Origin of the sequence: Streptomyces sp. NPDC026673 (assembly GCF_040638135.1) — a bacterium.
GTDB lineage: Bacteria > Actinomycetota > Actinomycetes > Streptomycetales > Streptomycetaceae > Actinacidiphila.
This window is the reverse complement of the sequence record NZ_JBEZXR010000010.1, coordinates 1-55,801: the sequence shown is the minus strand read 5'-3', so window position 1 is coordinate 55,801 and position 55,801 is coordinate 1. Positions and strand designations below refer to the sequence as shown.

Here is a 55,801-nt window from a genome sequence, read left to right as displayed (position 1 = left end):
TCGCCATCTGCTGACGCGGGGAGGAGGGACGGTCGACGACGTCGTGAACGCGGTCGGAGTGGAGGGCGGGCGGGCCTTGACACTGCTGGAACGCCTGCACCACAACGGCCTGGTGAGCCGGCGTTCCTCCGGCGAGTTCCTCACGGTGGATCCCCGTCACGCCCTGCGGGCGCTGGTGGATTCACGCGAGCGCCAGCTGGCCGCGGTGCGCGAGGCGGCGGGGCCGCTGGGCGCGATCTTCGACGATGCCAGGCGATCCAGCATGACCGAGCCCGCCACCAGGACGATCAGCGGTCCGGAGGCGGTCGGCGACTGCTACTACCGTCTGAAGCAGGTGGCCCGGTACGAGATCTGCGCCCTCGCCCGCCCGCCGTTCCTGCTGGCGCCGAACGAACCGCTCGACGAGGCGGCGGTCCGGCGCGGGGTGCGGGTGCGCGCCGTGTACGCGGCCGCCAGCTTCGACGCCGAGAGCGGCTGGCAGGAGTTGGGCAGCCTGGTGTCGCGCGGCGAGGAGGCCAGGGTGGTGGCCGCGCTGCCGGTCAAACTCGCCATGGCGGACCGGTCGGCGGCGATGGTGTCGCTGAGCCTGGGCGACGCGGAGGACGAGTGCCTGTACACCGAGGCCCCTCCGCTGCTGGAGGCCTTCAGCGAGCTGTTCGAGCGCTACTGGGCCGCCGCGGCCTCCCTGAGCGGTCCCGGCCTCGAAACGCCGCCGCCGGCGGCACCGGACGTCCTGGGCGACCACGGCGACCAGGCACGCAATCCCACGGACGAGGAGCGGAACCTGCTCGCGCTCTTCGCCGCCGGGGTCAAGGACGACGCCATCGCGCGCCAGTTCGGGATGTCGACGCGGACGCTGCGGCGACGGATCCAGGACCTCTACGCGGAGCTGGGGACGACCAACCGCTTCGGCGCGGGAGTGGCGGCGGCCCGGCGCAACTGGGTGTGAGGGGTTCCGGCGGCGGCCCTTCTCCCATCGTCCCGCGAAGTTGCGCCGCCGGGCCGCCGCGGGACGATGGGAGAAGGGCCGGCGCGGATCGTCGTGGCCGGATCCGTTGCGTGGCGAAGGGATCGGCGGTGATCCGAGGTGGTCCATGTGTCCGAGGCGCGATCGGTCCGGTACGAGGTCACCCGGCTTGACGTCCCCCTGCCCGGCTCGTTCGACGAGGCGGTGCGCCGTTACGAGACCCTGGTGCCTCCGTACCGGGAGGCAAAGACCCTGCGGATCGTCGAGTCGGGAGGGTCCTGGGAGAGCGCCCTCGCCCAGGCGGAGAGGAACGCGCCGCACGGATTCATGATCTTCTGGAGGAACGCGGGCACGGCGCTCATGAGTCTCGCCGGTGACAGGACGCCCTTCATCATGTACCTGATGGGCAACTACGCGATCGCGGAACGCATGTTCCGCCACGATCCGTCCGCCATGATGCACGCGCCGCTGCGCACCGAGATCTACCAGGGGCCGGACGGGCCGAGATTCGTGATCGACAAGCCGAGTTCGCACTTCGACAGCTTCGGCAGTGCGGAGATCGCCCAGGTGGGTCTCGAACTCGACCGCAAGGTCGCCGACCTGTTCGCACTGATGGAGGCGCCGGTGCCCGCCGGGCTCGGCTGACGGAGCGTCCCGCGGCGCCGGGGTCCCAGGGCCGGACGGCGCCCGGCGCCCGGGGCGCGGCCAGGGGTGTGGCATGACAGAGCTCCGCTACGACACGTTCGTCTGCGACGGCACGCGCCGCAGGCAGGGTCCCCGGCTGCCCGACGGAAGCCCGATCTTCTCCTCGCCCCTGACGTCCACGTTGATCCTCGGAGACGCGGAGGCGGTCCTCGTCGACCCGCCGTTCACCCGCGAGCAGGTGCACCGGATCGGCGACTGGATCGAGGCCGGACTGGACGGCCGGCGACTGGCCTTTGTGTACGCCACGCACGGTCACGGCGATCACTGGTTCGGCACCGATCTGCTGCTCCGGCGGTTCCCCGGCGCGGTTCCCTACGCCACCGAGGGGACGATCCGCCTGATGCGCAGGCAGGCCTCCGAAGGCCGGCAGAGCAGATGGGACGTGGACTTCCCCGGGCTCATTCCCGACAGCCCCGTGGTCTTCCGGGTGATTCCGGCAGAGGGGCTCGAACTGGAGGGGAACCCGCTGCGCGCGGTGGACACCGGCCACACCGACACCGACGACACGACGGTTCTGCACGTGCCGTCGATCGGCCTCGTGGTGGCCGGCGACGTCGCGTACAACGGAGTCCACCAGTATCTGCTGGAAAGCGCCGGCGGCGGAATCGACGAGTGGCTCGCCGCACTCGGCACCGTCACGGCGCTGAATCCGCGCACGGTCGTCGCGGGGCACAAGAACAAGGACCTGCCGGACGACCCCGTGATCCTGGAACAGACCCGCGACTATCTGCTCGACGCGCAGCGCCTGCTGGCCGAACGGCCGCGCCCGCGTGCGTTCTTCGACCGGATGCTGGAGCTCCATCCGGATCGCCTGAACCCGGGCCCGGTCTGGTACAGCGCGCTCGCACTGCTGGAGTGACGGGCCGTCCGCGCGGGGCGTGGCGACGCGGCCCGCCTCTCCGCGCGGCCTCTTACAGCGAGGCCATCACCCGGGCCGCCGCGGGGTCGCTGGCATGTCCCTCCAGCGCCGCCCACTCGGCCACGTCGAGCGGCCACAGCTTGTCCTGGTACCGGATGACCACCACCGGGCCCTCCTGCTGGACGGTGTGCCCGGGGTCACCGGGCCGGCTGCCGACGGCGACGACCGCCGCGGCCGACTCCTCGCTGCGACAGACAAGGCGAGCTTCAGACATACTCCGCGCTCCCGAGAACGAAGGACATCGCTACGCATCACTCATTGCCCAGGAGCCTAGGCGCGGACACCTCCCTTGCGCTCTCCGGCAGGACCAATCGTGCCGAACTCGCCTTTTTTGGCCGCATCTGACGTCCCACCGGCACCGGTCACGGCGCGGCGCTGCGGAACCGGGAGGGCGGGGACGGCGTCGAGTCCAGGGACGACGTACAAGATCGTGACGCATCACGAAGGAGTCCCGGGCATGGCGGCCACGGCAACGCGCTACCTGTATCTGGTTCGGCACGGCGAGGCTCTGCCGGACGAGAGCGGGCTGTCGGAGAACGGACGACGGCAGGCCGACCTGCTCGGCCGCCGGCTGGCCGAGTACCCGATCTCGGTGGTCCACCACGGCCCGTTGCCGCGAGCCGCCCAGACGGCCGGCCTGATCGGCGAACACCTGAAGGGCGCGGCGGTGCGCGTCTCGGAGACCGCCGGGGACTACGTCCCGTACTTTCCGCGGCGTGAGGAACTGCCCGCCGACTGCGCCGACTTCCTCCTGCGCTTTCTCGACGGGTGGACGGAGGAGGACCGCGAGCAGGGTCCGGTGCTGGCCCGCCGCGCCCTGGAGCGGTACACCGGTCCGGTGGAGGGTGAGGAGGAGCGCCATGAGCTGGTCGTCACGCACAACTTCCTGGTCGCCTGGCTGGTGCGGCACACCACGGACGCCCCCGCGTGGCGATGGCTCGGCATCAACCACGCCAACGCGGCCCTGACCGTGATCCGCTACGCGCCGGGCCGGCCCTCCTCGGTCCTCGTCCAGAACGACATGCGCCACCTGCCCGCCGAACTGCGGTGGACCGGATTCCCGCCCGAGTCGAGGGTCTGAGAGGGTCCACCGGCCGGCGGCGCGGCTCCCCGCCGGTACCGGGCGGGGAAGCCGTCGTCGTCGCGTCCGCCCGGGCCGGTGCCGGGCCGGACGCCTCATGACGCCGGGGCGCCGCGCCGCACACGCCGGGGCGGGTGTCAGGTCGTGTCGCCGCTGACAGGGTCGACATGGACCTCGTGGGTGGTGCCCTTGCCGGACCGGACGTCGACTTCCCAGGTGCGCGAGTCGTCGTCGAGGGAGACGGAGGTGACGGTGCCGCCGGGCCGGGCGGAGGAGGCCGCCTCGGCCGCGTCCAGCAGGTCTGTCTTCGAGCCGCGCAGGGCGCCGCGCGCCTCGGCGGCGTCCTGCCGGTCCTGCTCCTGGTGGGTGGAGACGACCTTGCCGTCGGCGGCGTCGATCGTCACTTCGTGCCAGGTGCCGTCCTCGGCCAGGATCTCGACTTCCCAGTCCGTGCCTCCGCGGTCGTCGTCCAGTTCGGCCGACACGGCCGTGCCGGGGGCCTCGGCACGTGCCGAGGCGACCGCGTCGGCGAGGCTCACGGTGCGGGTGCCGGCCGCCCGGTCCGTGCCGCCGCTGACGCGGTCGTCGTCCCGGGTGTCGTCCCCGTCGGTCTCGGTGTCGGTGTCGGCGGTGTCGGTGTCGGGGGTGTCGTCGTCGCGGGTGTCCGCGGACACGGCGGCCGGTCGCTGCCGGTCGTCGTCGGCGAACGCCGCGGCGGCCACGCCACCGGTTCCGGCCAGGACGGCGACGGCGGCCGCGGCGGCGATCAGGGTCTTGCGCCTCATGACGGTGTGTCCTTCCGTGGGTGATCGGGTGACACCACCGTCGCGCGGGGTACCTGAAGCCACGCTGAAGGATCCTGAAGAAATCCTCAGGATCGTTTTGGCACGCTGTACGCATGCGCCTGCTGATCGTGGAGGACGAGCACCGACTCGCCGCGTCCCTGGCCAAGGGCCTGACCGCCGAGGGTTTCGCCGTCGACGTGGTCCACGACGGCGCCGAAGGGCTGCACCAGGCCACCCACCAGGCCTACGACCTGATCGTGCTGGACATCATGCTGCCCGGCATGAACGGCTACCGCGTCTGCGCCGCCCTGCGGGCCGCGGGCGACGACACCCCGATCCTGATGCTCACCGCCAAGGACGGCGTGTACGACGAGGCGGAGGGCCTGGACACCGGTGCCGACGACTACCTGACGAAGCCCTTCTCCTACGTCGTGCTCCTGGCCCGCGTCCGCGCGCTGCTGCGGCGCCGTTCGCACGGGGGATCACCGGTCGTCACCATCGGCGGCCTCACGGTCGAGCCCGGCCGCCGCAGGGTCACCCGCGACGGGGCCGAGATCCCGCTCACCGCCCGCGAGTTCGCGGTGCTGGAACATCTGGTGCTCAACGCGGGGGAAGTGGTCACCAAGGCCGACATCATCGAGCACGTGTGGGACTTCGCGTACAGCGGCGACCCGAACATCGTCGAGGTCTACGTCAGCGCGCTGCGCCGCAAGCTCGGAGCGGCCACGATCCGCACCGTCCGGGGCGCCGGATACGTGATGGAGAGCGGATGAGGTCCGTACGCGCCCGCACCGCCCTGTCCGCCACCGCGGTGGTGGGCGTCGCCCTGGTCCTGGCGGGCCTCGGTCTGGTCCTCGCGCTGCGGGCCAATCTCACCGGGCAGGCGGAGCTGCGGGCCGAGATCGCCGCGCGCGAGGTCACCGGCCAGATCGCCGCGGGCACCCCCTACGACCGGCTCGACCTGCCGGACGGCGACGAGTACCCGGTACAGGTCACCGACGCCCGCGGCGGCCGCCTCGCCGTCGGAGAGGACGTCCAGCGCATCACCGGGGCGCCCGTGCCGGACATCGACGACGACCGCGACGGCGACGGCGACGCCGAGACCGACACCGAGATCGAGGCCGCGTACGGATCCGGAACCGCGACCGTGGACGGCAAGCAGGCGCCGTACCGCTTCGCGGCCCTCTCGGGGGAACGCGGCGGCGAGCGCTACACCGTCACCGCGGGTGCCTCGCTCTCCGCCGAGCAGGACGCCGTCCGCACGGCGGTCGTCTTCCTGCTGTCCGGCCTGCCCGTCATGCTCGCCGTGGTCTGGACGGTGACCTGGTTCTCGGCGCGGAGCGCGCTGCGCCCGGTCGACGCCATCCGTGCCGAGATGGAGGCCATCACCTCCAGCACCGACCTGTCCCGCAGGGTGCCGGAGCCCCAGGCCCGTGACGAGGTCGCCCGGCTCGCCCGCGCGACCAACGAGACGCTCGCGGCGCTGGAGGCGTCCGTCGAACGCCAGCGCCGCTTCGTCGCCGACGCGTCGCACGAACTGCGCAGCCCGATCGCGGCCCTGCGCACGGAACTGGAGGTGGCGGCCGCCCACCCGGCCCTGCTCGACCTGGACGGCGCCGTGCACGACGTCGCCAGACTCCAGACGCTGGCCGCCGATCTCCTGCTGCTCGCCCGCTTCGACGCCGGGGAGGAGACGCCCGTGGAGCCGGTCGCGCTCGACGAACTGGCACGGGAGCAGACCGCCCTGCGCTCCGGCGGTGTGCCGGTGTCCGTCGAGACCGCCGACGCCGTGATGGTCGGCGGCGACCGGGGGCAGTTGTCGCGCGTGCTGGACAACCTCCTGGACAACGCCCAGCGCCACGCCGCCGGTTCGGTGGCGGTCCGCGTCGGCCGCGACGGCCGGTGGGCGGTGCTGGAGGTGGCCGACGACGGCCGGGGCATCCCGGCCGCGGACCGCGAACGGGTCTTCGACCGCTTCGTCCGGCTGGACGAGGCCCGGACCCGCGACTCCGGCGGTGCCGGACTCGGACTGGCCATCGTCCGCGACATCGTCCGCCGCCACGGCGGCGAGGCGGAGGCCGGCGAAGCCCGTGGGGGAGGAGCCCTGCTGCGCGTCAGACTTCCCCTGCGTCCGTGACCCGTGGGGGAGCGGGCGCCGGAGCACCTCGGGACACCGGCCCGGGGCACGGCCCCCACCGCCGTCGGGGGGTGAGACACCCCCGGCTAAAAAAATGGACATGCGTTCATTATTGTGGGGCGCATGCAGAACACACCCAGCCGCACCGCGCAGCACGTCGCGCTCTTCCGGGCACTGGAGTCGGTGCGCCGGGGGCCGCGCCTGTTCGTCGACCCCTATGCCGTCTCGTGCCTCGGTCCGGGATTCCGCCTGGGTGTCGCGATCGCCCGGTTCCCGGGCGCCGCGCGGTTCCTCGAACGGCGGATCGACCGGCACTGGCCCGCCGGCCCCCGCGCCTCGGCCGTGGTGCGCACCCGGCTGATCGACGACCTGGTCGAGGAGGCCCTCGCGCGGGGCGCCCGGCAACTGGTTCTCCTGGGCGCGGGCTACGACAGCCGGGCCTTCCGTCTCGACGGGGCCAGGACCGCCGTGGTCTTCGAGGTCGACCACCCGGCCACCCAGGCGGTCAAGCGCGAACTGGCCGGGGCCTGGGCCGCCCGGGCGGGCCGGGCGGACGACACCGTCCGGTTTGTTCCCGTGGACCTGATGCGTCAGGACCTCGGCGAAGTCCTGTGCGAGGCCGGCCTCGGCGGGGATCGCGCGGTGGTGGTCTGGGAGGGGGTGACGAACTACCTCGACGCCCCGTCGGTGCACACCACGCTCACGGCGCTCGCCGCCACGCTGGCGCCCGGCAGCCGGATCGTCTTCACGTACATGGACCGGCGGGCCCTCGACGGCAGCGGTGACTTCGACGGCGTCGCCGCCTGGGCGGACACGGTGCGCGCGGCCGGTGAGCCGTTCACCTTCGGATTCCTCCCCGACGAGCTCCCGGGCTACCTGGCCGAGCGCGGACTGACCCTCACCCTGGACCGGTCGGCCCGGGAGGCGGCGGCTCGCTACCTCGAGCCGCTGGGGCGGCACGAGCCCGCCGCGCCCTTCTACCGGATCGCCCAGGCGGAGGTGAAGTGATGCCCAAGGTCAGTGAGGAGCACCTGCGGGCACGCCGTGCGCAGATCCTCGACGCGGCCGCCCGCTGCTTCGCCCGGGCGGGCTTCCACCGCACCACCATCCAGGACATCGCCGCCGAATCCGGGTTCAGCGCCGGGCTGATCTACCGTTACTTCGCCGACAAGGACGACATGATCGTCGCCATCGCGGGCCGGTGGCACGAGAGCCAGGCCCGCCGGCTGCATCTGGACGGCCCCGGCGACCCCGGTGACCGCGGCGCGGACGCCTTCCGCCGCGTGGTGGCGGGATACCTGGACCTCCTGCGCTCGCTCGCCGCCCCCGACGAGGGCCGACGCGTCCAACTCGGCGTCCAGATCTGGGCCGAGGCCCTGCGGGCTCCCCAGGTGCACGAGGTGGCGCGTCAGGGCGTGGACCTTCCCCGCGGCGTCATCGCCGAGCTCGTCCGGGCGGCCCAGGAACGCGGCGAGCTCCCCGCCGGATGGCCCGCCGACGGCCTGGCCCGCGTGTTCATCGCGATCTACCAGGGGCTGGCGCTGCAGACCGCCTGGGAACCCGAACTCGACAACGCCGCCTTCGTTGAGACGGTCCAGGGCCTCCTGGACACGCTGAACTGAGAGGCCGCGCGGACAGGCGGGCCGGGCGGCACCGGGTGGGAGCGGTTCGTGCGCGGCCGCCGTCCGAACGGGGGCGGCCGCGGCGGCCTTCGGCGTCTCCGCCGTCGAGGTCAGTTCGACAGAAGCATCGCCGACAGCTGCGGTGAGTACGTCGAGTGCAGGACCAGCGCGGCACTGCCCACGACCGCGGCGTCCGTGCCGAGCGGGGAGGCGGCGACCTGCACGACGCGGATGGGGCGGGCCAACGGTCTGGCGGCCAGTGCGGAGGCGACGGCGTCGACGTACCGCGATTCCACGTGCTGGATGCCGTGACCCCCGAGAATGATGAGGTCCACGTCGATGAAGTTGGCGATGGTCACCGCGACCGTGGCGACGTGCTGCGCGGCCTGGTCGATCACCGCCGTCGCGACGGGGTCGCCCGCGCCCGCCGCGAGCTGGATGGCGGCGTGGTCGACGGCGGCGGGATCGCGGTCGAACGCTTCGGAGAGCACACTGCCGCCGGGCTTGTCGGTGAGCCTGCGGTGGGTCTCGGCGACGATCGCGGACGGGTTGACCAGCGTCTCCAGGCAGCCGCGGTTGCCGCAGTAGCATTCGGGCCCGTCGGACAGCACGGTGGAGTGGCCGAACTCTCCCGCGTTGAGCGAACCACCCCGGTAGACCTGGTGGTTGAGGACGAGTCCGCCGCCGATGCCGGTACCGAAGAACAGGTAGGCGAAGTTGGCGACGCCCCGGCCCGCGCCGGACCAGCGCTCGCCGACCGCGGCGGCCGTGGCGTCGTTGTCGAGCGTCACCGGCAGGCCGGTGACGTCACCGAGCATCTGCTGCAGGGGCACCCGCGTCCAGTGCGCGAGCTGCGGGGGCGCGACGATCATGCCGAGCTGCTGGTCGATCGGTCCGGGAGTGACCAGGCCCAGCCCCAGGACGTTGTCGGGCGGCACCTCCGCCTCGGCGAGTACTTCGGCGACCAGTTCGGCCATGGCCGCCACCACGTGCGTCGGATCGGTGCCGGCGGGAGTGGGGCGCCGCTTGACCACCAGCGGTCGCCCGAGCAGGTCGACGACGGAGCAGGTGAGTTCGACCGGGTCGAAGACGAGCCCGACCGCGCTGCCCGCGTCCGCGTTGACCCGCAGCGTGGTGCGCGGTTTGCCGCCGCCGGCGCCGCGGCTGGCACCGTCCTCCCGCACGATCCCCTCGTCCAGCAAACGGCGCACGATGCCCGAGACCGTCTGCGGGGTCAGCCCCGTCTTCTGGGCGATCTCAACCCGGCTGATCCCGTCCGCGAGTTGGATCTGGTCCAGGACCACCGCTCGGTTGTACCGCCCTACTTTGGGGAGGTTGGTTCCTGCTTGCCGCACATGAGTTCCTCTCTGCCTCAATGACGATACCGCCCAGGGGCGTTGACTTAGTAAAACAAATGGATTTAAAGTCCGGTGCCGCAGCCGTAACAGGCCGGACATGGAGGCACGGCGCAGTGTCATCGGAGGCAAGTTGATGTCCACGAAATGTCGCATCCCCGGAGAGGCGGACCCGCGTGATCGTCGCGGCGTCCGCAGCGTGGAGCTCCGCGCATGAGCCGCGTTGCGATGCTCCTGGAGATGCGGTCCATCACCAAGACGTTCCCGGGCGTGAAGGCGCTGGCCGACGTCAACCTGGTGGTGAGGGAGGGCGAGATCCACGCGATCTGCGGCGAGAACGGCGCAGGCAAGTCGACCCTCATGAAGGTGCTGAGCGGGGTGCACCCGCACGGGAGCTACACGGGCGAGATCGTCTACCGGGGCGAGGCCGTCCGGTTCCACGACATCCGGGCCAGTGAGGCGGCCGGTATCGTCATCATCCACCAGGAACTGGCGCTGGTCCCGGGGATGTCGATCACCGAGAACATCTTCCTCGGCAACGAGCCGCGCAAACGCGGCTCGATCGACTGGAAGGTCGCCCAGCACCGCGCACTGGAGCTGATGGAACAGGTCGGGCTCAAGGAGGACCCGGACACGCTGGTCAAGGACATCGGCGTCGGCAAGCAGCAACTCGTCGAGATCGCCAAGGCCTTCGCCAAGGACGTGAAGCTGCTCATCCTCGACGAGCCGACCGCGGCCCTGAACGAGACCGATTCCCAGCACCTGCTCGACCTGTTGCGCGGCTTCCGGGACCGCGGCATCACCTCGATCATGATCTCCCACAAGCTGAACGAGATCGAGGCGGTCGCCGACACCATCACCATCCTGCGCGACGGCCGGACGATCGAGAGCCTCGACGTCAGGGCCGACGGGGTGAACGAGGACCGCATCGTGCGCGGCATGGTCGGCCGCGAGCTCGACAGCCGGTTCCCCGACCACACGCCCGACATCGGCGAGGTGTTCTTCGAGGTCCGCGACTGGACCGTGCGGCACCCGGCCTCCGACGAACGCCTGGTGTGCAAGGGTTCCACCTTCACGGTCCGGCGCGGCGAGATCGTCGGCTTCGCCGGCCTCATGGGCGCCGGTCGCACCGAACTCGCGATGAGCCTGTTCGGCCGCTCCTACGGCACCTTCCTGTCCGGCCACGTCATCAAGGACGGCAAGGAGATCCAGCTGAAGTCGGTGGCGGACGCGATCGGCCACGGTCTCGCGTACGTCAGCGAGGACCGCAAGTCGATCGGGCTCAACCTGCTCGACGACATCAAGACCTCGATGGTGGCCGCCAAGCTCTCGAAGATCTCCCGCCGCCGGGTCGTCGACCCGGTGCGCGAGCACCGGATCGCCGAGGAGTACCGGCAGAGCCTCAGGATCAAGACTCCCAGCGTCGACGAAGGGGTGGTGAAGCTCTCCGGAGGCAACCAGCAGAAGGTGGTCCTGGCCAAGTGGATGTTCACCGATCCCGACCTGCTGATCCTCGACGAGCCCACGCGCGGCATCGACGTGGGCGCCAAGTACGAGATCTACGGGATCATCCAGCGGCTGGTCGACCAGGGCAAGGGCGTCATCGTCATCTCCTCGGAGCTGCCCGAGCTCATCGGACTGTGCGACCGCATCTACACGGTGTTCGAGGGCGCCATCACCGGTGAGGTGACGCGCCGCGACGCGAACCCGGAACTCCTCATGAAACAGATGACCTCTATGAAGAAGACACCGAGCCCATGAGCCGCATCACAGACCTGCAGAAGAACCTCTTCGGAGGCTCGACCTCCAACGCCCGCCAGTTCGGGATGATCGCCACGCTGGTCGCGATCGTCCTGCTGTTCCAGATCTGGACGGGAGGCCTGACGCTGACCTCCGGCAATCTGATCGCCGTGGTCAGCCAGTACTCCTACATCCTGATCCTGGCCATCGGCATGCTGATGGTGATCGTCGCCGGGCACATCGACCTCTCGGTCGGCTCGGTGGCGGCCTTCACCGGCATCGTGGTCGCCAAGGTGATGCAGGAGCACTCCCTCCCGTGGCCCCTGGGCATCCTCCTCGGCCTGCTCGTCGGCGCGGCCATCGGTGCGTGGCAGGGCTTCTGGGTCGCCTACGTGGGAGTGCCCGCCTTCATCGTCACCCTGGCCGGAATGCTCCTGTTCCGCGGCGGCAACCAGTACATCGGCAACGCCGACACCGTGCCGGTCCCCACCGGATTCCGCGACATCGGCGCCGGCTTCCTGCCCGAAGTGGGCCCGGACACCGGCTACAACAACCTGACGCTGCTGCTCGGCCTGGTCGCCTGCGCGGGTGTGGTGTGGCGGGAGTGGAGCGCACGGCAGACCCGGCGGGCCATGCACGCCGACGCCGCGCCGCTGTGGGTGACGGGGATACGCCTGGTCGTGATGGTCGGCATCATCGTCTTCGCGACGCTGCGCTTCGCCGGCGGCCGCGTGGGCACCAGCTTCCCCATCTCCGGCATCATCCTGATCGCCCTGGTGCTGGCGTACTCCTACTACACCCGCAACACCATCGGCGGCCGGCACATCTACGCCGTCGGAGGCAACTCGCGCGCGGCCGAACTGTCCGGCGTGAAGCTCCGGCGGGTCAACTTCCTGGTCATGATGAACATGTCCGTGCTGGCCGCCCTCGCCGGCATGATCTTCGTGGCGCGGTCCGCGGCATCCGGCCCGCAGGACGGTCTGAGCTGGGAACTGGACGCCATCGCGGCCGTGTTCATCGGCGGCGCGGCGGTCTCCGGCGGTCTCGGGACCATCAGCGGCTCCATCGTCGGCGGCCTCGTCATGGCGCTGCTCAACAACGGCCTCCAGCTGGAGGGCGTGGGCTCGGACATGGTCCAGATCATCAAGGGCCTGGTCCTCCTCCTCGCCGTCGCGTTCGACGTCTACAGCAAGAGCCAGGGGCGTTTCTCGATCATCGGCACCCTGATGCGCCCGTTCCGCCCCGACGAGCCGGCCGCACCGGTCGATCCGCCGAACCCCGCCACCGATTCCGACAAGGCTCCGGTCGCAGGCTGACCGACCGGCAGAAACCCAGGGTGCCGCATCCGCGCGGTGCTCAACTCACCCCGCAACACCAGGAAAGGGCTCATCCCACCATGCGCAGAACCATCACCAGAGGCATCGCCGTCGTCGGCGCCGCCGCACTGCTCGCCCTGGGCACCGCGTGCTCCAACGAACGCGAGGGCTCGACCGGCAAGGACACCGACGCGTCCGCCAAGGGCGGCTTCGCCCAGGACTCGCTCATCGGTGTCGCGCTGCCCGCGAAGACCTCGGAGAACTGGGTGCTCGCCGGCGACCTGTTCACCAACGGCCTGAAGGACGCCGGGTTCAAGGCCGACGTGCAGTACGCGGGCGCCTCGACCACCGTCGCGGACCAGCAGGCGCAGATCTCCTCCATGGTCACCAAGGGCGCGAAGGTCATCGTCATCGGCGCGACCGACGCCGCGCAGCTGTCCACCCAGGTCGCGCAGGCCAAGCAGGCCGGCGCCACGGTCATCGCCTACGACCGGCTCATCACCAACACGAAGGACGTCGACTACTACATCGCGTTCGACAACTTCAAGGTCGGCCAGCTGCAGGGCCAGGCGCTGCTGGACGGCATGAAGGCGAAGAAGGCCAAGGGTCCCTACACGATCGAGCTGTTCTCCGGTTCGCCGGACGACAACAACTCGAAGGTCTTCTTCGACGGAGCGATGGAGGTGCTGAAGCCCGCCATCGACAAGGGCGACATCGTTGTCGGCTCGGGTCAGACCGACATCAAGCAGACCGCGACCCAGGGCTGGAAGGCGGAGAACGCCCAGAGCCGCATGGACTCGCTGCTGAACTCCACCTACCACGGCAAGAAGACGCTGGACGGCGTGCTGTCCCCGAACGACACCCTCGCCCGGGCGATCATCACCTCGGTGAAGGGCGCCGGCAAGCCGGTCCCGGTCGTCACCGGTCAGGACTCCGAGGTCGAGTCGGTGAAGTCGATCATGGCGGGTGAGCAGTACTCCACCATCAACAAGGACACCCGCAAGCTCGTCGCCGAGACCATCACGATGGTCCAGTCCCTGCAGAAGGGCGGCAAGCCGACGATCAACGACACCAAGTCGTACAACAACGGCACCAAGGTCGTGCCCTCGTACCTCCTGCCGCCGGTCATCGTGACCAAGGAGAACGCGGCCGAGGCCTACGCCAACGACCCGAAGCTGTCGCCGCTCACGAAGTAGGGCCGCCTGCCCGCGCAGCGGACCGCGACCACTGCCGTCGGAAGCCCCGGACCCCGTCCGGTGCTCCGGCGGCAGCCGCGTATACGGCGACCGGGGCCGCCGGCCGGGGTGTGTCACTGCTCGCGGGTCCTGAGGGGGCTTCCCCGCTTCGGGCCTGGAATCAGGCCTCGACCTCGGTGACGTGGTCGCCCACGTCCTCGGTGTCGGCCGCCGACAGCAGGGCGCCGGTCAGCCCGGGAAAGCGGTCGTCCAGCGCCTCCCGCCGCAGCGTGACGTAGCAGCGCGTGCCCTCCTGGCGGGTGCGGGTGATACCGGCCTCGCGCAGGATCTTGAGGTGATGGCTGAGGGTGGACTTGGCCACGGGCGCTCGCAGTTGGCCCCAGCCGCGTTCCCTGCCGTCGGCCAGGACGCGCACGATCCCCATCCGTGTGGGGTCGCTCAACGCGGCGAGGACGCGGGGCAGGCTGATCTCCCCGGGGTCGGGAGAGTGCTGGTCGGCCATAGGGTCAGGGTATCCCATAGTTCGACCGGCGTCGAACCATCGATGGGGCCTGCGGCGGCCCGGCCGGCAGGCGCCCCGGGGCTCCCTGGGGCTCCCTGGGGCGGCCGTGTGTGATCGGACCGTGCCGGGGCTGTGGCCCTCCGCCGCGGCGACACGTTCGGCCGCCGGGCCGCGGGCGGGGTGACCAGGCCCGTGGCTCCGGGCTCAGATCAGCGCCGGCCGTCCGGCCAGTTGCGGATACAGCGCCTCCGGGCCCTCGGCCAGGGCTGCCTGGACCTGTTTGCTGAGGTCGTCGGCGAGTACCTCGTCCCGTCCGGCCTCGAGGCCTTCGAGGGTCGCCCGGGCCACCTCGGCGGGATCGGACTTCGGGCCGGCCACCTGCGCGGCCAGTTCCGTCGCGAGATAGCTGACGTGCAGAGCCATGACCTGTGTGTGCTGTTCCGCCAGCGCCACGCGCAGGGAGTTGGTCACCGACCACTCGGCGGCCTTGGCCGCGGCGTATCCGGCGCTGCGCGTGATCGAGATCCAGGACAGCACGGACAGGACGTTGACGATCGCGCCGCCGCCGTTGCGCCCCAGGACGGGAGCGAAGGCCCTGCTCATGGAGAGGGTGCCGAGTACATGCGTCTCGAACTCCAGCCGGAACGCGTCCAGGTCGGCGGTGAGCACGTCGGCCCGGGTCGTCAGCCCGGCGTTGTTGACGAGGAGCGTCACGTCCTGGGCCTGGTCGGCCGCCGCGCGTACCGATTCGGGGTCGGTGATGTCGACCGCGACCGGGATCGCCCCGGGCACGCCGACCTTGCCGGGGTCGCGTGATCCGGCGTAGACCTTGGCGGCTCCGGCGTCGAAGAGCGCCAGCGCGAACTGCTCGCCGAGCCCGCGGTTCGCTCCGGTGACGAATGCGACAGAGCCTTGGAGCTTCATGGCAGCACCTTCCCGGCGATGGCGTGCGGGCCGGGGACGGCGGCCGCTGAAGTGCAGGTCAGCGCGGCGCCCGACCCGCCTCCAACGTATAGCGCGGGGGTTGCCGTCACCACCGGAGCCCTGTCCGGGCGCCGATCCGGCCGGGGAGGTGGATCGCCGCGCGGTGCGGGCGTCCTGCGAACGGGGTCGCCGCACGTATGGGGGAGCCGGCCGGTGCCGCGGTCCCCGCGAGCGGGGTGATGATCGTGCGGCAACGTCCCCGCCCGGAAGCCCGCTTGACCGCCGGACGACCCGGGCGGTCCACTCGCGCGGGACCGGGAAGCCGGATCGCCGAAGGTGTCCGACGTGTACCCGAATGCGCGTACGGGTGCGCCGAACCCGGAAGATACCTTTGCCACATTTTACGCGTCCGAGTTTTACTTGCGTCAAAGGTAATCGCGACGTAGGTTTCCTGTGCGGGTCGAACCGGCAGGGACCGGCCGCCCCGCGCGGCCCGATCTCGCCCCCGCTGCGGGGCCCGGGCGCGTGAGCCGCTCAGCCGGCCATGACAACCGTCGAACCGGTGACGCACCGGGTGCGACCTTCACCGACACCGAGGAACAAGGACATCCCCATGGATCTGAAGCTCGAAATGATCGTGCTGCCCGTCTCCGACATCGACCGGGCCAAGGACTTCTACGACAGGCTCGGCTTCCGCCTGGACGTCGACTACACGGCCAGCGACGACTTCCGGGTGGTGCACTTCACCCCGCCCGGCTCCGAGTGCTCGATCATCTTCGGCGAGGGGATGACCCCCATCGCCCCGGGCTCGTTCCAGGGCCTGTACCTGATCGTGTCCGACATCGACGAGGCCCGCGCGGACCTCGTGGGCCGCGGCATCGACGTCAGCGAGATCTTCCACGACGAGGGCGGCCTGCTCCACCACGGGCACCAGGGCGGCGGGTGCGTCCACGAGGGCGAAGGGCAGCAGCGCAAGGCCGGCCTGCACCCCGAGCGCGCCTCCTACGGCTCCTACCTCACCTTCAGCGACCCCGACGGCAACGGCTGGGTCCTCCAGGAGGTCAGCCAGCGCCTCCCCGGCCGCTGAGCCGGCACCACACCGCTCACCGGGGGCCGGTCGGCCCCCGGCTACGGCGCCCGGCCCTGCGGTGAGGCGGGCCCTCCTGCGCCCTCTCGCCCGAAAAGCCGCACCAACCACCACCTGCCGCCCCCTTCCGCCGGCACATGCCCGGCCGAGTCACTGAAACAGCGATGAACGGAGCAAAGATGAACGAGACCTCCCGTACCTACGACGTGATCGTCATCGGCGCGGGGCCGGTCGGCGAGAACGTTGCCGAACGCGCTCGCGCCGCAGGGCTGAGCACGGTGATCGTGGAGCGCGAACTGATCGGCGGGGAGTGCTCGTTCTGGGCCTGCGACCCGAGCAAGGCGCTGCTGCGGCCGGTGGTGGCGCGGGCGGACGCGTTGCGCGTTCCCGGGTTGCGTGAGGCGGTGACCGGGCCGCTGGACGCCGCCGCCGTGCTGGCGCACCGCGACGAGATGGCCTCGTACTGGAAGGACGAGAACCAGGTCGACTGGCTGGACTCGGTCTCCGTCGATCTGATCCGCGGCCACGGCCGTCTCACCGGCCCCAAGGAGGTGGCCGTGCAGACCCCCGACGGTGACACGATCGCCCTGACCGCGCGGCACGCGGTGGCCGTGTCCACCGGCACCCGCGCGGCGCTGCCCCCCATTCCCGGTCTCGAGGGCGTACGTCCCTGGACGAGCCGTGAGGCGACCAGCGCCGACCAGGTGCCCGGGCGCCTGGCCATCGTCGGCGGCGGTGTGGTGGCCGTCGAGATGGCCACCGCCTGGCAGGCCCTCGGCTCCGAGGTGACCATGCTGGTCCTCGAGAACGGGCTGCTGCAGCGCATGGAGCCGTTCGCCGGCGAGCTGGTGGTCGACGGGCTGCGGGACGCGGGTGTCGACATCCGGTTCAACACCTCGGTGGCCTCCCTGGTCCGCGAGGACGGCGAGGTGCGGATCACCCTGGCCGACGGCGGACAGCTCGCGGCGGACGAGATCCTGTTCGCCACCGGCCGGGCCCCCAACACCTGGGACCTGGGTCTGGAGACGATCGGCCTGACCCCGGGCGACTGGCTGACGGTGGACGACACCTTCCGCGTGACCGACGTCGCCGACGGCTGGTTCTACGCCGTCGGCGACGTCAACCACCGGGCGCTGATGACCCACCAGGGCAAGTACCAGGCCCGCATCGCCGGAGCCGTCATCGCCGCCCGCGCAGCCGGCGAACCGGTCGACGACACCATGTGGGGCGCCCACGTCGCCACCGCCGACCACATAGCCGTCCCGCAGGTCGTCTTCACCCACCCCGAGATCGCCGCCGTCGGCATGACCACGCACGAGGCGGAGCGCAGCGGGCGCCGGATCAGTGTCGTGGACTACGACCTGGCGCACGTCGCGGGCGCGCACCAGTACGTCGAGGGCTACCAGGGCCGGGCCCGCATGCTGGTCGACGAGGACCGCGGCACCGTCGTGGGCGTCACGTTCGCCGGTCCCGGCGTCGCCGAACTGGTGCACTCGGCCACCATCGCGGTCGTCGGCGAGGTGCCGCTCGACCGGCTCTGGCACGTCGTGCCCGCCTTCCCCACGCTCGGCGAGGTCTGGCTGCGACTGCTGGAGACCCACCGAGGCTGACCGGCCGCTTCGCGACCGATGGGCGATCGGAGCCGAGAGGGACGGTCGCAGGGGGCGGGGCGGCTCGACGCGGAGCCGCCGCCGCCCCTCCGCTCGTGCCGCGCCCGCCGACGTGGGCACATGCCGGACGCTCGCGTCGGCGGACCGGATGCGGTCCGGCGCGAGGCCGGAGCTATTTGCGGACACAGAGGTGCGAGGAGAAAATTGGGGCGAAGTGTCCTCGCGGCCCCGCGGGAAGCCCTGCGTGCCGCAAGGCCAGTGTTTCGCCGGCGGAAGGCGGTCCGGACGTGCGGCACTACGATCTCGTGATCCTGGGGGCGGGCAGCGGCAACATGCTGCTGACCAAGGAATTCGCCCAGCTGCGTACGGCCATCGTGGAGCCGGACCGCTTCGGCGGCACCTGCCTGAACCGCGGGTGCATCCCGAGCAAGATGTTCGTCGTCGCGGCCGACGCGGCCGTGAGCGCGCGGTCGGCGGGCCGGCTCGGCGTCCACGCCGCCGTGGAGCGGGTCGACTGGAAGGCCATCCGGGACCGGGTGTTCGGCCGCATCGACCCGTTGCACGAGAGCGCGCTGGACTACCGCAGGGACAACGGCGTCGACGTCTACACCGAGCTGGGGCGATTCGTCGCGCCGAAGGTGCTGCAGGTGGGGGACGAGCAGATCACGGCCGACGTCTTCGTCGTCGGGGTCGGCTCGAGGCCGATGGTGCCGGACATCCCGGGGCTCGACACTGTGCCGTACCACACCTCGGACACCATCATGCGGATCGACGAAGTGCCGCGATCGATGGCCGTCATCGGCGGCGGTTACATCGCGGCCGAGTTCGGCCATGTGTTCGACGCGTTCGGCGCGGAGGTCACCGTGATCCAGCGCGGGCCCCGCCTGCTGATGGCGGAGGACGAGCAGATCTCGGCGCGCTTCACCGAACTCGCGTCGCGGCGGCACCGTGTCCTTCTCGGGGCCACCGTCACCTCCGTGGAGCGGACCGCGAGCGGCGTCGCGGTCGCGGTGACCTGCGCGGAGGGCGATCAAGTCGTCGAGGCGGAGACGCTGTTCGTGTGCGCCGGCCGCCGGCCCAACACCGACCGGATGGACGCGGCCGCGGGCGGGCTGGAACTCGACGGACACGGCCACATCGTCACCGACGACGCCTACCGCACCTCGGTGCCCGGGGTCTGGGCGCTGGGCGACGCGGCCAACCACTTCCAGCTCAAGCACATGGCCAACGCCGAATCGCGCCTGGTGCGGCACAATCTGCTCCACCCGGAGGACGTGCGCACCCTGCCCAACAGGGTCGCCCCGCACGCGGTGTTCACCAGCCCGCAGATCGCCGGTGTCGGGCTGACCGAGCAGGTGGCCCGGCGCGACGGGATCGACTACCTGGTGAGCGTGCGCGACTACGCGGACACGGCGTACGGCTGGGCGCTGGAGGACACCACCAGTTTCGTGAAGGTCCTGGCCGACCCGGCCGACCGCACCATCCTGGGCGCGCACATCATCGGTCCCCAGGCCGCGACGCTCATCCAGCCGCTCATCCAGGCGATGACGCTGGGTCAGACGGTCGATCAGGTCGGCCGGGACGTGCTGTACATCCACCCGGCGCTGACCGAAGCCGTCGAGCAGGCGCTGCTCGACCTGTAGGACCAGTCGCCGTGACGAGGCGCCCCGCGCGGTCCCGTCGTGGGGGCCCTGCCCGGACGGGCTGCGATGACGCCGCCCGCGGCGGTCCGGTCCGGCGGCGGCTGCCCTGTCAGCGGCCCGCCGCCAGGTTGGCCGTCAGCCGCTCGAGGAGCGCCTTGGCGTCCACGACCTCCTGCATCGTGAGGCCGACCGCCTCTCCCATCACGGCGGGGATGACGCGGGCGCGTTCGCGCAGTTCGGTGCCCTGCTCGGTGAGGCTGATCTGGACGGAACGCTCGTCGCTGGCCTGGCGCTCACGCCGGATGAGCCCGTGCGCCTGCAGGCGCTTCAGCAGCGGCGTCAGAGTGCCGTAGTCGAGCTGCAGGAGCGAACCCAGGCTCTTGATGGGCAGGGCGCCGTGCTGCCACAGCACCAGCATCACCAGGTACTGGGGGTAGGTCAGGTTGAACTCTTCGAGCAGTGGGCGGTAGCGATTCGTCATCGCCCGCTGGGCCGCGTAGAGGGCGAAGCACATCTGGTCCTCCAGGAGCAGGCTGACCTCGCCGCTGCCCGTCTGCCCGACGTCAGACGTGATCTCGCTCATCGCAGCTCCTCTCCCTCGCGATGGTGCTCTGTATGAGCAGCATACTCCACAATGTCCGTGGACGCGATTGTATTGCGCACGCCTAAATGGTAGGCGCGGGAGTCTGTGAGGGCGGAATTATCCCCGGACGCTTGGCGCTCGGTGCGCGGCTCGAATGAATTAGCTTTGCCACGTTTTCCACGTTCAATTTTTACTTGCACACAAGGGAAATGTCCCGTAGCTTCGACAACAAGGGTGAGCGGGGGCCGGCGGGCCCCGTGAAGAGGACCCGCGACATCGAGCCGGGTCGGCGACCCCAAGGCCCCGGAGACCGCCGCAGTTCCCCGCGGCAGGGTTTCACGGCCACCGCTCATCTCCGCGGACGACCGTGTCGGACCTGGTGCCGGCACCCCGCTCCCGAGGGCGGTCACCCATTCCCCGTGCGACCACCGGCTCCGGGCCGGCCACCGCACCTCCACGGCCACCGCGACGACGCCGGGCCGGCAGCGCTCCACCCCCACATCGACGACCCCAGGAGGTCACCATGTCCGACATCATTCCGGCGCACTCGCGACGGGCCTTTCTCTCCACCTCGGCGGCCGCCGCGTCCGCCGCGGCGATCGGGGGCTCGCTCGGCCTGTTCCCCGCCCAGGCGGCAGCGGCGGCCGGGACGGGAACCGGCCGCGGCCCGTCGGCGGGCGGGCGCATCCGCCCCTTCCGCGTGCACTTCCCGCGCGCGGACCTGGCCGACCTCCGCCGGCGCATCATCGCCACGCGCTGGCCCGAGAAGGAGACCGTCACCGACCAGTCGCAGGGCACCCAACTGGCGACCATGAAGGCGCTCGCTCGCTACTGGGCCTCGGAGTACGACTGGCGGGCGGTCGAGGCGAAGCTGAACTCCTACCCGCAGTTCATCACCGAGATCGACGGGCTGGACATCCACTTCATCCACGTCCGCTCGCGGCACCGGAACGCCCTGCCGGTCGTCATCACCCACGGGTGGCCCGGTTCGATCATCGAGCAGATGAAGATCATCGAGCCGCTCACCAACCCCACCGCCCATGGCGGCAGGGCCTCGGACGCCTTCCACGTGATCATCCCGTCCATGCCCGGCTACGGCTTCTCCGGCAAGCCCACCGCCAAGGGCTGGGGCCCCGAGCGCATCGCCCGCGCCTGGGCCGAGCTGATGAAGCGCCTGGGCTACACCGAGTACGTCGCCCAGGGCGGCGACTGGGGAGCCGTCGTCACCGACCTCATGGCCGTGCAGGAACCCAGGGGACTGCTCGGCATCCACACCAACATGCCCGGCGTGGTGCCGCCCGCCATCGACCAGGCACTCGTGAAGGGCAACCCCCTGCCCGCCGGGACCGTCCTGTCGCACGAGGAGAAGGCGACGGTGAAGCAGCTGGACTTCGTGTACCGGCACGTCTACTACGCCTACATGATGGGTTCGCGCCCGCAGTCGCTGACCGGGCTGGTGGACTCTCCCGTCGGCCTGGCGGCGTTCATGCTCGACCACGACGCGGCCAGCCTGGACCTGATCTCCCGGGCCTTCGCCGGCCACCCCGGCGGACTGTCGCGCGACGACGTCCTGGACAACATCACGCTGTTCTGGCTGACGAGGACGGCGCTCTCCTCGGCTCGTCTCTACGCCGAGAACACGACCTCCTTCTTCGGCGTCAAGGGAGTCTCCCTGCCGACAGCCGTGAGCGTCTTCCCCGACGAGCTCTACCGGACCCCCAAGAGCTGGGCGGAGCGCGCCTATCCCCAGCTCATCCACTACAACGAGCTGCCCAGGGGCGGGCACTTCGCGGCCTGGGAGCAGCCGCGGCTGTTCACCCGGGAACTCCGCGCGGGCTTCCGGCCGCTTCGCTGACCATCGGGCTCGAAGCCGCGCGTACGCCCCCACCCGGGCGGGGTGGCCGGGCAACCGCCTCCAGGCACTCGGCCACCCCGTCCGCGGTGTCCCCCCCACTCCGAAACCACCCCCGTACGACGGAGCCACCGCGCTCCCGACCCGAAAGGCACCCGGCATGTTCGGCAAACTCGGAGCGCCCGAGCTCCTGCTCATCCTCGTCGTCGTCATCCTGATCTTCGGCGCCAAGCGCCTGCCCGACATGGCCCGCTCGCTCGGGCAGTCCATGCGCATCCTCAAGAGCGAGACCAGGGCCATGCGGGAACGGGAGGAGGACACCGCCACCGCGGCGGAGCCGGTCCCCGTGCAGGCCGGTTCCACCGGCCGTACCACCTCCGAGCACACCCCGCACGCCTCGCCGGTACGGCGGCAGGCCACGGTCCACGACCCTTCCCGGGACGCATTCGGGGTGAACTGACCGCTCGGCACCGTCAGTCGCCTGCGAGACAAGAACCGAGGTCCGCTCGTGCTCACCGTCGCAACCCAGGCCCCCCAGGGGCGCATGACCCTGACCGGTCACCTCCGCGAACTGCGCAACCGCCTGCTCAAGGCGACCGGCGCGATCCTCGCCACGACGCTCGTCGCGGGGCTGTTCTACCAGCAGTTGGTCGACTTCGTCATCGCGCCCCTGCCCGGCTGCACCGCCGCCGAGGGGCAGGGACCACCCTCGTCCGGGCGATGCGGGCTGATCGCCACCAACGGTCTCCTGGCGCCCTTCACCCTCGCCCTGAAGGTCTCACTGACCGCCGGGCTCATCGCCGCGAGCCCCGTCTGGCTCTACCAGCTGTGGGCCTTCCTCGCCCCGGGACTGCACCGCGTCGAGAGGAAGTACGGACTCGCCTTCCTCGCCACCGGCATCCCCCTCTTCCTGGCCGGTGCCGCGCTCGCCTACGCCGTCCTGCCGACGACGGCACGGGTGCTGATCTCCTTCACCCCGGACCGGGCCACCAACATCCTGCCCGTCGACGACTTCCTGGACCTGGCCACCCGCATGGTCGTCGTCTTCGGGCTCTCCTTCGAACTCCCGCTGGTCCTGGTCATGCTCAACCTGGCGGGCGTCCTCAGCGCCCGCCGCATGACGGGCTGGTGGCGGCACATGGTCATCGGCGTCACCGTCTTCTCCGCCGTCGCCACGCCCAGCAGCGACCCGCTGAGCATGCTGGCCCTGGCCGGTCCCATCACCGCGCTGTACCTGGCCGCCTGCGGCGTCTCCTGGGTCAACGACCGCCGCCGTGCCCGCGCGGACGCGGCGCGCCCCGGCCCCGACGAGCCCTCGCCACTCCCGGCCCGTCACGAGACCGACAGCGGCCGCTGAGCCGCGCCGGCTCTTGCTCCCGCTCCCGCCCGCGAACCGCAACCGCCCAGGAGGCCACGCATGTTCTTCGACATGGGCCCGCTGGAGATGCTCGCCGTCCTCGTGATCGCGATCGTCGTCCTCGGCCCGGAAAAGCTCCCCAAGGCGATCTCCGAGGCATCCGCCTTCCTCCGCAAGGTGCGGTCGTTCTCGGACACCGCCCAAGCCGGGATCCGCAGGGAACTCGGCCCGGAGTTCTCCGATCTCCGCCTGAGCGACCTCCAACCGCGGTCACTCGCCGAAAGAGCGCTCGCCGGAACCGAGGACGAGGCGGGACTGCGCGAGTTCAAGGCGGCCTTCGACTTCCGGGAACCGGCCGATCAGTCGGACGTGCCGGCGGCGCCGCGGTCCGCGGACCCGAGGCCGCAGCCACCCGCGGAACACGATGTCCGGGTGCGAGGTCGTGACACGCCGCCCGCGGAAAAGTCATACTGAGGCGAGAAATCTCCTGATCGGTGTCCCCGCGATCGTGGATCCGTCCCGCGGTCCCGGGAACGCCGCTTCATGGATGGGGATGTGGGGGGAGTCCGCATGGCCGTCCGTCAACTTCAAGCCGCGACACCGGACTCCGACCCCCCTGCACCGCCCGCCGAGCACCCTCGCGGCACGCTCGGGCTGATCCGGCTCGCCCGGTACGGCCCGCTGGCGGCGGGATACGCGGTGTTCCAGTCCCTCTTCGGCGTGCTGCCGGAGGACATGTCGGGTGGGGTGGCCCGCTACGCGGTGTCCGGACTGGCAGGGGTGTCCGCCGGGCTGATGGTGCTGGTCGCCGCGGTCCTCGCGCGGCGCCGCAGCGAGCAGCAGACGACCGTGCCCACCGCTGCGGCCGCGGCGGGGCGGTCCCCCGTCGGCGACTTGACCACGCTGATGGAGGGAACGACGGCCACGCTGCTGCAGTGCCGGTCCACGCACGACGACCCGGACAGCGGGCGGCTCACCGGCTGGCCGCACTTCCTGGAGGGCGGAGAGGCCGGTGAGCGGCCCACCGCGATCGGTACCGCCTACGGCCTGCACCTGACCCTGGAACTCGCCCGCCCGGACGGCCGGTTGGACGCGCCCGCGCTGGTGGACACGTTGTGGCGGTTGCGGCTCGCCGACGGCGGGTGGGCCGCGCGCACCGGTGTCGGGGTCAGCCGGCCCGAGGTCAGCGCGCTGGTGGTCGGAGCGCTGAGCCGGGCCGGCTTGGGCGCCGACCGGCTGGCGGACGCGGTCGGCGCCCTGGAACGGATGGTGGCACCCGGCGCCGACCCGGACGGCCTGTCGCGCACCTATGTGGCGACCGCCGTCCTCCGCGGCCTGGTCCGGGCCGCCCCCGCGTCCACCCGACTCGCCGCCCTGCGGGCCGCGCTGGTCGCCGGCACCCTGCGCGACCCCGCGCGGGACGACCTGCTGTGCTGGGGACACTGGCTGCCGGACGGCACCGGCCATCGCCGCCCACCGCTGCCGTCCCAGGCGCACACCGCGTACGCGGTGGTGGCGCTCACCCGGGCCGCCGTGGTGCTCGGCGAGGACAACCAGGCCCGGCTGGCACGGCAGCAGGGCATCGACTGGCTCACCCGATGCGAGAGTCTGGACCACCAGACCGAACACCTGCGGCGCGCACTGCCGGAACCCGCCCGGGGCGTGGACCACATCGTCGTACGCCACTTCACCGCCGCCTGGGTGGCCAAGGCACTGCTGGGCGCGGGCCCGGACGTCTTCCCGGGGGACCCCGCGGGGGAGGCGCGCCTGCGGGCGCGGTTGTCCGATGCCGTGGCCCGGGTGCGTGCCGCGGAGCGGGACGGCGTCTGGGAGTGGGACGACGACCGGGAACGGCGGCCGATCTGGATGACCTACCAAGGTCTCGCGGTGCTCCGTGCCTACGCCCTGGCCGGCACGGGAGGGGTGTGATGGACATGCCCGGGAGGCCCCCCGGAACACTCGCCCGGGAGTCCACGACCTTGCGCGTCGTGGGATGGAACATCCGCGAGGGCGTGCCGCTGCACGATCCCGGTCGCCCGGTCGCCGAGGCCCTGGCGGCCGACATGGCCGGATTCCGTCCCGACGTCCTCGCGCTCCAGGAAGTGGCGTTCACGGAGGGGGACAGGTCGCCGCTCCTGGAGGAGGTGTCCCGGACCCTGGGTCTGCCCCACCGGCTGACCTTCCCCTACTCGCCGGCGATGCACCTGCCGGGGGCCCGGGCGGGGTTGGCACTGCTGGCGCGGCAGCCCTGGCGGGCCGAGGCGCGCGCGCTCCTGCCCAATCCCGGACTGCGGCAGCCCACCCCGCGCGGCGAGATCGTGAGCTGGGACAAGGGCGTGCTGTTCGGCCGGCTCCGGCACGGGGCGTCGGAGGTCTGGGTGGGCAATGTCCACCTGCACCCGTTCCACCTGTTCGGCGCGGCGGCGGAGGACCCCGTGGCCGACGGCGTGTGGAAAGGCCTGGCCGAGTTCGTCCGGGCGCTGCCCGAAGGGCCTCTCCTGCTCTGCGCCGACCTGAACACCGAACGCAGGGACCTGCTGCTGGACCGGCTGCCGGACCGCAGGCTCACCAGCGCCATCACGGCGGGGACCTCGCGGATCGGCATGGCGGTGGACGACGTGCTGCTCGGTGCGGGGCTGGATCTGCGGCGCAGTTCCGTGCGCTACGGCTTCTCCGACCACGCGCTGTGCATGGTCGAGTTGGAGGTGGCGCCATGAGGACGATCCGCACGGTGGCCGGGATCCTGGACCGGCGCCTGGGCGCGGGGGCCACGGGAGCCCACCGGTCTGCCGCGCAGGAGGCGTTGGAAGCCATGGGCGAACTCCTCGACGCGGACCTGCTGGCGCCGCTGCTGGACGAGCTGGCGGCCGAGGCGGACAGCCGCCAGGACGCCGCGGCGCAACGGGCCGGGCTCTCCTACCGGCACGCCCTGGGCTTCGACAAGGTCATGCTGCTGGTCGGCCGCCCGGCGTACATGCTGCGCGCTCACGTATGGCGGCCCCGAACCGCCGTCGCCGGCCCCGGCCCCGGCGGCACGACGTCGCCGGGCGGGGGCACGGAACACATCCACAACCACCGCTTCGGTTTCGCCTCGGCCGTGCTGCGCGGCGAGCTGCGCATGCGGCTCTACACCGCCCAGGGCGTGCAGGGCGGCCCGGACGCCACCGGGCGCGCGGAATGGGAGGCCGGCACGGCGACGGAGGTGACGGCCTACGAGGAAGAGGTCACCGCCGGGGACACCGAGTGGCTGATCCGGCCCGTCGGTTCGGCCCGGCTGCGGATGTCGGCGGATCTGAGCCTGACCGCGGGGAGCCGCTACTGCCTGGACGCCGGACAGCCGCACCAGGTGGTGCAGAGCCGGGGACCCGGCTCGGCCACGCTGTTCCTGGAGACCGTGGCCCTGCGGTCCCGGACCGATGTGTACACCGAGCCCGGGAGACCGGCTCCGGCCAGCGTCGTGAAGCGGCCGCTGAACCTCGCCGACTACGCCTGCGAGCTCCGGCGGTTGAGCGGGTTGCTCGCCTGAGCGGCGAGTGCCTGCCGGATGGTGCCCAGGTTGTGTTCGTCCAGGTCCGCGTGGTCCAGGTCCGCCGTGGCGAGCCAGCGGTACTCCTGGTCGGGTTCGGGGAGCACGATCTCGAAGTCGAGCGGACGGATCAGGAAGTTGGACTGGACGTTGCACACCACGCGTCCGTCCCATTCGCTGACGAACGAGCGTTCGCCCGCCGCGCACACGACCTGGCCCGCCAGCCCGGTCTCCTCGTGGAGTTCCCGCAGCACGGCGACCTCGGTGGACTCCCCGGCGGCGATCTTGCCGCAGGGCACACCCCAGATCCCGGGCAGGAACCTTTCGGTGAGGCTGCGGCGTACCACCAGGACGCGGCCGTCGTGCAGGACGACGGCCGCCGCGAGCCGGTTGCGGTCGCTCGGGGCCGATGGCTGAGGCGTGGCCGATGTCGATGGCGATGTCGATGTCGAGGAGAAGGTCACCGGGAGCCCTCCGGGATGTTCGGCCCTGGTCTCGTTGTTGGCGCGCATCCGACCCCGCCGTTCGCAGCCGGGCGCCGGCAGGGACCTGTCTGCGGTAAATCCTGCCCATTGTGCGTGTCGTCCGGTTTGCAGGCCGCGGAACATCGCGTGTCGATCGCGTTGTCCTTCCTCCGGAGCGCGCTCTGCTCCGAATGCCGAATGCCGAAGCGTGCACCGGCGCCAGTGACGGCCGCCGTGTCGTCCCACGTCTGTTGCGCCCCGGTGGCGTCCGCGGACTCAGCGCGATGGCGGCCCGGTCCGTTCCGCGGTCTTCCCGGGGGTGGTCGGGTCAGTGATACCGCATCGGGGCCGGATTCGGCGCGGATACGACAAGAAAGCCCGGCCGGTGGGGACACCTTCGCGCCACGCCGCCGGGCCCGGAGGGCCCCACGTATTGTGCGGCCCGCGGGGTGGCGTCCGCTTCGCGGACGAGGGTGCCGAAGCTCTCGCCCATCCGGAGGCGTGCGCCGCAAGGCGGCGAGGGCATCGCGGCGTTGCGGCCTGTGCCCGCTCCGCGGGGAGCGGGCACAGGCCGTTTCGCGAGGGACGGCAGACGGAAAGAGGCGGTACGACCCGGGCGCGCCAACGGATTCGTGCGTCCGGCGTCACGCCTCGGGGGACGCCTGCCAGATCCAGTTGCGGCGTTCGTAGGCGACCTCGAAGCCGAGCCGGAGCATGTTGTGCAGCGAGGAGTTGTGGGTGCCGGGCGCCTCGGCGCCGGTCTCCGCGACCAGGACGCGGCAGCCGAGTTCGCGCGCCTTCCTCGCCCGGGCGGCCAGCAGCGCGGTCTGGCCGCCGCGCTTGCGTGCGTGCGGCAGCACCGCGCCGGCGAACATCTGAGCCGTCTCACCGCGGACGTGCATCGTCCCGGTGCCGACGATCTCCCCGTCCAGCCAGGCCGCGAACGGATGCCACCCCGGCGTGCCGGCCGAGGCGGCGGTCATCTGCGCGTAGTGCTCCTCGGGCATGCCGAAGGCGCGGGTCACGACCGCTCCCCATTCCCGCGCCCGCTCCGGCTCCAGCGGTGCGACGCGCATCCCGGCCCCGGGCGGCTCCACCGCTTCGGCACGGGCGACGGCCTCGTCGGCCGGGCAGACGAGTTTGACCCAGGACGACCCTTCGGTGATGCCCTCGCGGCCGCGGATGTCGTCCCAGTCCCCGGGCAGGAAGGCGGGCGCGATCTGGATGACGGCCCGCGGGTTGTCCTGCGAGCGGTAGAAGTCGCACACCTCCCCGATCACGTCGGCCGTGACAGGGGTGGTGACGCCGAAGCCGAGTGCCTTGCTCCAGTACGTGGTGGGGTCGTTGCGCATCGACAGCACGACCCCGCCGCCGATCCGGGCGGCGGTCATCCCGAGCGCCTGCCGTACGGACTCGGGCGCTGCCGTCTCGAACCGGAACATCGCCTCGGCCTCGGACTGCTCCGTGACCGACGGGGGGACCAATGCGTTCATGAGGGGTCTGGCTCTTTCTCTGGTGCGTCTCGCCCGCGGGCCGGAGTGGCGACCCCGGCGGAGCCGCGCGCGGATCATATATCGACGAAGCGACAGACCGGATGTGCCCGGGGCCCCGCCCTCGGCGCTGTCCTTGTCGTCGTCGGGCGGCGCCTAAAGCGCGCGACAGGAGGCGGGTTCCCGTCGCCATGAGCTGCCCGCCACGACGACGGGCCCACCGGCATCGGCCGGTGGGCCCGTCGTGGTCCGCTTCGCCGAGTCGACGCCCGGATGGCGCCGGCGTCAGACGGCGACGCGCACGCGCTGCTTGGCGGCGCTGACGACGGCCGGGCGCTGGAGATGCCGCTTCTCGTAGTCCATCGCCTGCCGGGCGAGCAGGGCGTCGGCGTTCCGCAGGCGGGCCGTGATCTGGTCGGAGTTCATGCGGTCGTAGCCGGGCCACGGCTCGTCGCCCCGCAGATTCTCGATGGCGTTGAGAATGCCGACCCGGTCGCCATGCGCCCGCTCGTGGTCCTCGATCACGGACAGCTCCACCTGGGAGAGTTCGCGCAGCCGCTCGATGATCTCGGGAACGGCGAGCCGGTCGTAACTGGGGAGCGGCAGCTTCTGCTCCCGGGGAGCCGCGTGCTGGACGCGCTCGGCCATCCACGAGACGGGCGGCATCCCGCGGACCGCCTCGGCGGCGGAGTGGGCCGTCCGCCGTCCGCCGGTCCAGGCGGCGTGCCGCACCCGGTCGACGGCTCCGGCCACCGCGTGGGCCGCGGTACGGGCGAGACCGCCGTCGTGGTTCTCACCGGCCGCCGCGGCGACCGCCAGCGCCTGTTCCTCGATGCAGGACTCCAAGGTGCGCAGGAGTTCCTCGTCCTGGCGGCGCAGCACGGAGAGCAGCGCCGCGGCCTTCTCGTCCTGGGCGAGGCCCGCGATGCTCTCCCCGGCCCGGCAGGCCGCCAGCGCCCGGGCGGTGGCGGTGTACTCGTCCTCGGTGTTGCGGAGCACCTGGTGCTCGCCGGTCGGCGGCCGTCCGGGCAGGACCGCGCGCACCATCCGGGCCCCGGCGTTCACCGGGAGCAGGGCGACGCGAACGGCGTCCGCCGAGGCCGTCTGGACCATGTCCCCGGTGTCCCGCAGCAGGCGGCGCGGGCGGATGCCCCGGACGTGGTCGCCGATGCGGGTGATGTGGCTCTGCGTCTGCGCGGCATGACGTTCCAGTGCCTGCCGGTGCGGGCCGGCGGGCGTGACGGCCATGTCGGCCCTGAACCGGTCGACCACCGCGGTGTGTGCCTTCCGCACGTCCTCCAACGCCGGAAGGAGCGCATCCGTCGTCACTGTCATGCCGTACTCCCTCGTGGGGTGTCGTCGGCGGCCGATGAGGCCGCCGTTCCTGCGACGGGGCCGCCCGGTGGGGCGGGCACCGGCACCAGCCTGAGCGAAGCGCCTGAAGATCGCCCGGTGGGGCGGCCCCGCCGATCGCGGACGGCACCGGTTCCGGTGCGCCTTCCCGCGGCGGGGACCGGCTCGCCGGCCCGGCGCTCCGGGGTCGCGTGGATGGGGCCGCCCGGGTGACGGCGCTCCGGGTCCGGCGAGCCGCCTCCCGGGGAGGAGCGCGCCGGGGAGGCCGCGCGTCAGCGTGCCGCAAGCCGTTTGGCGGCCTCGGCGATGTGGGTGCGGGAGATGCCCGCGGCGTCCAGGAGTTCGCTCGCGGTGCCGGAGCCGGGCAGGTCGCGAACCGCCAGGTGGACGACGGCCGGCGATGCGCGCCGTTCGGCGAGGGCGGACAGGACCGCTTCGCCCAGGCCGCCCTCGGGGTGGTGGTCCTCCGCGACGACGAAGGCACCGGTGTCCCGCGCCGCCCGGGCCAGGGTCTCGGCGTCCACGGGCTTGACGGAGTACAGGTCGAGCACCCGGGCCGGGATGCCGTCGGCGGCCAGTGCCTCCGCCGCGGCGAGGCACTCGTGGAGCGTGATGCCGGCGCCGATGAGGGTGACCCGGTCGTCGTCGGAGGCGCGCAGGGTCTTGGACCCGCCGACGGGAAAGGTCTCGTCGGGCCCGTACAGGACGGGGTAGGCGCCGCGGGTGGTGCGCAGATAGGAGATGCCGGCGAGGTCGGCCTGGGCGGCGGTCAAGGCGGCGGCGGAGGTGGCGTCGCCCGGGTAGAGCACGGTGGACCCGTGGACCGAGCGCATCATGGCGAGGTCCTCCACGCCCATCTGGGACGGCCCGTCGGCACCGATCTCGACACCGCAGTGACTTCCGGACAGGGCCATGGAGATCTGCGAGATCGCGGCCATCCGGATGAAGTCGTGGGCGCGGGTGAGGAAGGCGGCGAAGGTCGCGGCGTAGGGCCGGTAACCGCGCACGGCCATTCCGACCGCCGAGGCGATCATCTGCTGTTCGGCGATGTAGGTCTCGAAGTACCTCTCGGGATACGCCTTGGCGAAGTCCTCCGCGTGGGTGGAGTTGCCGACCTCGGCGTCGAGGACGACGACATCGGGGCGGGCCCCCACGGCGACCAGGGCCTTCCCGAAGGCCACCCGCGTCGCGACCTCGTCGCCTACGCGGAAGCGCGGCAGCTCCACGGCGGCGTCGGCGGCGGGCGCGGGACGCTGCCCGCCCTCGGGCGGCCGGGGACCGCGGACGGTGAGGTGGCGCACCCCGCCCAGCTCGGCGACGGCGCGCTCGGCGAGGTCGGCGGGCAGGGGCTTGCCGTGCCAGCCCTCGGCGTCGGCGACCTCCGAGACGCCCTCGCCCTTGACGGTCCTGGCCACGATGACGGTGGGTGCCCGGCCGTCGGCGGCGGTGTGCAGCGCCTGGTCGATCGCCTTGAGGTCGTGGCCGTCCACGACCAGGGCGCGGCAGCCGAAGGCCTCGACGCGGCGGGCGTAGGCGTCGGTGTCCCAGCCCAGTTCGGTGGGCCCGCGCTGGCCCAGCCGGTTCACGTCGATGATCACGGTGAAGTTGGCCAGCCGACGCTGCCCGGCCTTGTCCAGCGCCTCCCAGACCGAGCCCTCGGCCATCTCGCTGTCGCCGCACAGCACCCACACCCGGTACGGCTGGTGTTCGAGGTCGCGTCCGGCCAGGGCGATGCCCACCCCGTAGGCGATGCCCTGGCCCAGCGATCCGGTCGCCACGTCCACCCAGGGCAGGACGGGGGTGGGGTGCCCCTGGAGGCGCGCGCCGAAGGTGCGGTACGTGGTGAGCAGCTCGCGCTCGTCGACGGCTCCGGCGGCGTGGAACATCGCGTACAGCAGGGGCGAGGCGTGGCCCTTGGAGAAGATCAGGTGGTCGTTCGCCGGGTTGTCCGGCTCCTGCCAGTCGTACCGCAGATGGCGCGCCATCAGCACGGCCATCAGGTCGGCCGCGGACAGGCTGGAGGTGGGGTGCCCGGAACCGGCCTCCGTGCTGGCGCGCACGGAGTCCACGCGCAGCTGCTGGGCGAGCTCGAAGACCTGGTCCAGGTCGGTGTCGGGTCCGATCAGGCCGGTGGCGGCGTTCTGGTCCGTCATGACGGATCCCTTCTGCGCACGGGGGAGGGGTACCTGATGCCTGGTACCCGGCACGGGCGCAGAGGCGCGCGGCGTTCACCGGGTTTCGTCCGTATGCCCGGAACCGTCCGCCGCGGCCCCCGGGCCGCGCACGGCCGATCGGGAGGACGACGGCCGGTTCCTCCCGCAGGAGGACGGCCTGCCCTGCGGGCACTCCCGGACGCGACCCGGAGCCGCCACCGGCCGCGTCGGCGTCGGGGCCCCGCCGCGCGGCGACGTATCGTCACCTGACGATGTCTGCGACGGGAGCCGTCATGACCACACCGCGGGACCTGCTGATCGTCACCATGGACGCGGAACCCAGCCCTCCTGTGGAGGAGGGCGACCTGTCACTGGCGCTGGCGGGGGCCGAGGTGGTCGATCTGCTCGCCACCGGAGCCGTCACCCTTGACGGGGACCGTCTCGTACCGGGTCCCGGAGCGCCCACGGGGGATCGGCTGCTGGACCTGGCCGCCTCCCTGCTCGTCGCCGAGGCGCCGTACGAGTCGGTCGAGGACTGGCTGTGGCGCCGGGGCCGCGATCTGTCATCGGCCTACCGGGACGACCTGCGGGAGGCCGGGCAGACCACCATGGAACGTCCCCGCCGGCGGCCCTGGGCGACGGGACGACCGGTGCTGGCCGACTCTCCCGCCCGCGAGGAGGCCGTGGGCCGCTGGCGGTCCGGGGAACCCGTCCTGGTCGCCCTCGCCTCCGCCGCCGGGGTTCCGGCGGGCCCGGAGGCACGGACGGCGGGTGTGGACGACGACGCGGTGGCGACCGTGCTGGCGGCGGTCAACGACGCCGTGGAGGAACTGCAGACGGTGCGGCAGCGGCGTTCGATCGAGAAGGCGGCTTTCGACAACATCTGGCGAGCGTGACGGCGGCCCCGGGGATCTTTGCCGCAGCCGTCGTCGGCCGCGAACAGGCACATCGCGGATGAATCCGTAATAATTGTGCAAAATCCCGGAAGGTAGTGACGGAGGGCTTTCTCATGACACGAGGAGCCGACGGCTTGCCCCACCACCCCGCTCCCCGCGCCAACCCGGCCCTGGCCCGCGACTGCGGCGCATGCCTCGGCTGGGGAACCGTGATCACCGACCAAGGCCGGCACGAACTCTGCCGGAGCTGCCAAGACCACCGTCCTCCCTCCGCGCCCGGCAGGGCGGCGGTCGTCCGGGCGGTACGCCTGCGACCCGGCGCCCGCTACACCTCTCCGCGGTGAAACCCCGGCAGCCTCGGCGGCGGACGTCGAGGCGCGCCGTCGGGAGCGGAGCGCGCGGCGAGGGAAGTCGCGGTCAGGTGCCTCGCGGACCCGTTTCGTGCTCGCGCACGGCGATCCGGGCCAGTTTGGTCAGCATCATGCCGTTGCGGATCGCGACGAGGTAGTCGACGGGCAGTCCGTGCATGCGCGTTCCCGGGCCGCGCAGTGGGTGCCAGTCGAGGGTGAACAGGGTGTTCACGCCCCAGGGGATCAAGCGCATCGCGATGCGGGCGGCGCCGAAGGGATCCGCCTTGGATTCCAGCTCCAGCCGGCGCTGCGGCTCGCAGACGCGGACGACGCAGGTGTCGTCGAGGGTCAGAGGGCCGGCGCCGACGCGGACCTTGAGGCGCGCGCCCACGTCCGGCCAGTGCGGGTCCGCGTCGAGGACGTGTTGTGTTCCCGTCACCCACTCCCCGTAGCGGCGGCCGTCGGACAGCAGCCGCCAGACCTCGGGCGGCGAGCTCAGGATCAGTCGGCGGTTGCGCGCCATGCTCATCACGCTCCTGGAGGGGCACGGGTCGCGCCGAGGGCCACGGCGTGCCGTGGAACGGCGGCGCCCGGAACCGTGGCCGTGCCGGTTCGCGGTACCGCCGCCGTGGGCGCGGACTCCAGCCTCGTGCCGACCGTGCCGTGCGCGCAGTCCGGCAGGTCCGGACGGGTGGCTCGACCTGCCCGCCCCCGAACCGGGGCCCGCGGACGGCGGTGCACCCGAATCCGCCCGCGTCGGCGGAGGGTCCGGGCGGACACCCCGCCGGGGCCCTCCTCACCGCAGGAATGAACCGTGGGCCGCCCGGTTCGCGGCCGTGCGCACCTGGTGGGCGCGCAGCAGGAAGAGCCCGTTGAGCAGTTCGTCCGGGATGCGGGCGAGGACGGCCTCCGGTGCGGTCCCGGTGGTGCGGGCGAGGCGGTCCACCAGGCGTGCCAGTTCGTCGGTGGCGGCCTCCTGCGCGGGGCCGTGCGGGGTTCGGTCGGTGGTCATGCCCCAACGGTGCGGCCGGGCGCGGGGCCGCCCCAAGGCGCGGATAAGCGGCTAATCCCTGGTAAGTGGCGCCGCCGGGGGTGGAGGGGAGCCGGAGCCGGAGGGGAGCCGGGGCCGCGAGTCCGACCCCCGGGGTATGTACTTGACGTGGCAAGTATATTGAACTGTGTGTCGCTTCGCCCGGGTGGCGCGTCAGGGGTCGTGCGGGGCTCCCTCGCGGAGTGCCGCCTCGGCGTGTTCCGGGCCGGTTCGGCGAGGTCGACGACCAGGCCGGCCTGCCCGATCCGGTGCGGCGTGGCACGCGCCGTCACGAGACCGGCCGGCACCCATCCCCCCATGGCTCCCCGAACGAAGGACAGTGCAGATGCAGATCGGATTCGCGATCCCCTATCTCAACAACGCCGCCCACGAGGTGGACCGGGCGGCCGAGTTCGCGCGCGAGGCGGAGAAGGCCGGGGCGGCGAGCCTGTGGGTGGGCGACCGGAACTTCGTCCCGGTCCATCCCAAGGTCGGGGCCGGCGGCGTGGGCAACCACATTCCCGAGGTGTACCGGACGGCCGCGGACCCGTTCGTCATGCTGGGCATCGCGGCGGCCGTGACGGAGAGGGTCAGGCTCGGGGCGCACGTCCTGATCGCGCCGCTCTATCCGCCGGTGCAACTGGCCAGGAGCCTGACCACGATCGACCTGGTCAGTGGGGGCCGCCTGATCCCGGGCTTCGGTGTGGGCTGGTCCATCGAGGAGTTCGAGAGCGCGAACGTCGACTTCCGCAAGCGCGGCGCCCGGATGGACGAGTTGCTGGACGCGCTGGAGCTGCTGTGGACCCGGGACCCGGTGGAGTACCACGGCGCCCACATCGAAGTCCCCCTCCAGTACGCGCCGTTGAAGCCGGTGCAGAAGCCGCGGCTGCCGTTCTACATCGGCGGCTTCTCCGGCGCCGCGCTCAAGCGCATCGGCCGGCGGGCCGACGGTTGGCTTCCCGCGTGCGTGGTGCCGGAATACCTCGATGTGGACGCGGTGCTGGCCCAGCGGGCGGTGATTCACGCGGCGGCCACGGAGGCGGGGCGTGACCCCGGCGAGATCGACACGATCATGCGCGTCAACCCGTCCGAGGGTGTACCGGTCGGCCGGCTCGTGGACATCGTCAAGATGCTGGGCGAGCGGACCGGTATCGACCATTTCATGATCGAGAACATGACCGCTCCGAACGTCGATGCCACGTTGGAGGAGATGGCGCGGGTACTGGACCTCGTCGCGCGCGGCTGACCGCGCCCGCGGGGTCGTGGGCGGGAGGCGGACCCCGTCTCCCGCCCCCGAACACATCTGCCCCGCCCGCGATTTGCCACCGGGCCCGCCCGGCCGGGCCGGGTGGCGCGCATTTCCATTGTTCCCCGTGTGGGCATTCCGCCGGAGCGCTCTTCTCCCGCCGGCCGCGATGTGTCACCAAGCTTCTCGATTACCGTGCGTCGTGGCGGTATCGGTGTTCCTCCCGGGACCCGATCGGCGGTACCGGACTTGCCGGTTGCGAGGTGGGAACAGGAAGAGTAAGGGTGGGTGGGTAGGGAACACACATCCGAGCATCGAACGGAGCTTCTGATGCAATCGAGAAAGGCCGAACTGTACGCGCGCGACCTCAGCGAAGCACGCTGGGTCAAGAGCAGCAAGAGTTCCGGCCCATACCGGCCGGACTGTGTCGAGGTGGCGGAACTCGGCGACGGATCCGTCGCGGTTCGCGACTCGAACAACAAGGACATGCCGCCTCTGCGGTTCACCGCCTCGGAATGGGCGGCTTTCCGTGACGGCGTCCGTGACGGGGAATTCGGCTAGAAGGCATCGAATTTCGCGCGTGGTTGGCTGACTCGGTCGTTCCGGACACTGATCGGCCGGAATTCTCCCGGCCCCGGTGGTCCGGCCTCCCGGTCCCGTACACCCGAAGAACGCACCCCAGGCGGATCGCGGCGACACCGTGGGGCATGCCGTTCCGGGGAGAGGCGTCACAGCCCGTCGAGGCCGGAGTCGACCCGCACGGCGCCTTCCGCGAGCGAACGTCGTCTTCGTGGAGGCCGACATCACCGAATGACACCCGCGCGGCCGATGACAGCGGGCGAAGTGGCGGGGCGTCAACCAGACGCGGAACCGCGCTCGCAAGCCCTTGAACGCCGCGGGCCGGCTTGTGCCGCCCCTGGAACCGACCGCGGTACGGCGGCCTCGTGCAGCGCTTGGCGCGTTGCCCGGGGCCGCCGTGTCGGGTCGGCCGCGATACAGAAGTCGCCGCGACCTCAGGGTGGCCACCGCCTGCTCTCCGAGGTGCGGATCTCGGCGTGGGAGACGTTGACGGCACGCTGCCCCTTGGACAGCCGCTCCCCGCGGCCCCAGTAGGGCACGCGAATGGTGCCGCCGGATCCTCGCGACACCGTTTCGGCCGTCGAGGACCCGGACAGAGCGGCGTCTCCGCGGGCGCGGCCGCTCCCGGCCGACGGCGTCAGCGGCCGCGCTTCAGGCGAACGACGACGGGGGCGCCGAAGGGATCGCCGGACTGGTTGACCTGGACATGCCCGGCGCCCAGCCACTCGTCGGTGCCGGGTATCCGGTGGACCTCCGCCAGCCACAGCGACTGGTTCGACCCCTTGCGGGCACCGGTCGACAGGGGGAGGCGATGGCGTTTGATCTTCACGCACCGGCCGTCACCGGTCAGGAACCAGTTGCCGTGGAGGAACAGGCCCGTGTCGTCCTGCGCCACCGGGATCCGCCGGGCGCACCCGCCGGGTGCGGGCTGCTGCGCGACCCATTGGGAGCCGTCCCAGCGCAGCTGGATGAACTCGTCCGCGGGTTCCTCCCCGCCCTCGCCGTGGTTGAAGCTGTTCATGCCGTATGCGAGCACCTCACCACTGTCGAGCGCGATGACCCGGTTGAGGCTCGCGCCGGCCTCCGGCGGTATGGGCTCCGCGAACCGGGCTTGCGGAGTCCGCACCGGCTTCCAGGACGTGCCGTCCCAGTGCATCGAGGCGGGCTGGCTGTAGCGCTCGCCGGAGCCCTGTTCGGTACCCGGTCCGGTGGAACGGCCGCCGACTGCCCAGACGTCGTCGGGTCCCGCCACCGCCAGGTCGGATGCGGCGTACGGCAGCCGGCTCGCGGTCCAGCGAGTGCCGTCCCAGTGCTGGGCGGTATCGTTCCCGAGGAGGACCCAGATGTCCTCCGGACCCGCGGCCGCGAGGCGCTCGACTCTGCCCGGCGGAGGGTTCGGCACCGCTGACCAGCGGACGCCGTCCCACAGCGCCCAGGAGTTCACATCGGTGTCCGTTCCCGGGCTGTGCCATTCCAGCCACAGGGCACTCTCGCCGACCTCGTGGAGCACGAGTGGCGAGTCGGTGGTGCCGAACGTCTCGGGGAGGGGCCCTCGCTGCCAGCGCGTGCCGTCGAAGTGCAGCAACGGGCGGCTGGAGTCCCCGTTGTTCTCGATCGCGACCGCCCAGATGTCGTCCTCCGCCAGGGCGGCGAGATCGGCAAGACGTCCGTGGAAGTCGAAGACATGCTCGAACTCCCAACTAGGGGAGGCCATCGTGTCGGTGGAGCCTGTGGTCGGGGAGCCGGTCGGCTCCGAGTCCGCACTGCACCCCTCTGCCGCGAGCACACTGGCCAGGACGGCGGCGGCCACCAGCCCCCTGCGGATGACGCCCCTGGCTCTGCGCACGCCCACTCCTCCTTTGCGTCCCCAACCGGCGGGCAGCGTACCCGGTTCGGCACACGCACCACGCGGCATCCCGTGGTGGATTTCGTGGCTCACCGTCCCGAGCCGCCCCGCCGGCGCGGCGACCCGCGTCGTGGACTCCTGGGACCGGCCGGGGAGTTCGGCGGACGCCCGCATGGCGTCGCCGCCGGTGGGACCGCTGGGGCCCCATCGATGTGGTGGCCCCGGGCCCACTCGTGCGGCCCGTGTGTCAGTGGGCCGAGGCGAACGTGGGCCCTGCCCAGTCGGCGAAGCTGGTCCAGGCGATCTCCGGATGCGCCGCGTGGAGCGCGGGGATGTCGACGCGGTAGCCGGGCCCGTTCAGGAACGTCCACATCGCGTGCATGTCCGGATTGCCGATGGCCTCCAGCGGTACGTACTCATGCCGGACGTCGCGTCCGAGCGCTGCGCCGAGCGCCTCCGCCATCTGCGCGGGAGTGGGGGCGTCACTGGCCAGTTCGATGCGCTTGCCCGTGTAGGGCGCGGGGTTGAGCAGCACCTCGGCCGCGAACGCGCCGTGGTCGGCGCGGGCCAGCTGCTGCAGCGGCCGGTCGGCGGGGAGCGGCAGGTCGAGTACGCCGCCGAGGACGCGCTGCGCCCCGCCGAGGGCGTTGTCGAAGAAGTACGTCGGTCCCAGGACCGTATGGGGCACATCGCCCGCGGCCAGCGCGGCTTCGACGCGGGCCTTGCTGTCGAAATGCGGCACGCCGCCGTGCTGGTCGGCTCCCGCCACCGAACTGAACACCAGATGCGGCACGCGCTTGTCGCTCGCGGCCGCCAGGATGGCGCGCCCCTGGGCCACCTCGGCGTCCACCCCGGCCTCGAAGGGCGTCGTGTAGGCGAAGACCGCCGACACGCCCTCCATCGCCGCGGCCATGGACTCGCGGTCACCCAGGGACCCCGCCACGACGTCGACGCCCTGACCGGCCAATCGGCGTGCCGACTCCCGCTCCGGGTCCCGGACCATCGCCCGTACTCCGGCGCCGCGTGCCAGCAGGGCGTCGGTCACCGCCCTGCCCTGTCCACCGGTCGCGGCGAGCACCAGAATCGACTCGTCAACCATCGAAATACTCCTTCTGTGCAGGGATGTGTGGCAATGGAGCGTCAAGCGGCGTTACTCACCGTATGAGGACTTGGCGGGCGGTATGCGCAGGCGCGGCGACGCGGCGACGCGGTACGACCGCGGTCACGCCCCGCGAGGGCGGCCTCCGTTCACGCCTCAGGGGTGTCGCCGTTCTCGGCGTGGTCGAAGAACTTCATCGCCATGAAGCCGTGGGCGAGGCCGCCGCCCGCGCGCAGCGTCGAGGCGATCATGATGGTCTCGGCCAGTTCCTTCTGGGTCGCGCCGGCGGCGTGCGCGGACTTGGTGTGTGCCTCGATGCAGTAGGGGCACTGGGTGGTCAGTGCCACCGCCACGGCCATGAGTTCGGCGTATTTGGGCGGGATGGCGTTGTCGCTGCCCCGCATGACCTGTGCGTCCCACGCCGTGAACGCCTTGAAGGCCTCGGGGGCGCCGGCGCGGATGTGCCTGGCGTACTGGTGGTCGGTGTGCTCGTGGTACGACATGGCTGCGCTCCTGTGGTGTCGGGAGGGGCGGGTCGGGACCGCGGAACGCTCTCGCGGCCCGCGACCGGCTGGGCGAACGCGAAGCCGGCTCCGATGTGCTCGGGGGAGGGATCGGCGACGCGGCTCGGCTCGCCTGTGAGCTCTCCGGTGGGGGAGCCGTCAGCGTGCGGCCCGGGCGGGGCCGACGCGGCAGGGGCCGGCACCGGGCCGGGAAGGCCGTTCGAGCCGGCCGCGCCGGCGCTGCGCGGCGGACGGCCGAGGTGCGGTGGGCACCGGGGCTGCGACCACCGGGTGCCTCGGTGCGGAACGACGGCGGGGTCCGCTCGTCCGCGGGGGCTCAGTGGTCACGTTCCGTCCTCGTGGGCTGATTCATGGGCCACTGCCGGTGCACGGCGGGTGGCCCCCTTCTCCAGACATGACCGCCGACTCCGGCGCGGTGTGACAGGGGTGTGAGCAGCCGGGCGGCAGGCCACCGGGCCGTGGGAGGGATCTTTCCGACGAGAGGGAAGTGGCCCATGCCATTACCTTGGAACTGGCCCAGGCGGTGGGGTCACCCGGGACGTAGGTTCGAGATTCAGACGCAGTAGTGACGGCAGATGTCCGCAGTCCATCCGTAGCCCATCCCTGCAGTGAGGATCCGCCATGCAAGCCATCACCGTCCGTGACCGTGACGCGGGTGTCGGTGGGCTCGCTCTTACCGACCTGCCCTACCCCCACGCCGCCGAGAACGACGTGATCGTGCGGGTGCACGCCGCGGGGTTCACCCCCGGCGAGCTCGACTGGCCGGGAACCTGGACCGACCGCGCCGGCCGCGACCGGACCCCGAGCGTGCCCGGGCACGAACTGTCGGGCGTCGTCGTCGAGCTGGGCTACGGCACCACCGGCCTCACCGTCGGGCAGCGGGTGTTCGGACTGGCCGACTGGACCCGCGACGGGTCACTGGCCGAGTACACCGCGGTGGAGGCGCGCAATCTCGCTCCGCTTCCCGCGGACGTCGACCACACCGTGGCCGCCGCGCTGCCGATCTCCGGGCTGACCGCATGGCAGGGGCTGTTCGACCACGCGCGCCTCACGACGGGCCAGACCGTCGTCGTCCACGGCGCGGCGGGCGCCGTCGGTTCGATCGCGGTGCAGCTCGCGCACGAGGCCGGAGCGCGGGTGATCGGCACCGGGCGGGGCGCCGACAGGGACACGGTGCTCGGTCTCGGCGCGGACGCGTTCCTGGATCTGCAGGCCGATCGGCTGGAGGACGCCGGTGAGGCCGACGTCGTGTTCGACGTCATCGGGGGCGAGATCCTCGACCGCTCGGCGGCTCTGGTGCGCGCCGGCGGCACGCTCGTCACCATCGCCGGGCCGCCCACGGCCCGGCCCGAGAACGGGCGGGCGGTCTTCTTCGTCGTCGAACCCGACCGCGTCCGGCTCGCCGACCTCGCCCAGCGGCTCCGGGACGGACGGCTCAGGCTCGTCCTCGGCCCCGTACGGCCGCTCTCCGAGGCTCCCGCGGCGTTCGCCCCCGGTCGCCGCGTCCGCGGCAAGACGATCATCCGGGTGGGCGCGGCGCCCGAGGCGCCCGGCGTCCGCCCGGGGCGATGAACTGACGCAGGGCCGCTGACGATCCGGCGCCGCGGACGGGCCGCCCGGCGCCTTCGCGGTGCGGCCACCCGCGCCGAGACGCGTACGGCGAGCCGCTTCCGGGCGGCCGACGGTGAACCCCTCCGAGGGAGGACGGGCCGGGCGCCGCCGCCTTCTCCCCATTTCCCCGCGCACCCGACATGGGGCGCGTGCACGGCCGCGCGGCACGTACGGACGGTACGGGCGGCAGCAGGTCCACGCGCCCCGGCAAGAACAGGACACTCCGATGGAATTCAAGCTGGAACCACTCGTCGTGCTGCCCGTATCCGACGTCGGCCGGGCCAAGGCCTTCTACCAGGCGCTGGGATTTCGCCTGGACGCCGACTACACGCACGGTGACGACTTCCGGATCGTGCACCTCACGCCGCCGGGCTCCGACTGCTCGATCACCTTCGGCGAGGGCATTACCTCCGACGCGCCGGGCTCCCTCAAAGGCCTGTATCTCCTCGTCGCCGACATCGAGGAGGCCCGTGCGGAGCTCATCGACCGCGGTGTGGAGGTGAGCGAGGTGTTCCACGACGCCGTCAGACTCCTTTTCCACGGTCACAAGGCCGGAGAGGCCGTCCTCCACGCCGAGAGCGGCGACCGGACGGCCGCACTGCGCACGGCCCGTGCCTCCTACGGCTCTTACGCCACCTTCGACGACCCGGACGGCAACAAGTGGGTTCTTCAGGAACTCAGCCGCTGACCTCGGCCCGGCCGCCCGAGAGCCGTGCGGACCGGGCCCCGGTGGCGGCCGAGGCGGCGCACAGGGCTTCCCGGCACTCCGGTTCGACGGCGGTCCTGCCCGGCGTGGAGGGCCGGAAGCCGTGGTGTCCCTCCTCCGGGGTCCTGTCGGCGGACACTCAGGATCGTGCGGGGGCAGCGGCGGTGCTCATCCCGGGTGCCGGGCGCCCCGGCCGCCGTCGGCCGCGCCCGGGGCCCGTGCGCGTCCGCCGGCCGGGGACGCCGGCCGGCGGAGGTGCGGGCGACTCACTCGGCCCAGGGGTCGAAGCCGCTGTCGAGGACTGTGGTGAGCGACGCGCGCAGCCCGGCCGCTTCGTCGGCCCCGAAACTCTCCTCGAACCGGTCCTGCACGCTCTTCCACAGCGGGAGCGCCGCCTTCATCCGGGCGAGGCCGTCCGGGGTGAGTGTGACGATCCGCGCGCGGCGGTCGGTCGCCGAGGTCTCCACGGTGACCAGGCCCTCCCGTGCGAGCGGCTTGAGGTTGGAGGCCATCGTGGTGCGGTCCATGGCGATCATGTCGGCGAGCCGGGTGATGGTCGTCTCGCCGTGGGCGTTCAGCTTCTGCAGGATGCTGAACTGCGTCGTACGGAGGCCGGACGGGGCCAGGGCCTTGTCGTAGGTCGCGCCCAGGTACCGGGCCGCCTTGCGCAGGGCCAGGCTGTTGCACGCGTCGCTGGGGTCTGCCGGGGCAGGCGTCATCGTTCCTCCAGTGCCTTCCGGCCCGCACACATGCGAGCACATCATCCTAACCGAGGGCGCCGCGGAGGCCGGGCGGCCGCCCCGGGGCGGGCGGGATCTTGCCGCAACGAGGATATGCGCATATGCTCGTATCTATCTGGTCCCGGCTCCGCCCGAAGCCTCATCCATGGCACCGAGCGGCGGACGCCGCCGCTTGGCGACCGGCCGGCTGTGCAAAGACAAGGAAGGGCGTACCCGTGGATTTCGACCTCATCGTGCTGCCCGTGTCCGACGTCGATCGAGCCAGGGCCTTCTACGAGGCGCTGGGATTCCGCCTGGACGTCGACTACACGCACACCGACGACTGGCGTGCGGTGCACTTCACGCCGCCCGGGTCCGACTGCTCGATCCTCTTCGGCAACGGGATGACCGACGACGCACCCGGCTCGCTCCGGGATCTGCACCTCGTGGTCCCGGACATCGAGGCGGCCCGTGCGAGGCTCCTCGGCCGCGGCATCGAGGTCGGCGAGGTGTTCCACGACGCCGCGGGGCTGCGGGTCCACGACCACAGGGCCGGGGAGGTCGTCCACCACGGGACGGACCGGGTGCGGACCGACCGTCCGGACGGCGGCCGCGCCTCCTACGGCTGCTACGCGAACTTCAGCGACCCGGACGGCAACAGCTGGGTGCTGGAGGAAGTCCGGTAGCCGGTCCCGGCCGCGAGCGCCGCGCGGGGCCGCCGACCGGATCGCATGGGGCGACCCCTCTCCGGATCCCGGGTGCGGCTCTCCCGCCGGGCCACGAGCCAGGACCGCGGGGCAGGACCACGAGCCGGGACCACGCAGTGAGGAACGCGTGCCGGGACCGGGGCGAGCGGCACACGCAGCGGCACTCGCGCAAGCCGGCCGTACCACGGGAATCGGGCCGCTACGAGAGGCGGCGCGATACCGCGTGACGGCGCAGCCGCCGCATCGAGGACGGCGGCCACTGCCTGGCGGCGGAGCGGCCGAACGCGCTCGCCGCCGAGCCGGAGAGGTTCTCCGGCTGACCACCGCCTCGCGTTGCCGCGGTGCCGTACGTCGGCATCGCGGCGGCGCGCGGGTGACCGGGGCCGCTGTGCGGGGCCGGACGGCCTCCCCACTGGTGTGGAGGTCGTGCCCTGACACCGGCTCCGCCGGCAGCCCCGGTCACCACCCCCTGCGAGCCGAAGCCGCACGGCACTTCCGCCGGCACTTCCGCGGGCCACCGCTCGCGCCGCCGTTGCCGAGCGCCACACGGCCGGTCACCCGGGTTCCGGACACCGGTCGCGCCGTCCGGGTGCGCGTCCCGGGACGCGGGGTCTCCGGCCGCCGTGGCGGAGCCGGAGACCCCGCCGGTGTCAGCTGCCCTTGCGGGCGGCGGTTCGCGCGGTCGGTGCGCCGGTGATCGTGAACTGCGAGCCCGGCTCGATCAGTACGTCGCCCTGGGCCGAGTTGGTGATCGTGACGTCGGTCAGGGTGGCGCTGCCGCGGGCGCCGCTCATCGCGAGGATGCCGGAGCCGTTGACGGACTTGTCGATACGGACGTTTGTGATCTTCACGCCGGGCATGGTGCCGCCGCCCGTCTTGAACTGGATGCCGTCGTAGGTGGAGTCGTGGATCTCGGTGTCCCGGATGGTCACGCCCGGGATGTCCGTGCCCTGGGCGAAGAGGGTGATGGCGCCGAACTCCTGCGCCTCGCCCCAGAACGCGCCGCCCGTGCGGTACAGGGCGTTGCCCGAGATGAGGGTCTGGCCGGAGAACGGGATCGGGTCGTGGTCGGTCGCGAGCATGATGCCCGGGTAGTTCATCGTGTCGGAGACGATGTTGTTCTCGATGGTGTTGCCGTAGCCGCCGTACACGGCGATGCCGTTGGCCCGCCACGGCAGCTGGATGGTGTTGTTGCGGAAGTGGTTGTCGTGGCCGACGTCGACGGAGGTGTCCTTGACGTACTTGCTGGCCCACACCGCCAGCGCGTCGTCCCCGGTATTGCGGAAGGAGGAGTTGTAGACGGTGGAGTTGCGGGTGCCGTTGGCGAAGTTGATGCCGTCGGCGTAGGTGTTGCGGATCCGTACGCCGGTGAACTCCAGCCCGTCGCCGGGGCCCCACAGTTCGGGGATGTTGGAGTAGTCGCGGCCCGCCCAGACACCGACGTTGGCGTGCTCGATCCACACGTTGGTGATCTTCGTGTCCTTGCCGAAGCGCCCGTTGAGGCCGACGCCGCCCTCGGCGTTGCCGTCGCCGCCGCGGATCGTGCCCGAGCCGAAGATGGCGATGTCGGAGATCTGGGTGTTGTGGTCGATGTCGAAGCCGAAGTTGCCCTCGTGCGGGTGGTTGATGCCCCCGGCGTTCTGCGGCGGGGTCAGGGTGTAGAGCTGGGAGTGCCACATGCCCGCGCCGCGGATGGTGACGTCCCGGATGCCGACCTGGTTGAACTGGCCGCGGTTCTGCGGGTCGTCGGTGAGGATCTTCTGCTCCTGCCGCCACTGCCCGGCCGGGATCCACACGCAGGAGATCTGGCCGTTCTGGTCGGCGGTGACCGCCCGCTGGATCGCGTCGGTGTCGTCGAGCCCGTCGCCGGGGACGGCCCCGTACTCGGTGATCGAGGTGCAGTTGGCCGGCTTGGACGCCGGGGGAGCGACCTGCTCCAGGTCGATCAGGTCGATGACGTAGTAGGCGGCCGAGTCGCCCGCGTCGCGCTGCAGGCGGAACGTGGTGCCCTGCGGGAAGGTCCGCGGCAGCAGCGCGTTGGACTCGTCGAAGAGCCGCCGCGCGTCGCCGCCGGGCCGGTTGGTGAGCCCCTCCGGGTCGTCGGTGCTCCCGTACAGCCAGCTGTGCTTGGACGACAGCGACAGCTTCTGCACGAACGTGCCGTCGGCGTACAGGCTGATGGTGGCCGAGGACCCGCCGCCGCCGGGGGCGTCGGGGATGGAGTTGCGCACCACGATGGAGTTGGTGGACGTGGTGGAGGTGAACTCGACGTACTGGCCGCCGGAGTCGAGCCGGACGGACCTGCGGCCGGAGGACTCGGTGGCGAAGTTGGTGTGCCCGAAGGTCCGCTTGGCGTCGGCGGTGAGCAGGGTGCCCGTGTAGCGGCCGTCCTCCGCCTCGTACTCGGTGTACGGAACGGCGGCGCCGCGGCCGACGACGAGGGACTTGGCGAGCACGTTGTTGTTCTCGTTGGTCTCGGTGATCACCCCGGTGGCGTCCGCGGTGGCGGTCAGGGTGGCACCGCCCGCGGTCGCCGTCCACGTGCCGCTGATCGACACGTTCACCGTGGCACCGGCCGCGACCTGGCCGGTCGTGCCGTTGAGCGTGGTGGATCCGGCCTGGAGCCGCGTCACCGATCCGGCCGCCGCGGCGGTCGTGCCGCGGTTGTGCACGCCGACGGTGAAGGAGACGGACGAGCCGACGGCCGGGTTCGCCGGGCTGGTGGTGATGGAGGCGATCTCGAGATCGGGGCCGGGGGCCTGGCTGACGACCAGCCGGTTCGCCGCGTTCCGGCTGTTGTTGGTGTCGTCGAGCTCGACGACCGTGTCACGGGGGTCGACCACCGCGGAGACCGCGTAGCTGCCTGCCGCACGCGTTCCGGTGGAGACGGCGACGGTCGCGGAGGCGCCCGGGTCGAGGGCGGGCACGGTGGCGCTGCCGGCGACCGTCCCCTCCACGCCGACCTCCACCGTCGTCGCGGCCGAGCGCGCGGTGCCGGCATTGCGGATCCCTGCGTTCACGGTGACCGGGTCCCGCTCCGACGGGGCGGCCGGCGACCAGTCCAGGCCGGTGACGGTGAGGTCGGGCGCGGGTGCCGCGGTGCCGACGACCTGGAACTCCGCGACCTGCCCGCCGGGCGCGCCGGTGTTGGAGAAGAACCGCAGCCGCACGTCGGCCCAGCGGCCGCTGACCGGGATGGTCACCGAGTTGCCCGTACCGGGGCTGAAGGAGTAGTCGGCGCGGTCGCGCAGCGAGGTGAAGCCGGTCTCGGACGACGCGCGGCCCAGCACCTGGATGCCCTGGGTCCTGGCGCCCCACACCGGGTCCGGGTTGAGCTTGACCACGACGCCGGTGACGTCGGCGGCGGCGCCCAGTTTGACGGTGAGGTCCGCCGGGTGGCCGGCGGCCTCCCAGTAGGTGGAGGTGGAGTCGTCGGTGGCGTTGGCGGCCACGTAGGTCTGGGTCGACGAGGTGGCCTCGACCGGCTTGTTGCGGGCGAGGTTGGTGCCGGTGGGCGGCGGGTCCGTACCGCCGCCCTCCTCGCCGTACACCTCCAGTTCGGACAGCTGAGCGGCGTTCCAGCCGGTGTTGCCCGTGACGTGGACGCGGACGTACCGGGCGTCGGCGGGGGAGGCCAGGTCGACGGTGACGGTGTTGGCCTGCGCGGGGTTGAACACCCGTCCGGTCGATGCGGCCAGCGTGCCGAAGGAGGATCCGTCGGTGCTGCCCTGGAGCGAGAGCGTCTCGGTCCGGGTCTCCCACCCGGACGGCAGTTTGAGCACCACCCGGTCGACGGCACGGGTGGTGCCGAGGTCGACCTGCACCCACTGGGGGAAGGAGCCGGCCGGCCCTTCCCAGTAGGAGGCCTGGGCGCCGTCGGTGGTGTTCGAGGCCGGGTACGCGCCGAGGGAACCGCCCGCCGTGGCGGGGCGGCCGAGCGCGAGGTTGACGTCGGCGGCCGCGGTGCGCGCCGCCGGCGCGGCCTGGGCGGTGGCGGTGAAGGGCAGGGGTGACAGCCCGACCGTTATGAGTCCGGCGAGGACGGTGCCGGACAGCGACCGTCGGCCGAGGGGTCTCCATCTCATGGGGATCCTCTATTCCGTGGGGGGTGGGGGAACGCGGGCGAGGCGGAACCGGGAGAAGCGGGGGAAGCGGGAGAAGCGGGGGAAGCGGGGGAAGCGGGGGAAGCGGCGGAACCGGGGGAAGCGGGGACGCCGGGATGCGGAGGTGGCGGGGGCCGGGACGGGGTCGTTCCGAGTCGGGGGAGCCGGTCCTGTACGTCAATTGAGCAAGATGGTCGACTTCTTGCGGAAACCGCGTCATCAGGTTTCTAGCGTGTCTCCGGTTTGTCAACGGGGCGTAATAACACGGCAGTTGTCGGGCGCGGCCGGCTTGCGCGCCTTGCGGAGGGCTTGCTCTCGGAGGGCGCGCGCAGACGTCCGGGTCACGTGGGACGACGTGGGGGATCGCCACCTGGACGAAGGATTCCTCCGCAACCCGGCTTCAGGTTGTACGCAATTTATTGAGCGATTTACGTAAGATCGCTGACCTTCGATCGGAGGTCGACTCCCGATGCGCGCGGGGACCGCGGCCGGCCCGGGGCCGGCCCCGGGTCGCGGGGACGCAGCGTGGATGCCGAGACGGCTGATCGGGCGTAACGTCCGGTTATGGGCGACGTGTGGTGTCACCGCTGTGGTGCCCGGCCCCCGAGCCCGCCGGGCTCCGCCCGTCGTCACCGCGGGCCCGCGCTCCGGCAGGAGGCCCGGCGCGCGGGGAAAGGCCCGGAGCCGGGCCCACCGGGCCGCTCCGGACGCCACGCACGGACGCGGAAGCCGGAACGGGACAGGGGCGAGCGCAGTGCCGCGGCATAAGGTCAGGCCCGCGACGGGCACAGGGCGGCTCGCCGGGCTGTTCGGGCGCCTGGTCAGAGCCACCGACACCGCGGTGGGCATGCTCTACGTATTGCCGCCGGGGGAGCGGGCGCTGCACCTGGTGGCACTGTCCGGGACATCCCGGAAGATCGCCGCCCCGTGGGTCCGGGTGGGCCTGGACGACGCCGTACCGGTGGCGCAGGCCGTACGGGAACGGCGGCTGGTGTGGGTGGAGGGCTTCAAGGAACTGGTCCGGCGCTACCCCCGGATCGGGCTCGTGGCCCCGTACGACTTTCTTCTGGCGGCCGCGCCGATCACCCACGGCGGGACGGCGTGGGGGGCGGTCTTCATGCTGTGGCCGATCCGGCGCCCGCCGCGGCTCAGCCAGGCCGAGCAGGAGATGATCGGCACCTTCTGCGACAGGGCGGGCAGGCTCCTGGCGCACCACGCCGAGCGCGGCGAGTCCCTCGTACCGGTCTCGGAGCCGCTGCTGCTGCCCCCGGTGCGCCGCCGTACGCCGAGCCGCACCGAGGCGCTGGGCGCCTACGACTTCGCCGAGCGCCTGCCGAGCGGATGCTGCTCACTGGACCTGGAGGGCCGGATCACCTTCCTCAACGCGGCCGCGGCCGAACTGCTCGGCACCGGTGCCGACGACCTCCTGGGCTCCCGCCCCTGGGAGCGGCTGACGTGGCTCGACGACCCGGTGTTCGAGGACCGCTACCGGGCGGCCGTCATCAGCAAGCAGCCGACCGCCTTCAGCGCCGCGCGCCCACCGGACCGGTGGCTGTCCTTCCGGCTGCATCCCGGCCCCTCCGGCATCAGTGTCACCATCACGCCCGCCTCCGCTCCGCGGGGGCAGCCGGGGAAGGGAAGGGAACAGCCGGCGGGTGCTCCCCCGGCCGGTCCCGGCGGCGCGTCGGAGCTGTATCAGCTGATGTATCTGGCCGCGACCCTCACGAAGGCCGTCAGCGTGCAGGACGTCGTCGACCAGGTCGCCGACCAGCTCGTGCCGGCCTTCGAGGCACAGGGCCTGGCGTTGATGACGGCGGAGGACGGGCGGCTGCGCGTCGCCGGCTACCGCGGCTACACCGCCGCGTTCATGACCCGCCTCGACGGCGCGCCGCTGACCTCCCGCACCGCGGCCGCCCAGGCGCTGACCAGCGGCACCGCGATGTTCTTCGCCAGCTACGACGACTTCCGCCGCGCCTATCCCCAGGCCCCCCGCTACGGCGAACGGAACGCCTGGGCCTTCCTCCCGCTGATCACCTCCGGCCGTCCCGTCGGGCTGCTCGTTCTGTCCTACGACCGCTCCCGGCCGTTTCCGCAGGTGGAACGGACCATCCTCACCTCACTGGCCGGACTCATCGCCCAGGCGCTGGACCGCGCCCATCTGTACGACACCACGCACCGGCTCGCCCGCACGCTGCAGACCGGCCTGCTCCCCAAGGAACTGCCCCGGATCCCGGGCCTCGAGGTCGCCGCCCGCTATCTGCCCGCCGGCCACGGCGCCGACATCGGCGGCGACTTCTACGACCTCATCCACTGCGGACCCCAGTGCGCGGCGGTCACCATCGGCGACGTCCAGGGCCACAACATGCAGGCCGCCGCGCTCATGGGCCAGGTCCGCACCGCCGTCCACGCCCACGCCACCACCCACGCCGCGCCGGGCGACGTGCTCGCCCGCACCAACCGCCTGCTGGCCGACCTCAACCCGGGCCTGTTCACCAGCTGCCTGTACGCCCACCTCGACCTCGCCGGGCAGGTCGCGTCCCTGGCCACCGCCGGCCATCTTCCGCCTCTGGTCCGGCACCCCGAAGGCCGTGCCGAATCCCTCCGCCTGACGCCGGGCCTGCTGCTCGGCATCACCCCGGACGCCGACTACCCCAGCACGGAGATCCCCCTTCCCCCCGGCACCGTGCTGGCCCTCTACACCGACGGCCTCGTCGAGGCTCCGCACACCGACACCGACCAGGCCGTCGGCCACCTCGGGGACCACCTCGCCGCGGCCGGCGACAGCACCGTGGACGGGCTCGCCGACGCCCTGCTGGAACACGCCCTGCGGACCGGCCCCGGCACCGACGACACCGCGCTCCTGATCATCCGTACGGGTCCGGCCGCGCAGAGCCTCCCGAGCGGTCGCTGAAGCCCGGTACGGTCATGCCCGCCGGGAACGGGCCGTCGGCGAACGCCCGTCCACCACCCCGGCCGGCACCCCGGCCGGCACTCCGGTCGCGGCGCCGGGGGGTGGCGCCGTTCAGGATCCGGTGGCGCCGCCGCCGCGGATGCCGGGGCGGTAACCGAGGCAGCGCGAGGCCTCCTCGGCCGCCTCGACGACGCAGGGGGCGAGCCGGCTGACGTCGGCCGGGGTCAGCCGCTGCGTCGGGGCGCCGATGCCGATGGCGGCCACCACCTCGCCCGTGCTGCCGAAGACCGGGGCGCTGATGGAGGCCGCACCGATGTCGCGCTCCTCGAAGCTCGCGGAGAAGCCGTTCCTGCGGATCTCCTCCAACTGGTCGTCCAGGAGGTCGATGTCCACCACGGTGCGCGGCGTGTGCCGGGTGAGGCCGTGGCCGACCGCGTCACGGCGGGCGGTGGGGTCGAAGGCCATGAAGACCTTGCCGGCCGAACCGGCGTGCAGGGACATCACCATGCCGACCGCGAACAGCCGCATCACCACGTGGTGGGCCTCGGCGAGCGACACCACGGTGCGGTGGGCGCCGTCGCGCACAAAAAGGCAGGCCGTCTCCCCCGTCCGGTCCCGCAGGCGTTGCAGCGGGGGACGGGTGAGCCGCACCATGTCGAGGCCGAAGGTGCCCGGCGCCGCCCACCGCACGAAGTGCAGGCCGATCCGGTAGGTGTCCCCGTCGCGGTCGAGGAAGCCCTCCCGCAGCAGGTTGTGCACCAGGCGCTGGCAGGTGCTCGCCGGGAGGTCCGTGGACCGTGTGATCTCCTGCAGATTGAGCTCGGGGCGCTCGATGGTGAAGCACTCCAGGATCTGGCGGATCTTCTGCAGGACCAGCAGCGGCGCGGTCCCCGCCTTCTCGCCCATGCCCATCACCGCGTCCTTCCGGCCGGAGCCCGTTCCGTACGACGACTCACGGTACGTCAGCAGGCGCCGGTGCCCGCCCCGATGCGCAGCGGCACCGGCGCGGTCGGCACGGCGGACAGCGCGGAGTCGAGCCGGTGGCCCAGCAGCACCCGCAACTCCTCCCGCAGCGAGGTGAGGCGCCGGACGTCGATCCCGGTGGCGATGCCCGCGTGATGGCAGAGGTTGACCAGGTCGTCGGTCCCCAGGTTCCCCGCGGCGCCGGGGGCGAACGGGCAGCCGCCGATACCGCCGAGCGCCGCGTCGAAGCGGCGCACGCCCAGCCGAAGGGCCTCCCAGACGTTCGCGGACGCCATCCCGTAGGTGTTGTGCAGGTGCAGGCCGAGGGGGAGTCCCGGGAGCGCCTCGTGTACGGCGGTGACCGTGCGCCGGATGTGCCAGGGGCTGGCCGCCCCTATGGTGTCGGCGAGATGGAGGACGCGGATGCCGAACCCGGCCAGCCGCCGGGCGAGTTCCACCACCGTGCCGGGATCCGTCTCGCCGTCGAAGGGGCACAGGAAGGCGGTCGCGATGGTCGCCTCCAGGCGTACCCGGGAGGCCGTCAGCAGGTCCACCGCCGGGCCGAGGCGGGCCAGCGCGGCGTCACGCGGCGCACCGGCGTTGGCGCGGCTGTGGCCGTCGCTCGCGGAGACGGTGAGCCGGACGTCGCGCGCCCCGGCCGCGATCGCCCGGCGCGCCCCGCGTTCGTTGAACACGAGCGTGTGCAGCAAGGCGCACTCCCCGGGCTGCAGCCGGGCCATCAGCGCCTCGGTGCCGGACATCTGCGGAACCTTCTCGGCGTTGACGAAGGAACCGATCTCCAGTGAGGTCAGCCCCGCCGCCAGCAGCCCGTAGGCCAGCCGCACCCTCTCCTCGAGAGGGAGGGCGACGGGCTCGCTCTGAAGGCCGTCGCGCAGGAGCACGTCGGTGATCACCACCTGGTCGGTCCCGGCGTCCATGTCACACCACTCCTCGTGCGTGCAGTTCGGCGCGGCGGTCCGCCCCGATGCCCAGTTCGGCCAGGACGGCGTCGGTGTGCTCGCCCAGGTCCGGGCCGAGCCAGCGCGTACCGCCGGGGGCCTCGTCCAGCTTGGGGACGACGCCGGGGAAGGCCACGTCCTGGTGCCACCCGGGAGCGATGGCGACACGGTGCCGCTCCAGCATGCCCCGCGCGGCGAACTGCGGGTCCTTGGCGATGTCGGCGGCGGTGTGGATCGGGCCGGAGGGGATCCCGCCCTCCTCCAGTCGCCCCAGCACCTCCTCGTACGGCAGTCCACCGGTCCAGGCCGCGATGGCGGCGTCGAGCTCGTCCGCGTGCCGCGCCCGGCCCGCACCGTCGGCGAGGCGGGGGTCGGCGGCCAGGTCCGGCCGGCCGATGACGGCCGTCAGACGCCGGAAGACCCCGTCGCCGTTGGCGGCGACGACCACCGCACGGCCGTCCCGGCAGGCGTAGGTGTTGGAGGGGGCGATACCCGGCAGGGCGCCGCCGGTGCGCTCGCGCTCGATCCCGAAGGCGTCGTAGTCGGGTGTGAGGGACTCCATCAGGGAGTAGACCGCCTCGTACAGGGCCACGTCGACGACGTCGCCGCGCCCGGTGGCCGCGCGGCGGTGGAGCGCGGCGAGGGCGCCGATGACCGCGTACAGGCCGGCGACGGAGTCGGCGAGGCTGACACCGACCCGGGTGGGGGGACGGTCGGGGTCGCCGGTGAGGTGGCGCAGGCCGCCGACGGCCTCGGCCACGGCGCCGAAACCGGGGCGGTTGCGGTAGGGCCCGGTCTGTCCGTACCCGGAGATCCGGACCAGGATCACGGACGGGTTGACCGCGCGCATGTGCTCGACGCCGAGGTCCCAGCGCTCGAGGGTGCCGGGGCGGAAGTTCTCCAGCACGACGTCGGTACGGCGGATCAGACCGAGGGCGACCGCGCGGCCCTCGGGGTGCCGCAGGTCGAGAGTGAGGGACCTCTTGTTGCGGTTCATCGCGCGGAACAGCAGGGAGGTGTCGCCCTCGTGCAGCCGCCAGCGGCGCAGTTCGTCCCCCACCCGCGGGCGCTCGACCTTGACGACGTCGGCGCCGAAGTCCGCCATGACGCGGCCGGCGGACGGGGCGGCGATGAAATTGCCGAGCTCCAGGACGCGGAGCCCCGCGAGGGCACCGGGCGATCCACCGTCCGGCTCGAAGGGTTCGGGCATCTGCCATCACCTCGTCAACCCATATCGTAATGTCCACTTCCATCATGTGGGTGGGCGGGCGTCTGGTCAATAAGTCCGATATACCCCTCTCGGGGAGTGAGATGCTCCGCCAAGGGCGGTGAAGTGGCGAGGCCAGAGCATGCGCGCGCATGATTCCGCATGGGGGAGTACCCTCATGGTGAGTTGCCGTCTCACTGAGAGCCGGTCGTCGACGAGCCCGCTTCCGCACCACGATGGGGCGCCTGCCCGTACTCGCCCCCCGGCGCCGTGTGTGCGAGGAGCGAGCGGATGTCCGAAGTCTCCGTACTGGCCAACACCGCCGCCGCGATCGTCGGCATCGTCGTGCTGATCGTCCGCTTCCGCGTGAATCCGGTGATCTCCCTGGTGGTGGGGTCGCTCTACCTCGGCCTCGCGACCGGCCTCGGGGTGGGCAGGACGCTCAAGACCATCACCACCGGCTTCGGCGACATCATGGCGGAGGTCGGCCTGCTGATCGCCTTCGGCGTGCTCATGGGTGCGGTCCTTCAGGAGATGGGTGCCATCGAGCAGCTGGTCGGCAGGCTGCTGCGCGTCTTCGGTCCCCGTCGGCTGCCCCACACCATGGCGCTCACCATCGGCACGCTCCTTCAGGCGATCTACCTCGACGTGCTCCTGGTCATCTGCGCGCCGCTGGCCCGGGCGGCGTCCCACAGGATCGGCCCGCTCGGTTCCGCCCGCATGGCGGCCGCCCTGGCGATCGGCCTCGAGAGCGGAATCGTCCTCATGGTGCCCGGGGTCGGCGCGCTCGCCCTGGCCGCGCTGCTGCACGTGCCGCTGGGCACGATGCTGCTGTGGGGCCTGGTGCTGATCGTCCCGACGGTCCTCCTCTCGGTCACGATCATGACCTTCCTGTTCCGTCGGGGGTTCTGGAACAGCGCCACCGACGAGGACGCCGCCGTCGCCACCGGACCGGCGGCTCCCGAGGCGCCGGAGAGGCGGTCCGCGGTGCCGGCGAAGGCCGCCGAGGCCGTCGAGGCCGTCGACATCGCGAAGGCGACGGAGCCGACGGAGCCGACGGAGCCGACGGAGTCGAAGCCGAATCCGAAGCCGAGGGCGGTCGGTGCGGCACGCGTGCGGGCCGTCGTCCCGGCCATGGCCGTCGTGGGCGGCCCCTCGGCACCGGGCCGTTCCCGGGGAGCGGCAGGTGGTCGGCCGCTCCAACGGCCCGCCGCGGTACGGCCGCCGACCGCCCGCACCCGCGCGGCCGTGACGAGCACCGGCGAGAAGAGCCCGAGCCTGCCGATGTGCTTCGCTCCGCTGATCACCGCCCTGCTGATGATCGCCGCGGGCGCGGTCGCCCAGGCCACCGGTGCTCGGAATCCGGTGCTCTCCTTCATCGCCAGCCCGGTGGTCGCGCTTCTCACCGGACTGGTCGGCACGCTGCTCGTCGGCAGGTTCGCCGTGGGGCGCGACCGGGTGGAACGCGCCCTGGTCCGCGGCTTCAAGGACAGCGGCCAGATCCTCATCCTCACCGCCGTCGGCGGCTCGCTCGCCGCCGTGGTGGCGGCGTCCGGCCTCGGCGGCTTCCTGCGCGGCTACTTCACCACGGGCGACGTCGCGCCCCTGCTGCTGGTCTGGGCGGTCGCCGCGGCACTGCACCTGGCGATCGGCTCCGTCACCATCTCCGCCATCACCACGGCCGGGATCCTCGCCCCCGTCGCACCCGGCCTCGGGCTCGACCCGGTTCTCGTCGCGCTGGCCGTGGGCGCCGGCTCGCTCTTCGCGGTGCACGTCACGAGCAACACCTTCTGGCTGCTGCAGTCGTTCATGGGCCAGACCAGCCGCGGCACGCTCAAGACCTGCACCGCCGGCGTCTCCGTGGCGTCGGTCGTCGCGATCCTGCTGCTCCTGCCGATGTCCCTGTTCCTGTGACGCCACCGAGGCCGCCGGCGGCAGGGCGGGCGCGTCCCCGCGGGGCGCATCGGGCCGTCGACGG

50 protein-coding genes and 1 pseudogene (1 of these 51 cut by a window edge) are annotated in these 55,801 nt (G+C 72.1%); 29 read left to right on the top strand and 22 right to left on the bottom strand.

Annotated elements, in window-relative coordinates; all coding sequences use genetic code 11:
- The 3 genes from AB0F62_RS10745 to AB0F62_RS10735 form a co-directional block, all read left to right on the top strand.
- Nucleotides 1-949 carry the 3' portion of a LuxR family transcriptional regulator gene (locus AB0F62_RS10745; protein WP_361795147.1) on the top strand. The gene continues 59 nt to the left of window position 1, outside the view, so only the last 949 of its 1,008 coding nucleotides appear in the window; its start codon lies off the left edge, out of view; the stop codon is at nt 947-949.
- Nucleotides 950-1,096: 147 nt separating this feature from the next.
- On the top strand, nt 1,097-1,612 hold the full coding sequence (locus AB0F62_RS10740) for a DUF302 domain-containing protein (protein WP_361795144.1): 516 nt from the start codon (nt 1,097-1,099) through the stop codon (nt 1,610-1,612).
- Between the two features lie 73 nt (nt 1,613-1,685).
- The gene (locus tag AB0F62_RS10735) at nt 1,686-2,531 is read left to right on the top strand and encodes an MBL fold metallo-hydrolase (protein WP_361795141.1); all 846 of its coding nucleotides are present in this window, start codon (nt 1,686-1,688) and stop codon (nt 2,529-2,531) included.
- Between the two features lie 52 nt (nt 2,532-2,583).
- On the opposite strand, the gene AB0F62_RS10730 is transcribed toward AB0F62_RS10735, so the two are convergent.
- Complete coding sequence (locus AB0F62_RS10730; protein WP_361795138.1) at nt 2,584-2,805, bottom strand: hypothetical protein; 222 nt, start codon at nt 2,803-2,805, stop codon at nt 2,584-2,586.
- Between the two features lie 243 nt (nt 2,806-3,048).
- On the opposite strand from AB0F62_RS10730, the gene AB0F62_RS10725 reads away from it, so the two are divergent.
- On the top strand, nt 3,049-3,672 hold the full coding sequence (locus AB0F62_RS10725; RefSeq protein ID WP_361795135.1) for a histidine phosphatase family protein: 624 nt from the start codon (nt 3,049-3,051) through the stop codon (nt 3,670-3,672).
- Nucleotides 3,673-3,809: 137 nt separating this feature from the next.
- Here AB0F62_RS10725 and AB0F62_RS10720 read toward each other — a convergent pair whose 3' ends face one another.
- A complete protein-coding gene (locus tag AB0F62_RS10720; protein WP_361795132.1) occupies nt 3,810-4,457 on the bottom strand; it encodes a PepSY domain-containing protein in 648 nt (215 codons plus the stop codon).
- A gap of 113 nt (nt 4,458-4,570) precedes the next feature.
- Between AB0F62_RS10720 and AB0F62_RS10715 the strand changes: the two genes are divergently transcribed.
- The 4 genes from AB0F62_RS10715 to AB0F62_RS10700 all read left to right on the top strand — a co-directional run bounded on the left by AB0F62_RS10715 (nt 4,571) and on the right by AB0F62_RS10700 (nt 8,216).
- On the top strand, nt 4,571-5,230 hold the full coding sequence (locus AB0F62_RS10715) for a response regulator transcription factor (RefSeq protein WP_361795129.1): 660 nt from the start codon (nt 4,571-4,573) through the stop codon (nt 5,228-5,230).
- Complete coding sequence (locus AB0F62_RS10710; RefSeq protein WP_361795126.1) at nt 5,227-6,594, top strand: HAMP domain-containing sensor histidine kinase; 1,368 nt, start codon at nt 5,227-5,229, stop codon at nt 6,592-6,594. Before AB0F62_RS10715 ends, AB0F62_RS10710 begins: the two co-directional genes overlap by 4 nt.
- A gap of 123 nt (nt 6,595-6,717) precedes the next feature.
- Nucleotides 6,718-7,602: an SAM-dependent methyltransferase gene (locus AB0F62_RS10705; RefSeq protein ID WP_361795123.1), complete on the top strand. Its 885-nt coding sequence runs from the start codon at nt 6,718-6,720 to the stop codon at nt 7,600-7,602.
- Nucleotides 7,602-8,216, top strand: a complete 615-nt coding sequence (locus AB0F62_RS10700; RefSeq protein WP_361795120.1) for a TetR/AcrR family transcriptional regulator — start codon at nt 7,602-7,604, stop codon at nt 8,214-8,216. The genes AB0F62_RS10705 and AB0F62_RS10700 overlap by 1 nt, the downstream gene beginning before the upstream one ends.
- A gap of 110 nt (nt 8,217-8,326) precedes the next feature.
- Here the strand turns inward: AB0F62_RS10700 and AB0F62_RS10695 are convergent, their stop codons facing one another.
- Entirely contained in the window at nt 8,327-9,520 is a 1,194-nt protein-coding gene (locus tag AB0F62_RS10695; protein ID WP_361795117.1) for an ROK family transcriptional regulator, read from the bottom strand.
- A 264-nt stretch (nt 9,521-9,784) separates the two neighbouring features.
- Between AB0F62_RS10695 and mmsA the strand changes: the two genes are divergently transcribed.
- From mmsA to AB0F62_RS10680, 3 genes are all read left to right on the top strand, one after another.
- Nucleotides 9,785-11,332 (top strand): multiple monosaccharide ABC transporter ATP-binding protein, encoded by a 1,548-nt coding sequence (gene mmsA, locus AB0F62_RS10690; protein ID WP_361795114.1) that lies wholly within the window; start codon nt 9,785-9,787, stop codon nt 11,330-11,332.
- Nucleotides 11,329-12,627: a multiple monosaccharide ABC transporter permease gene (gene mmsB, locus AB0F62_RS10685; protein ID WP_361795111.1), complete on the top strand. Its 1,299-nt coding sequence runs from the start codon at nt 11,329-11,331 to the stop codon at nt 12,625-12,627. The genes mmsA and mmsB overlap by 4 nt, the downstream gene beginning before the upstream one ends.
- A gap of 80 nt (nt 12,628-12,707) precedes the next feature.
- Nucleotides 12,708-13,823, top strand: a complete 1,116-nt coding sequence (locus tag AB0F62_RS10680) for a sugar-binding protein (protein ID WP_361795108.1) — start codon at nt 12,708-12,710, stop codon at nt 13,821-13,823.
- 160 nt (nt 13,824-13,983) lie between these two features.
- On the opposite strand, the gene AB0F62_RS10675 is transcribed toward AB0F62_RS10680, so the two are convergent.
- Both AB0F62_RS10675 and AB0F62_RS10670 read right to left on the bottom strand, forming a co-directional pair.
- The gene (locus AB0F62_RS10675) at nt 13,984-14,325 is read right to left on the bottom strand and encodes a metalloregulator ArsR/SmtB family transcription factor (RefSeq protein ID WP_361795105.1); all 342 of its coding nucleotides are present in this window, start codon (nt 14,323-14,325) and stop codon (nt 13,984-13,986) included.
- 204 nt (nt 14,326-14,529) lie between these two features.
- Nucleotides 14,530-15,249, bottom strand: coding sequence for an SDR family oxidoreductase (locus tag AB0F62_RS10670; protein ID WP_361795102.1), 720 nt, complete (start codon nt 15,247-15,249; stop codon nt 14,530-14,532).
- A gap of 613 nt (nt 15,250-15,862) precedes the next feature.
- Here AB0F62_RS10670 and AB0F62_RS10665 point away from each other — a divergent pair.
- From AB0F62_RS10665 to AB0F62_RS10655, 3 genes are all read left to right on the top strand, one after another.
- The gene (locus AB0F62_RS10665; RefSeq protein ID WP_361795099.1) at nt 15,863-16,336 is read left to right on the top strand and encodes a VOC family protein; all 474 of its coding nucleotides are present in this window, start codon (nt 15,863-15,865) and stop codon (nt 16,334-16,336) included.
- Between the two features lie 179 nt (nt 16,337-16,515).
- Entirely contained in the window at nt 16,516-17,946 is a 1,431-nt protein-coding gene (locus AB0F62_RS10660) for an NAD(P)/FAD-dependent oxidoreductase (protein ID WP_361795096.1), read from the top strand.
- Between the two features lie 287 nt (nt 17,947-18,233).
- Nucleotides 18,234-19,589, top strand: a complete 1,356-nt coding sequence (locus AB0F62_RS10655; protein WP_361795093.1) for a mycothione reductase — start codon at nt 18,234-18,236, stop codon at nt 19,587-19,589.
- A 109-nt stretch (nt 19,590-19,698) separates the two neighbouring features.
- On the opposite strand, the gene AB0F62_RS10650 is transcribed toward AB0F62_RS10655, so the two are convergent.
- On the bottom strand, nt 19,699-20,172 hold the full coding sequence (locus AB0F62_RS10650) for a MarR family transcriptional regulator (protein ID WP_361795090.1): 474 nt from the start codon (nt 20,170-20,172) through the stop codon (nt 19,699-19,701).
- Between the two features lie 523 nt (nt 20,173-20,695).
- Here AB0F62_RS10650 and AB0F62_RS10645 point away from each other — a divergent pair.
- The 7 genes from AB0F62_RS10645 (at nt 20,696) to AB0F62_RS10615 (ending at nt 26,907) form a co-directional block, all read left to right on the top strand.
- Complete coding sequence (locus AB0F62_RS10645; RefSeq protein ID WP_361795087.1) at nt 20,696-22,027, top strand: epoxide hydrolase family protein; 1,332 nt, start codon at nt 20,696-20,698, stop codon at nt 22,025-22,027.
- Between the two features lie 157 nt (nt 22,028-22,184).
- A complete protein-coding gene (gene tatA, locus AB0F62_RS10640) occupies nt 22,185-22,484 on the top strand; it encodes a Sec-independent protein translocase subunit TatA (protein ID WP_361795084.1) in 300 nt (99 codons plus the stop codon).
- Between the two features lie 84 nt (nt 22,485-22,568).
- Nucleotides 22,569-23,381 carry a twin-arginine translocase subunit TatC gene (gene tatC, locus AB0F62_RS10635; RefSeq protein ID WP_361795383.1) on the top strand — a complete coding sequence of 271 codons (813 nt, stop codon included), beginning with the start codon at nt 22,569-22,571 and terminating at the stop codon, nt 23,379-23,381.
- Nucleotides 23,382-23,441: 60 nt separating this feature from the next.
- The gene (locus tag AB0F62_RS10630; RefSeq protein WP_361795081.1) at nt 23,442-23,855 is read left to right on the top strand and encodes a Sec-independent protein translocase TatB; all 414 of its coding nucleotides are present in this window, start codon (nt 23,442-23,444) and stop codon (nt 23,853-23,855) included.
- A gap of 96 nt (nt 23,856-23,951) precedes the next feature.
- The gene (locus AB0F62_RS10625; protein ID WP_361795078.1) at nt 23,952-25,310 is read left to right on the top strand and encodes a hypothetical protein; all 1,359 of its coding nucleotides are present in this window, start codon (nt 23,952-23,954) and stop codon (nt 25,308-25,310) included.
- A 5-nt stretch (nt 25,311-25,315) separates the two neighbouring features.
- A complete protein-coding gene (locus AB0F62_RS10620) occupies nt 25,316-26,098 on the top strand; it encodes an endonuclease/exonuclease/phosphatase family protein (protein ID WP_361795075.1) in 783 nt (260 codons plus the stop codon).
- Nucleotides 26,095-26,907, top strand: coding sequence for a hypothetical protein (locus AB0F62_RS10615; RefSeq protein WP_361795072.1), 813 nt, complete (start codon nt 26,095-26,097; stop codon nt 26,905-26,907). Before AB0F62_RS10620 ends, AB0F62_RS10615 begins: the two co-directional genes overlap by 4 nt.
- Here the strand turns inward: AB0F62_RS10615 and AB0F62_RS10610 are convergent.
- From AB0F62_RS10610 to AB0F62_RS10595, 4 genes are all read right to left on the bottom strand, one after another.
- The gene (locus AB0F62_RS10610) at nt 26,865-27,419 is read right to left on the bottom strand and encodes an NUDIX domain-containing protein (RefSeq protein ID WP_361795069.1); all 555 of its coding nucleotides are present in this window, start codon (nt 27,417-27,419) and stop codon (nt 26,865-26,867) included. The two genes, AB0F62_RS10615 and AB0F62_RS10610, sit on opposite strands and share 43 nt — an antisense overlap.
- A 596-nt stretch (nt 27,420-28,015) precedes the next feature.
- Nucleotides 28,016-28,864, bottom strand: a complete 849-nt coding sequence (locus AB0F62_RS10605; RefSeq protein WP_361795066.1) for a GNAT family N-acetyltransferase — start codon at nt 28,862-28,864, stop codon at nt 28,016-28,018.
- A 282-nt stretch (nt 28,865-29,146) separates the two neighbouring features.
- Nucleotides 29,147-30,196 carry a hypothetical protein gene (locus tag AB0F62_RS10600; protein WP_361795063.1) on the bottom strand — a complete coding sequence of 350 codons (1,050 nt, stop codon included), beginning with the start codon at nt 30,194-30,196 and terminating at the stop codon, nt 29,147-29,149.
- Nucleotides 30,197-30,486: 290 nt separating this feature from the next.
- Complete coding sequence (locus AB0F62_RS10595) at nt 30,487-32,367, bottom strand: transketolase (protein ID WP_361795061.1); 1,881 nt, start codon at nt 32,365-32,367, stop codon at nt 30,487-30,489.
- A gap of 293 nt (nt 32,368-32,660) precedes the next feature.
- Here AB0F62_RS10595 and AB0F62_RS10590 point away from each other — a divergent pair, with 293 nt between their 5' ends.
- The gene (locus AB0F62_RS10590; protein WP_361795058.1) at nt 32,661-33,263 is read left to right on the top strand and encodes a GPP34 family phosphoprotein; all 603 of its coding nucleotides are present in this window, start codon (nt 32,661-32,663) and stop codon (nt 33,261-33,263) included.
- 417 nt (nt 33,264-33,680) lie between these two features.
- Here the strand turns inward: AB0F62_RS10590 and AB0F62_RS10585 are convergent, their stop codons facing one another.
- Both AB0F62_RS10585 and AB0F62_RS10580 read right to left on the bottom strand, forming a co-directional pair.
- Nucleotides 33,681-34,136 (bottom strand): SRPBCC family protein, encoded by a 456-nt coding sequence (locus AB0F62_RS10585; protein WP_361795055.1) that lies wholly within the window; start codon nt 34,134-34,136, stop codon nt 33,681-33,683.
- Nucleotides 34,137-34,409: 273 nt separating this feature from the next.
- Nucleotides 34,410-34,625 (bottom strand): hypothetical protein, encoded by a 216-nt coding sequence (locus AB0F62_RS10580; RefSeq protein ID WP_361795052.1) that lies wholly within the window; start codon nt 34,623-34,625, stop codon nt 34,410-34,412.
- 364 nt (nt 34,626-34,989) lie between these two features.
- On the opposite strand from AB0F62_RS10580, the gene AB0F62_RS10575 reads away from it, so the two are divergent.
- A complete protein-coding gene (locus AB0F62_RS10575) occupies nt 34,990-35,889 on the top strand; it encodes a TIGR03619 family F420-dependent LLM class oxidoreductase (protein WP_361795049.1) in 900 nt (299 codons plus the stop codon).
- 330 nt (nt 35,890-36,219) lie between these two features.
- Nucleotides 36,220-36,450: a DUF397 domain-containing protein gene (locus AB0F62_RS10570; RefSeq protein ID WP_361795046.1), complete on the top strand. Its 231-nt coding sequence runs from the start codon at nt 36,220-36,222 to the stop codon at nt 36,448-36,450.
- Nucleotides 36,451-36,873: 423 nt separating this feature from the next.
- Here AB0F62_RS10570 and AB0F62_RS10565 read toward each other — a convergent pair.
- From AB0F62_RS10565 to AB0F62_RS10550, 4 genes and pseudogenes are all read right to left on the bottom strand, one after another.
- Nucleotides 36,874-37,031 (bottom strand): annotated as a pseudogene (locus tag AB0F62_RS10565) (IS5/IS1182 family transposase); the annotation flags it as partial.
- 74 nt (nt 37,032-37,105) lie between these two features.
- Nucleotides 37,106-38,314 (bottom strand): hypothetical protein, encoded by a 1,209-nt coding sequence (locus AB0F62_RS10560; RefSeq protein WP_361795043.1) that lies wholly within the window; start codon nt 38,312-38,314, stop codon nt 37,106-37,108.
- 247 nt (nt 38,315-38,561) lie between these two features.
- Nucleotides 38,562-39,413, bottom strand: a complete 852-nt coding sequence (locus AB0F62_RS10555) for an NmrA/HSCARG family protein (protein WP_361795040.1) — start codon at nt 39,411-39,413, stop codon at nt 38,562-38,564.
- Between the two features lie 149 nt (nt 39,414-39,562).
- Nucleotides 39,563-39,916 carry a carboxymuconolactone decarboxylase family protein gene (locus AB0F62_RS10550; RefSeq protein ID WP_361795037.1) on the bottom strand — a complete coding sequence of 118 codons (354 nt, stop codon included), beginning with the start codon at nt 39,914-39,916 and terminating at the stop codon, nt 39,563-39,565.
- A gap of 642 nt (nt 39,917-40,558) precedes the next feature.
- Between AB0F62_RS10550 and AB0F62_RS10545 the strand changes: the two genes are divergently transcribed.
- Both AB0F62_RS10545 and AB0F62_RS10540 read left to right on the top strand, forming a co-directional pair.
- Nucleotides 40,559-41,509 (top strand): NADP-dependent oxidoreductase, encoded by a 951-nt coding sequence (locus tag AB0F62_RS10545; protein WP_361795034.1) that lies wholly within the window; start codon nt 40,559-40,561, stop codon nt 41,507-41,509.
- A gap of 265 nt (nt 41,510-41,774) precedes the next feature.
- Complete coding sequence (locus tag AB0F62_RS10540; protein WP_361795031.1) at nt 41,775-42,236, top strand: VOC family protein; 462 nt, start codon at nt 41,775-41,777, stop codon at nt 42,234-42,236.
- Here the strand turns inward: AB0F62_RS10540 and AB0F62_RS10535 are convergent.
- Both AB0F62_RS10535 and AB0F62_RS10530 read right to left on the bottom strand, forming a co-directional pair.
- Entirely contained in the window at nt 42,226-42,393 is a 168-nt protein-coding gene (locus tag AB0F62_RS10535) for a hypothetical protein (protein WP_361795028.1), read from the bottom strand. The two genes, AB0F62_RS10540 and AB0F62_RS10535, sit on opposite strands and share 11 nt — an antisense overlap.
- Before the next feature lie 127 nt (nt 42,394-42,520).
- On the bottom strand, nt 42,521-42,973 hold the full coding sequence (locus AB0F62_RS10530) for a MarR family winged helix-turn-helix transcriptional regulator (RefSeq protein WP_361795025.1): 453 nt from the start codon (nt 42,971-42,973) through the stop codon (nt 42,521-42,523).
- 236 nt (nt 42,974-43,209) lie between these two features.
- Here AB0F62_RS10530 and AB0F62_RS10525 point away from each other — a divergent pair, with 236 nt between their 5' ends.
- The gene (locus AB0F62_RS10525; RefSeq protein WP_361795022.1) at nt 43,210-43,659 is read left to right on the top strand and encodes a VOC family protein; all 450 of its coding nucleotides are present in this window, start codon (nt 43,210-43,212) and stop codon (nt 43,657-43,659) included.
- Nucleotides 43,660-44,330: 671 nt separating this feature from the next.
- Here AB0F62_RS10525 and AB0F62_RS10520 read toward each other — a convergent pair.
- Nucleotides 44,331-47,765 (bottom strand): CARDB domain-containing protein, encoded by a 3,435-nt coding sequence (locus AB0F62_RS10520; RefSeq protein WP_361795019.1) that lies wholly within the window; start codon nt 47,763-47,765, stop codon nt 44,331-44,333.
- An 865-nt stretch (nt 47,766-48,630) separates the two neighbouring features.
- On the opposite strand from AB0F62_RS10520, the gene AB0F62_RS10515 reads away from it, so the two are divergent.
- Nucleotides 48,631-50,694, top strand: a complete 2,064-nt coding sequence (locus AB0F62_RS10515) for a SpoIIE family protein phosphatase (protein ID WP_361795016.1) — start codon at nt 48,631-48,633, stop codon at nt 50,692-50,694.
- Between the two features lie 111 nt (nt 50,695-50,805).
- Here AB0F62_RS10515 and AB0F62_RS10510 read toward each other — a convergent pair whose 3' ends face one another.
- Genes AB0F62_RS10510 through AB0F62_RS10500 form a run of 3 tightly spaced genes read right to left on the bottom strand, consistent with a single transcriptional unit; the run spans nt 50,806 to nt 53,826 of the window.
- Nucleotides 50,806-51,606, bottom strand: a complete 801-nt coding sequence (locus AB0F62_RS10510; RefSeq protein WP_361795013.1) for an IclR family transcriptional regulator — start codon at nt 51,604-51,606, stop codon at nt 50,806-50,808.
- 50 nt (nt 51,607-51,656) lie between these two features.
- Nucleotides 51,657-52,595, bottom strand: coding sequence for a hydroxymethylglutaryl-CoA lyase (locus AB0F62_RS10505; protein ID WP_361795010.1), 939 nt, complete (start codon nt 52,593-52,595; stop codon nt 51,657-51,659).
- Between the two features lies 1 nt (nt 52,596).
- A complete protein-coding gene (locus tag AB0F62_RS10500; protein ID WP_361795007.1) occupies nt 52,597-53,826 on the bottom strand; it encodes a CaiB/BaiF CoA-transferase family protein in 1,230 nt (409 codons plus the stop codon).
- 288 nt (nt 53,827-54,114) lie between these two features.
- Between AB0F62_RS10500 and AB0F62_RS10495 the strand changes: the two genes are divergently transcribed.
- Entirely contained in the window at nt 54,115-55,737 is a 1,623-nt protein-coding gene (locus AB0F62_RS10495; protein ID WP_361795004.1) for an SLC13 family permease, read from the top strand.
- Nucleotides 55,738-55,801: the final 64 nt, after the last annotated feature.

Bases quoted from the DNA above. Each gene is read 5' to 3' on its own strand.
- AB0F62_RS10590 (WP_361795058.1), top strand. From the start codon at position 32,661: ATGACCACACCGCGGGACCTGCTGATCGTCACCATGGACGCGGAACCC.
- AB0F62_RS10520 (WP_361795019.1), bottom strand. From the start codon at position 47,765: ATGAGATGGAGACCCCTCGGCCGACGGTCGCTGTCCGGCACCGTCCTC.
- AB0F62_RS10570 (WP_361795046.1), top strand. From the start codon at position 36,220: ATGCAATCGAGAAAGGCCGAACTGTACGCGCGCGACCTCAGCGAAGCA.
- AB0F62_RS10735 (WP_361795141.1), top strand. From the start codon at position 1,686: ATGACAGAGCTCCGCTACGACACGTTCGTCTGCGACGGCACGCGCCGC.
- AB0F62_RS10670 (WP_361795102.1), bottom strand. From the start codon at position 15,249: ATGAAGCTCCAAGGCTCTGTCGCATTCGTCACCGGAGCGAACCGCGGG.
- AB0F62_RS10660 (WP_361795096.1), top strand. From the start codon at position 16,516: ATGAACGAGACCTCCCGTACCTACGACGTGATCGTCATCGGCGCGGGG.
- AB0F62_RS10545 (WP_361795034.1), top strand. From the start codon at position 40,559: ATGCAAGCCATCACCGTCCGTGACCGTGACGCGGGTGTCGGTGGGCTC.
- AB0F62_RS10550 (WP_361795037.1), bottom strand. From the start codon at position 39,916: ATGTCGTACCACGAGCACACCGACCACCAGTACGCCAGGCACATCCGC.
- mmsA (WP_361795114.1), top strand. From the start codon at position 9,785: ATGAGCCGCGTTGCGATGCTCCTGGAGATGCGGTCCATCACCAAGACG.
- AB0F62_RS10650 (WP_361795090.1), bottom strand. From the start codon at position 20,172: ATGAGCGAGATCACGTCTGACGTCGGGCAGACGGGCAGCGGCGAGGTC.
- AB0F62_RS10580 (WP_361795052.1), bottom strand. From the start codon at position 34,625: ATGACCACCGACCGAACCCCGCACGGCCCCGCGCAGGAGGCCGCCACC.
- AB0F62_RS10625 (WP_361795078.1), top strand. From the start codon at position 23,952: ATGGCCGTCCGTCAACTTCAAGCCGCGACACCGGACTCCGACCCCCCT.
- AB0F62_RS10605 (WP_361795066.1), bottom strand. From the start codon at position 28,864: ATGAACGCATTGGTCCCCCCGTCGGTCACGGAGCAGTCCGAGGCCGAG.
- AB0F62_RS10725 (WP_361795135.1), top strand. From the start codon at position 3,049: ATGGCGGCCACGGCAACGCGCTACCTGTATCTGGTTCGGCACGGCGAG.
- AB0F62_RS10530 (WP_361795025.1), bottom strand. From the start codon at position 42,973: ATGACGCCTGCCCCGGCAGACCCCAGCGACGCGTGCAACAGCCTGGCC.
- AB0F62_RS10675 (WP_361795105.1), bottom strand. From the start codon at position 14,325: ATGGCCGACCAGCACTCTCCCGACCCCGGGGAGATCAGCCTGCCCCGC.
- AB0F62_RS10645 (WP_361795087.1), top strand. From the start codon at position 20,696: ATGTCCGACATCATTCCGGCGCACTCGCGACGGGCCTTTCTCTCCACC.
- mmsB (WP_361795111.1), top strand. From the start codon at position 11,329: ATGAGCCGCATCACAGACCTGCAGAAGAACCTCTTCGGAGGCTCGACC.
- AB0F62_RS10575 (WP_361795049.1), top strand. From the start codon at position 34,990: ATGCAGATCGGATTCGCGATCCCCTATCTCAACAACGCCGCCCACGAG.
- AB0F62_RS10610 (WP_361795069.1), bottom strand. From the start codon at position 27,419: ATGCGCGCCAACAACGAGACCAGGGCCGAACATCCCGGAGGGCTCCCG.
- AB0F62_RS10730 (WP_361795138.1), bottom strand. From the start codon at position 2,805: ATGTCTGAAGCTCGCCTTGTCTGTCGCAGCGAGGAGTCGGCCGCGGCG.
- AB0F62_RS10720 (WP_361795132.1), bottom strand. From the start codon at position 4,457: ATGAGGCGCAAGACCCTGATCGCCGCCGCGGCCGCCGTCGCCGTCCTG.
- AB0F62_RS10600 (WP_361795063.1), bottom strand. From the start codon at position 30,196: ATGACAGTGACGACGGATGCGCTCCTTCCGGCGTTGGAGGACGTGCGG.
- AB0F62_RS10500 (WP_361795007.1), bottom strand. From the start codon at position 53,826: ATGCCCGAACCCTTCGAGCCGGACGGTGGATCGCCCGGTGCCCTCGCG.
- AB0F62_RS10595 (WP_361795061.1), bottom strand. From the start codon at position 32,367: ATGACGGACCAGAACGCCGCCACCGGCCTGATCGGACCCGACACCGAC.
- AB0F62_RS10630 (WP_361795081.1), top strand. From the start codon at position 23,442: ATGTTCTTCGACATGGGCCCGCTGGAGATGCTCGCCGTCCTCGTGATC.
- AB0F62_RS10665 (WP_361795099.1), top strand. From the start codon at position 15,863: ATGGATCTGAAGCTCGAAATGATCGTGCTGCCCGTCTCCGACATCGAC.
- AB0F62_RS10510 (WP_361795013.1), bottom strand. From the start codon at position 51,606: ATGGGCATGGGCGAGAAGGCGGGGACCGCGCCGCTGCTGGTCCTGCAG.
- AB0F62_RS10505 (WP_361795010.1), bottom strand. From the start codon at position 52,595: ATGGACGCCGGGACCGACCAGGTGGTGATCACCGACGTGCTCCTGCGC.
- AB0F62_RS10680 (WP_361795108.1), top strand. From the start codon at position 12,708: ATGCGCAGAACCATCACCAGAGGCATCGCCGTCGTCGGCGCCGCCGCA.
- AB0F62_RS10585 (WP_361795055.1), bottom strand. From the start codon at position 34,136: ATGGCGCGCAACCGCCGACTGATCCTGAGCTCGCCGCCCGAGGTCTGG.
- AB0F62_RS10620 (WP_361795075.1), top strand. From the start codon at position 25,316: ATGCCCGGGAGGCCCCCCGGAACACTCGCCCGGGAGTCCACGACCTTG.
- AB0F62_RS10540 (WP_361795031.1), top strand. From the start codon at position 41,775: ATGGAATTCAAGCTGGAACCACTCGTCGTGCTGCCCGTATCCGACGTC.
- AB0F62_RS10515 (WP_361795016.1), top strand. From the start codon at position 48,631: ATGCTCTACGTATTGCCGCCGGGGGAGCGGGCGCTGCACCTGGTGGCA.
- AB0F62_RS10615 (WP_361795072.1), top strand. From the start codon at position 26,095: ATGAGGACGATCCGCACGGTGGCCGGGATCCTGGACCGGCGCCTGGGC.
- AB0F62_RS10710 (WP_361795126.1), top strand. From the start codon at position 5,227: ATGAGGTCCGTACGCGCCCGCACCGCCCTGTCCGCCACCGCGGTGGTG.
- AB0F62_RS10705 (WP_361795123.1), top strand. From the start codon at position 6,718: ATGCAGAACACACCCAGCCGCACCGCGCAGCACGTCGCGCTCTTCCGG.
- AB0F62_RS10700 (WP_361795120.1), top strand. From the start codon at position 7,602: ATGCCCAAGGTCAGTGAGGAGCACCTGCGGGCACGCCGTGCGCAGATC.
- AB0F62_RS10555 (WP_361795040.1), bottom strand. From the start codon at position 39,413: ATGGTTGACGAGTCGATTCTGGTGCTCGCCGCGACCGGTGGACAGGGC.
- tatA (WP_361795084.1), top strand. From the start codon at position 22,185: ATGTTCGGCAAACTCGGAGCGCCCGAGCTCCTGCTCATCCTCGTCGTC.
- tatC (WP_361795383.1), top strand. From the start codon at position 22,569: ATGACCCTGACCGGTCACCTCCGCGAACTGCGCAACCGCCTGCTCAAG.
- AB0F62_RS10715 (WP_361795129.1), top strand. From the start codon at position 4,571: ATGCGCCTGCTGATCGTGGAGGACGAGCACCGACTCGCCGCGTCCCTG.
- AB0F62_RS10495 (WP_361795004.1), top strand. From the start codon at position 54,115: ATGTCCGAAGTCTCCGTACTGGCCAACACCGCCGCCGCGATCGTCGGC.